The sequence below is a fragment of the Erythrobacter sp. genome (genome assembly GCF_036351135.1).
Classification (GTDB): Bacteria; Pseudomonadota; Alphaproteobacteria; order Sphingomonadales; family Sphingomonadaceae; genus Erythrobacter.
The window spans coordinates 225742-282120 of record NZ_JAZBON010000027.1 but is presented as its reverse complement, the minus strand read 5'-3'; the positions used below and the strand labels follow the sequence as shown (position 1 = coordinate 282120).

55 protein-coding genes (2 of these 55 cut by a window edge) are annotated in these 56379 nt (G+C 65.3%); 35 read left to right on the top strand and 20 right to left on the bottom strand.

Annotation, left to right across the window (positions count from 1 at the left end; translation table 11 throughout):
- The 3 genes from V2I30_RS10965 to V2I30_RS10955 all read left to right on the top strand — a co-directional run.
- Positions 1-171 carry the end of a CopD family protein gene (locus V2I30_RS10965; protein ID WP_330662196.1) on the top strand. Its footprint begins 273 nt before the window's first position, so the window shows 171 of its 444 coding nt (coding positions 274-444); its start codon lies beyond the left edge, outside the window; the stop codon is at positions 169-171.
- 266 nt (positions 172-437) lie between these two features.
- On the top strand, positions 438-1703 hold the full coding sequence (rho, locus tag V2I30_RS10960) for a transcription termination factor Rho (protein WP_330662195.1): 1266 nt from the start codon (positions 438-440) through the stop codon (positions 1701-1703).
- A 38-nt stretch (positions 1704-1741) separates the two neighbouring features.
- Positions 1742-2134 carry a BLUF domain-containing protein gene (locus V2I30_RS10955; RefSeq protein ID WP_330662194.1) on the top strand — a complete coding sequence of 131 codons (393 nt, stop codon included), beginning with the start codon at positions 1742-1744 and terminating at the stop codon, positions 2132-2134.
- Between the two features lie 32 nt (positions 2135-2166).
- Here the strand turns inward: V2I30_RS10955 and V2I30_RS10950 are convergent, their stop codons facing one another.
- Complete coding sequence (locus V2I30_RS10950; RefSeq protein WP_330662193.1) at positions 2167-2880, bottom strand: dienelactone hydrolase family protein; 714 nt, start codon at positions 2878-2880, stop codon at positions 2167-2169.
- Between the two features lie 129 nt (positions 2881-3009).
- Here V2I30_RS10950 and V2I30_RS10945 point away from each other — a divergent pair, with 129 nt between their 5' ends.
- From V2I30_RS10945 to V2I30_RS10905, 9 genes are all read left to right on the top strand, one after another.
- Positions 3010-3285, top strand: a complete 276-nt coding sequence (locus V2I30_RS10945) for a DUF6489 family protein (protein WP_330662192.1) — start codon at positions 3010-3012, stop codon at positions 3283-3285.
- Between the two features lie 27 nt (positions 3286-3312).
- Positions 3313-4605, top strand: coding sequence for a tRNA uridine-5-carboxymethylaminomethyl(34) synthesis GTPase MnmE (mnmE, locus tag V2I30_RS10940; RefSeq protein WP_330662191.1), 1293 nt, complete (start codon positions 3313-3315; stop codon positions 4603-4605).
- A 62-nt stretch (positions 4606-4667) separates the two neighbouring features.
- The gene (gene mnmG, locus V2I30_RS10935; protein WP_330662190.1) at positions 4668-6521 is read left to right on the top strand and encodes a tRNA uridine-5-carboxymethylaminomethyl(34) synthesis enzyme MnmG; all 1854 of its coding nucleotides are present in this window, start codon (positions 4668-4670) and stop codon (positions 6519-6521) included.
- A complete protein-coding gene (rsmG, locus tag V2I30_RS10930; RefSeq protein WP_330662189.1) occupies positions 6518-7183 on the top strand; it encodes a 16S rRNA (guanine(527)-N(7))-methyltransferase RsmG in 666 nt (221 codons plus the stop codon). The genes mnmG and rsmG overlap by 4 nt, the downstream gene beginning before the upstream one ends.
- Before the next feature lie 33 nt (positions 7184-7216).
- Positions 7217-7993 (top strand): ParA family protein, encoded by a 777-nt coding sequence (locus tag V2I30_RS10925; protein ID WP_330662188.1) that lies wholly within the window; start codon positions 7217-7219, stop codon positions 7991-7993.
- Positions 7990-8994, top strand: coding sequence for a ParB/RepB/Spo0J family partition protein (locus tag V2I30_RS10920; RefSeq protein ID WP_330662187.1), 1005 nt, complete (start codon positions 7990-7992; stop codon positions 8992-8994). The genes V2I30_RS10925 and V2I30_RS10920 overlap by 4 nt, the downstream gene beginning before the upstream one ends.
- 277 nt (positions 8995-9271) lie before the next feature.
- Positions 9272-9811: a DUF4402 domain-containing protein gene (locus V2I30_RS10915; protein WP_330662186.1), complete on the top strand. Its 540-nt coding sequence runs from the start codon at positions 9272-9274 to the stop codon at positions 9809-9811.
- Between the two features lie 235 nt (positions 9812-10046).
- Complete coding sequence (locus V2I30_RS10910) at positions 10047-10883, top strand: molecular chaperone (protein ID WP_330662185.1); 837 nt, start codon at positions 10047-10049, stop codon at positions 10881-10883.
- Positions 10884-10958: 75 nt separating this feature from the next.
- Positions 10959-13718, top strand: coding sequence for a carboxypeptidase-like regulatory domain-containing protein (locus V2I30_RS10905; protein WP_330662184.1), 2760 nt, complete (start codon positions 10959-10961; stop codon positions 13716-13718).
- Positions 13719-13725: 7 nt separating this feature from the next.
- Here the strand turns inward: V2I30_RS10905 and V2I30_RS10900 are convergent, their stop codons facing one another.
- Both V2I30_RS10900 and V2I30_RS10895 read right to left on the bottom strand, forming a co-directional pair.
- Positions 13726-14685 carry a hypothetical protein gene (locus tag V2I30_RS10900; RefSeq protein WP_330662183.1) on the bottom strand — a complete coding sequence of 320 codons (960 nt, stop codon included), beginning with the start codon at positions 14683-14685 and terminating at the stop codon, positions 13726-13728.
- Between the two features lie 161 nt (positions 14686-14846).
- On the bottom strand, positions 14847-15344 hold the full coding sequence (locus tag V2I30_RS10895) for a GAF domain-containing protein (protein ID WP_330662182.1): 498 nt from the start codon (positions 15342-15344) through the stop codon (positions 14847-14849).
- A 67-nt stretch (positions 15345-15411) separates the two neighbouring features.
- Between V2I30_RS10895 and V2I30_RS10890 the strand changes: the two genes are divergently transcribed.
- A complete protein-coding gene (locus V2I30_RS10890; protein ID WP_442896931.1) occupies positions 15412-16902 on the top strand; it encodes a PQQ-dependent sugar dehydrogenase in 1491 nt (496 codons plus the stop codon).
- Positions 16903-16922: 20 nt separating this feature from the next.
- Here the strand turns inward: V2I30_RS10890 and V2I30_RS10885 are convergent, their stop codons facing one another.
- Positions 16923-18665: an acyl-CoA dehydrogenase gene (locus V2I30_RS10885; protein WP_330662180.1), complete on the bottom strand. Its 1743-nt coding sequence runs from the start codon at positions 18663-18665 to the stop codon at positions 16923-16925.
- A 62-nt stretch (positions 18666-18727) separates the two neighbouring features.
- Here V2I30_RS10885 and V2I30_RS10880 point away from each other — a divergent pair, with 62 nt between their 5' ends.
- Entirely contained in the window at positions 18728-19690 is a 963-nt protein-coding gene (locus V2I30_RS10880) for an L-threonylcarbamoyladenylate synthase (protein ID WP_330662179.1), read from the top strand.
- Here the strand turns inward: V2I30_RS10880 and V2I30_RS10875 are convergent.
- The 7 genes from V2I30_RS10875 to V2I30_RS10845 form a co-directional block, all read right to left on the bottom strand.
- Positions 19687-20034, bottom strand: coding sequence for a hypothetical protein (locus V2I30_RS10875; protein WP_330662178.1), 348 nt, complete (start codon positions 20032-20034; stop codon positions 19687-19689). The genes V2I30_RS10880 and V2I30_RS10875 overlap by 4 nt on opposite strands.
- 60 nt (positions 20035-20094) lie before the next feature.
- Positions 20095-20832: a head GIN domain-containing protein gene (locus V2I30_RS10870; protein WP_330662177.1), complete on the bottom strand. Its 738-nt coding sequence runs from the start codon at positions 20830-20832 to the stop codon at positions 20095-20097.
- A gap of 182 nt (positions 20833-21014) precedes the next feature.
- Entirely contained in the window at positions 21015-21551 is a 537-nt protein-coding gene (locus V2I30_RS10865) for a CarD family transcriptional regulator (protein WP_330662176.1), read from the bottom strand.
- Positions 21552-21776: 225 nt separating this feature from the next.
- Positions 21777-22649 (bottom strand): YihY/virulence factor BrkB family protein, encoded by an 873-nt coding sequence (locus V2I30_RS10860; protein ID WP_330662175.1) that lies wholly within the window; start codon positions 22647-22649, stop codon positions 21777-21779.
- Complete coding sequence (gene fdxA / locus V2I30_RS10855) at positions 22636-22974, bottom strand: ferredoxin FdxA (RefSeq protein WP_330662174.1); 339 nt, start codon at positions 22972-22974, stop codon at positions 22636-22638. The genes V2I30_RS10860 and fdxA overlap by 14 nt, the downstream gene beginning before the upstream one ends.
- A gap of 123 nt (positions 22975-23097) precedes the next feature.
- Positions 23098-23421, bottom strand: a complete 324-nt coding sequence (locus V2I30_RS10850; protein ID WP_330662173.1) for a S4 domain-containing protein — start codon at positions 23419-23421, stop codon at positions 23098-23100.
- Positions 23418-26042 carry a helicase-related protein gene (locus V2I30_RS10845; RefSeq protein WP_330662366.1) on the bottom strand — a complete coding sequence of 875 codons (2625 nt, stop codon included), beginning with the start codon at positions 26040-26042 and terminating at the stop codon, positions 23418-23420. Before V2I30_RS10845 ends, V2I30_RS10850 begins: the two co-directional genes overlap by 4 nt.
- Positions 26043-26336: 294 nt before the next feature.
- Between V2I30_RS10845 and V2I30_RS10840 the strand changes: the two genes are divergently transcribed.
- The 5 genes from V2I30_RS10840 (at position 26337) to V2I30_RS10820 (ending at position 30755) form a co-directional block, all read left to right on the top strand.
- On the top strand, positions 26337-28007 hold the full coding sequence (locus tag V2I30_RS10840; RefSeq protein WP_442896930.1) for a peptidoglycan DD-metalloendopeptidase family protein: 1671 nt from the start codon (positions 26337-26339) through the stop codon (positions 28005-28007).
- Between the two features lie 68 nt (positions 28008-28075).
- Positions 28076-29071 carry a porphobilinogen synthase gene (gene hemB / locus V2I30_RS10835; protein WP_330662171.1) on the top strand — a complete coding sequence of 332 codons (996 nt, stop codon included), beginning with the start codon at positions 28076-28078 and terminating at the stop codon, positions 29069-29071.
- Positions 29064-29633, top strand: coding sequence for a GNAT family N-acetyltransferase (locus tag V2I30_RS10830; protein WP_330662170.1), 570 nt, complete (start codon positions 29064-29066; stop codon positions 29631-29633). Before hemB ends, V2I30_RS10830 begins: the two co-directional genes overlap by 8 nt.
- Positions 29626-30183, top strand: a complete 558-nt coding sequence (locus V2I30_RS10825) for a GNAT family N-acetyltransferase (protein ID WP_330662169.1) — start codon at positions 29626-29628, stop codon at positions 30181-30183. Before V2I30_RS10830 ends, V2I30_RS10825 begins: the two co-directional genes overlap by 8 nt.
- Positions 30180-30755 carry a gamma carbonic anhydrase family protein gene (locus V2I30_RS10820; RefSeq protein WP_330662168.1) on the top strand — a complete coding sequence of 192 codons (576 nt, stop codon included), beginning with the start codon at positions 30180-30182 and terminating at the stop codon, positions 30753-30755. Before V2I30_RS10825 ends, V2I30_RS10820 begins: the two co-directional genes overlap by 4 nt.
- Positions 30756-30758: 3 nt before the next feature.
- Here the strand turns inward: V2I30_RS10820 and V2I30_RS10815 are convergent, their stop codons facing one another.
- Both V2I30_RS10815 and V2I30_RS10810 read right to left on the bottom strand, forming a co-directional pair.
- Positions 30759-31277 carry a DUF1993 domain-containing protein gene (locus tag V2I30_RS10815; RefSeq protein ID WP_330662167.1) on the bottom strand — a complete coding sequence of 173 codons (519 nt, stop codon included), beginning with the start codon at positions 31275-31277 and terminating at the stop codon, positions 30759-30761.
- A gap of 50 nt (positions 31278-31327) precedes the next feature.
- The gene (locus tag V2I30_RS10810; protein WP_330662166.1) at positions 31328-32923 is read right to left on the bottom strand and encodes a cisplatin damage response ATP-dependent DNA ligase; all 1596 of its coding nucleotides are present in this window, start codon (positions 32921-32923) and stop codon (positions 31328-31330) included.
- Between the two features lie 77 nt (positions 32924-33000).
- On the opposite strand from V2I30_RS10810, the gene V2I30_RS10805 reads away from it, so the two are divergent.
- Positions 33001-33303, top strand: coding sequence for a hypothetical protein (locus V2I30_RS10805; RefSeq protein ID WP_330662165.1), 303 nt, complete (start codon positions 33001-33003; stop codon positions 33301-33303).
- A gap of 178 nt (positions 33304-33481) precedes the next feature.
- Here the strand turns inward: V2I30_RS10805 and V2I30_RS10800 are convergent, their stop codons facing one another.
- The 4 genes from V2I30_RS10800 to V2I30_RS10785 all read right to left on the bottom strand — a co-directional run bounded on the left by V2I30_RS10800 (position 33482) and on the right by V2I30_RS10785 (position 39495).
- Positions 33482-34513: a ligase-associated DNA damage response exonuclease gene (locus V2I30_RS10800; RefSeq protein WP_330662365.1), complete on the bottom strand. Its 1032-nt coding sequence runs from the start codon at positions 34511-34513 to the stop codon at positions 33482-33484.
- A 79-nt stretch (positions 34514-34592) separates the two neighbouring features.
- Positions 34593-36695, bottom strand: coding sequence for a S9 family peptidase (locus tag V2I30_RS10795; protein WP_330662164.1), 2103 nt, complete (start codon positions 36693-36695; stop codon positions 34593-34595).
- Between the two features lie 90 nt (positions 36696-36785).
- Positions 36786-39194, bottom strand: coding sequence for an ATP-dependent Clp protease ATP-binding subunit ClpA (gene clpA, locus V2I30_RS10790; protein ID WP_330662163.1), 2409 nt, complete (start codon positions 39192-39194; stop codon positions 36786-36788).
- 97 nt (positions 39195-39291) lie between these two features.
- On the bottom strand, positions 39292-39495 hold the full coding sequence (locus V2I30_RS10785; RefSeq protein ID WP_330662162.1) for a DUF1192 domain-containing protein: 204 nt from the start codon (positions 39493-39495) through the stop codon (positions 39292-39294).
- Between the two features lie 94 nt (positions 39496-39589).
- Between V2I30_RS10785 and V2I30_RS10780 the strand changes: the two genes are divergently transcribed.
- From V2I30_RS10780 to V2I30_RS10755, 6 genes are all read left to right on the top strand, one after another.
- Positions 39590-40612 carry an NAD(P)H-quinone oxidoreductase gene (locus V2I30_RS10780; protein WP_330662161.1) on the top strand — a complete coding sequence of 341 codons (1023 nt, stop codon included), beginning with the start codon at positions 39590-39592 and terminating at the stop codon, positions 40610-40612.
- Positions 40605-41234 carry a glutathione S-transferase family protein gene (locus V2I30_RS10775; protein ID WP_330662160.1) on the top strand — a complete coding sequence of 210 codons (630 nt, stop codon included), beginning with the start codon at positions 40605-40607 and terminating at the stop codon, positions 41232-41234. The genes V2I30_RS10780 and V2I30_RS10775 overlap by 8 nt, the downstream gene beginning before the upstream one ends.
- A 118-nt stretch (positions 41235-41352) precedes the next feature.
- A complete protein-coding gene (locus tag V2I30_RS10770) occupies positions 41353-42306 on the top strand; it encodes a UDP-2,3-diacylglucosamine diphosphatase (protein WP_330662159.1) in 954 nt (317 codons plus the stop codon).
- Positions 42307-42356: 50 nt separating this feature from the next.
- On the top strand, positions 42357-43421 hold the full coding sequence (locus tag V2I30_RS10765; protein ID WP_330662364.1) for a glycosyltransferase family 4 protein: 1065 nt from the start codon (positions 42357-42359) through the stop codon (positions 43419-43421).
- A 108-nt stretch (positions 43422-43529) separates the two neighbouring features.
- Positions 43530-44384: a DUF1013 domain-containing protein gene (locus tag V2I30_RS10760; protein ID WP_330662158.1), complete on the top strand. Its 855-nt coding sequence runs from the start codon at positions 43530-43532 to the stop codon at positions 44382-44384.
- Positions 44385-44456: 72 nt separating this feature from the next.
- Complete coding sequence (locus V2I30_RS10755) at positions 44457-46136, top strand: AMP-binding protein (RefSeq protein ID WP_330662157.1); 1680 nt, start codon at positions 44457-44459, stop codon at positions 46134-46136.
- A gap of 85 nt (positions 46137-46221) precedes the next feature.
- Here V2I30_RS10755 and V2I30_RS10750 read toward each other — a convergent pair whose 3' ends face one another.
- Positions 46222-46638 (bottom strand): bactofilin family protein, encoded by a 417-nt coding sequence (locus V2I30_RS10750; RefSeq protein WP_330662156.1) that lies wholly within the window; start codon positions 46636-46638, stop codon positions 46222-46224.
- 67 nt (positions 46639-46705) lie between these two features.
- A complete protein-coding gene (locus tag V2I30_RS10745; protein ID WP_330662155.1) occupies positions 46706-47782 on the bottom strand; it encodes a peptidoglycan DD-metalloendopeptidase family protein in 1077 nt (358 codons plus the stop codon).
- A gap of 318 nt (positions 47783-48100) precedes the next feature.
- On the opposite strand from V2I30_RS10745, the gene V2I30_RS10740 reads away from it, so the two are divergent.
- The 9 genes from V2I30_RS10740 to V2I30_RS10700 all read left to right on the top strand — a co-directional run bounded on the left by V2I30_RS10740 (position 48101) and on the right by V2I30_RS10700 (position 55877).
- Positions 48101-49390 carry a glutamate-5-semialdehyde dehydrogenase gene (locus V2I30_RS10740; protein ID WP_330662154.1) on the top strand — a complete coding sequence of 430 codons (1290 nt, stop codon included), beginning with the start codon at positions 48101-48103 and terminating at the stop codon, positions 49388-49390.
- A gap of 4 nt (positions 49391-49394) precedes the next feature.
- Positions 49395-50072: a nicotinate-nucleotide adenylyltransferase gene (locus tag V2I30_RS10735; protein ID WP_330662153.1), complete on the top strand. Its 678-nt coding sequence runs from the start codon at positions 49395-49397 to the stop codon at positions 50070-50072.
- Between the two features lie 171 nt (positions 50073-50243).
- A complete protein-coding gene (gene rsfS, locus V2I30_RS10730; protein ID WP_330662363.1) occupies positions 50244-50606 on the top strand; it encodes a ribosome silencing factor in 363 nt (120 codons plus the stop codon).
- A 184-nt stretch (positions 50607-50790) separates the two neighbouring features.
- Positions 50791-51213 carry a 23S rRNA (pseudouridine(1915)-N(3))-methyltransferase RlmH gene (locus V2I30_RS10725; RefSeq protein WP_330662362.1) on the top strand — a complete coding sequence of 141 codons (423 nt, stop codon included), beginning with the start codon at positions 50791-50793 and terminating at the stop codon, positions 51211-51213.
- A gap of 8 nt (positions 51214-51221) precedes the next feature.
- A complete protein-coding gene (locus tag V2I30_RS10720; RefSeq protein WP_330662152.1) occupies positions 51222-52460 on the top strand; it encodes a murein hydrolase activator EnvC family protein in 1239 nt (412 codons plus the stop codon).
- A 155-nt stretch (positions 52461-52615) separates the two neighbouring features.
- The gene (locus V2I30_RS10715; RefSeq protein WP_330662151.1) at positions 52616-54004 is read left to right on the top strand and encodes a S41 family peptidase; all 1389 of its coding nucleotides are present in this window, start codon (positions 52616-52618) and stop codon (positions 54002-54004) included.
- A 31-nt stretch (positions 54005-54035) separates the two neighbouring features.
- Positions 54036-54488: a disulfide bond formation protein B gene (locus V2I30_RS10710; protein WP_330662150.1), complete on the top strand. Its 453-nt coding sequence runs from the start codon at positions 54036-54038 to the stop codon at positions 54486-54488.
- Between the two features lie 43 nt (positions 54489-54531).
- Positions 54532-55053: a demethoxyubiquinone hydroxylase family protein gene (locus V2I30_RS10705; protein ID WP_330662149.1), complete on the top strand. Its 522-nt coding sequence runs from the start codon at positions 54532-54534 to the stop codon at positions 55051-55053.
- A gap of 113 nt (positions 55054-55166) precedes the next feature.
- Positions 55167-55877, top strand: a complete 711-nt coding sequence (locus V2I30_RS10700) for a hypothetical protein (protein ID WP_330662148.1) — start codon at positions 55167-55169, stop codon at positions 55875-55877.
- A gap of 31 nt (positions 55878-55908) precedes the next feature.
- On the opposite strand, the gene V2I30_RS10695 is transcribed toward V2I30_RS10700, so the two are convergent.
- A protein-coding gene (locus tag V2I30_RS10695; RefSeq protein WP_330662147.1) for an NAD-dependent epimerase/dehydratase family protein crosses the window boundary here: on the bottom strand, positions 55909-56379 show its final stretch. 543 nt of this gene lie beyond the right edge of the window; only the last 471 of its 1014 coding nucleotides appear in the window; its start codon lies off the right edge, out of view — the gene reads right to left on this strand; its stop codon occupies positions 55909-55911.

The following is a 56379-nucleotide window of genomic DNA, read 5'->3' as shown; positions in this document are numbered from 1 at the left end:
CTGTTGCTGGTCCTGATCCTGACGGGCTATCACGGCTGGCTCGTCGGACAGGCGAAGAAGATGGGCGCGGGCCAGCGACCGCTCAGCGAGAAGACGCTGCGGCTGGTCGGCGAGGTTCCGGGCCTGCTGCTCGTGCTGATCGTGCTCGTGGTCTACCTGCGACCCTTCTGAAGGTGGGCGCACCGCCACCTTGCGCCAATCCCCGATTGACCTTGCAAGCGGCGCATCATATTTAGCGATTCCTCAACCCGGTCAGGGCGGCGTTTCACGTTGTCGAAACCTCGCCCGGTCTGCTTTCTCCAAGCCCAACGCGCCCGTTTCGAAGGTGCCCGGCCTCTGTCGATCGTCCTGCGATCGTAGCGGCCTCGGAACAGTCCGCTCGGACCGCCCGCGTAATCGACTTCCCGGCCGATCCCACATTCTGGAACGAAAACAACATGCATCTCAAAGACTTGAAAGAACGGGCGCCCGCCGAACTGGTGGCCATGGCCGAGGATCTTGGCGTCGAAGGCGCGTCGACCATGCGTCGTCAGGACCTCATGTTCTGCATCCTGCGCGAGCTCGCGGAGGACGACGAATATGAAGAGAAGATCATGGGCATCGGCACGATCGAGGTGCTTCAGGACGGCTTCGGCTTTCTGCGCAGCCCCGAGGCGAACTATCTCGCCGGCCCAGACGACATCTATGTCTCGCCCAACCAGATCCGCAAATGGGGCCTCAGGACCGGTGACACGGTCGAAGGCGAAATCCGCGCGCCCAAAGACGGCGAACGCTACTTTGCGTTGACCAGCCTCAGCCAGGTCAATTTCGAGGATCCCGAAGCGGTGCGTATGCGCACCAATTTCGACAATCTGACCCCGCTCTATCCCGAACAGAAGCTCAATCTCGACACGGTCGATCCGACGGTTAAGGACAAGTCGGCGCGGGTGATCGACATCATCTCGCCGCAGGGCAAGGGCCAGCGCGCGCTGATCGTCGCGCCGCCACGCACGGGTAAGACGGTGCTGCTGCAGAACATCGCCAAGGCGATTACCGACAACCATCCAGAAGTGTTCCTCCTCGTCCTGCTGGTCGACGAACGGCCCGAGGAAGTCACCGATATGCAGCGTTCGGTGAAGGGAGAGGTCATTTCCTCGACCTTCGACGAGCCGGCGCAGCGCCATGTCCAGGTCGCCGAGATGGTGATCGAAAAGGCCAAGCGGCTGGTCGAGCACAAACATGATGTCGTCATCCTGCTCGATTCCATCACTCGGCTCGGCCGGGCCTACAACACCGTCGTGCCGTCATCGGGCAAGGTGTTGACCGGCGGTGTCGATGCCAACGCCCTCCAGCGGCCCAAGCGCTTCTTCGGCGCGGCGCGCAATATCGAGGAGGGCGGTTCCCTTTCGATCATCGCCACCGCGCTGATCGACACGGGCAGCCGGATGGACGAGGTCATCTTCGAAGAGTTCAAGGGCACCGGCAACTCGGAAATCGTGCTCGACCGCAAGGTTTCGGACAAGCGCATCTTCCCCGCCCTCGATGTCGGCAAATCGGGCACCCGCAAGGAGGAGCTGTTGGTCGAGAAGGACAAGCTGTCCAAGATGTGGGTCCTGCGCCGCATTCTGATGCAGATGGGAACGATCGACGCGATGGAATTTCTGCTCGACAAGATGAAGGATTCCAAGACCAACGAAGACTTCTTTGACACGATGAATCAGTAGGTTATTCAGCGAGCCAAAGAAGGGGGGAGAGCGTTTTCTTGGTCGAACAGCTTATCTATATCAGCACCGCGCCTGATCTGTTGCGCGAGCAGGTGCAGGACATTCTCAGCGTCTGCGCGCAAAACAACGAAGCGCTCGGGGTCACCGGGTTGCTTCTCTATAATGGGCGCAACTTTCTCCAGCTGCTCGAAGGAGAGGGCGCCGTGCTGGCCGAGCTGATGGCCAAGATCGAGGTCGATCCGCGCCATGCCGGGGTCACGACGCTCTATCGCAAGGATGTGGCAGAGCGTGCCTGCCCGAACTGGTCGATGCGGCTGATCGAGATTGCCGCCGACCGCGCGGCGCGGCGCGAACAGGTGGGGCAAGATCTGCCGCGATCGCTCGACACCGAGGCGCGCAAGCTGGCGCTGAACTTCGCAGTGTTGAACTAGGCGGACGAGCGCCGCGCCCCGTTCGAGGCCATTTACCCAGTCAGGTGACGGGCGAAGAATTCGCTGGTCCGCTTGTCGGCCAGCTGCGCCGCTTCTTCGTCGCGCCGCTCCCCGATTTCGGTAGCGAAGCCGTGATCGACGCCTTCGTAATCGTGCAGCGTCACCTTGGGCTGATCGTCCAGTCCTTTGTGCATCTTCGCCTGCGTGTCCTTGTCGACGAAGCCGTCTTCACGCGCGATGTGCAGCATCAGAGGCTTCGCGATCGCCTCCTTCTCGCGCAGCAAGCCGTCGATCCCGACGCCGTAATAGCCAACGCTCGCATCGACATCGGTGCGCGCCGCGGTCATGTAGGCGAGCCGCCCGCCCAAGCAATATCCGACCGCCCCGACCTTCGCGACGCTCTCCGCCTTGCGGATATGATCGATAGTCGCCTGGATATCCTTGATGCCGGCATCCTGGTCGAAGGCGTTCATATGTTCGAGCGCCTTCTGGAACTCCTGCTCCACATCGGGATCGAGCTCGATGCCGGGCTCGAGCCGCCAGAAAAGATCGGGTGCAACAGCCAGATATCCTTCGGCGGCAAGTTTGTCGCATTTCTGGCGAATACCCTTGTTAACGCCGAATATCTCCTGAATGACGATGATCGCAGCCTTGGTGGCGGCATCGGGCCGGGCGACATAGGCGTTGAATGGACCTGCGTCGTCGCGACTTTGAATGCTTACCTGTCCGTTCGAAGTGTCGCTCATATCGTTGTTCCCTCTCATATCCGGGGCGCCGCACATCTGACCACCGGGGCCGGGTGCGCGCAGAACTGTTGCCGTCGCGCCGCGATGGCGTCATGAACGTAACGGTCAGGCGGCGGGAGGTTTCCGAGAATGAAGGTCAATGTCGAGATTGATTGCACACCCGAGGAAGCCCGCAGCTTTCTGGGTCTTCCCGATGTCAGTCAGGCGAACAGCGTCTATGTCGACACCATCACCAATGCGATGAAGGGCGTTAGCAATCCCGAGCAAATGCAGCAATATGCCGCCGCGCTTGCGCCGATGGGACAGGTCGGTCTCAAACTGTTCCAGAGCTTCGTCGAAGGCGGAATGCGAGCGGCCGGCACCGGCGCAGCTTCCGGCAATCCGTCCAAAGGCGATGCGGATTAGCGCGCCGGTACTGCGCGGCGCCGCCCGATGAGCGGCGAGCGGGACACCATCTTCGGCATATCGAGCGGAGCGCCCCCTGCGGCGATCGGCATCGTGCGGGTGAGCGGGCCGGAAGCGGGCACCGCCCTGCATATGCTGGCGGGGCGAAAGGTCGAACCACGCCGCGCGACCTACTCGGCGCTCAGGTCTGCCAACGGCGCGCTGCTCGATCGTGCGTTGGTGCTGTGGTTTCCCGGCCCCGCGAGCGCGACGGGCGAGGATCTTGCAGAGCTTCACTGCCACGGGGGCAGGGCGGTGCTAGCCGCGATAATGGCGGCTTTGGATACGGTCAAAGGGTTGAGACCGGCGCGCGAAGGCGAATTCACGCGCCGCGCCTTTGCCAATGGTCGGATCGATCTCGCCGAAGCCGAGGGCTTGGCGGATCTGCTCTCTGCCGAAACCGAATCGCAACGCGCCGCCGCAATGGCCCAGGCGGCGGGAGCCTTCTCGCGGCAGATCGAGGACTGGCGAGGCGAGGTTCTTCTGCTTTCGGCGACGGTAGAGGCCGCGCTCGACTTTTCCGACGAAGACGACGTCGAGACACCGCCGGCCGCTTTCCGCAAGGACATCGGCGCTTTGGTGGCGGAGATCGCGACCTGGCTCGAACGTCCCCGCGCCGAGCGGCTGAAGGAGGGTTTCCGCGTCGTCCTTGCAGGGCCTCCCAACTCGGGAAAATCGACGCTTTTTAACGCGCTCGTGGAAAGCGAAGCGGCCATCATTTCGCCCATCGCCGGCACTACGCGCGATGCGATCGAACGCAGTGTGGCGCTCGGCGGGGTGGCTTTTACCTTCATCGATACCGCCGGGCTGCGCGAGCGTGACGAAACATCCGAAGCGATCGAAGCGATCGGGATCGAGCGCGCAAGGGACCAGATGACGCGCGCGGATCTCGTGTTATGGTTGGGCCAGGAAGGCGAGGGACCGGCGACCGCATGGGAGATCGCAGCGCGGGCCGATGCCGAAGATTTCACGAACAAGGATGTGGCGCGTCACCGGATATCCGCGGCCACGGGGGAGGGGATGGCAGCTTTGATCGCCGATCTTGTCGAGACCGCCCGAATCGTCCTGCCAAAGCCCGGTGAAGCGGCGCTTAATTCGCGTCAGGCGGCTCGTTTGTCGGAAGTGCACACAGCCTTGGAAGCGGCAGGCGTTGAGCAGGATTGGTTGTTGATCGGTGAGAACCTGCGGCAGGCGCGCGCCGCCTTCGATCGCCTGATTGGCCGGACCACAACCGAGGACATGCTCGATGCTCTGTTCGGGCGGTTTTGTATCGGCAAATAGTGCGATGTTCCACGTGAAACGCTTTTGACGATGACCCGCATCGCTCCTATCTGAACCGCATTGTGAATGAATTTGATATAATCGTTGTCGGCGGAGGTCATGCCGGCGTTGAAGCCGCTTGTGCAGCGGCTCGCATGGGTGCGCGCACGGCGCTCGTCAGCTTCGACCGCACCACCATCGGCGCGATGAGCTGCAACCCGGCGATCGGCGGTCTCGGCAAGGGCCATCTGGTGCGCGAAGTTGATGCGCTGGATGGCATTATCGGGCGAGCCGCGGACGCCGGTGCGATCCACCACCGCATGCTCAACCGGTCGAAGGGAAGCGCGGTTTGGGGACCGCGTGTGCAAGCCGACCGCGTATTGTTCAAAGCCGAGGTGCAGCGCCTCGTTGCACGGCAGCCGAACCTTACCGTTGTCGAGGCTGAGGCGGCGGCGCTGATGCTCAAAGGCGGCAAGGTTTGTGGGCTCGAATTCGCGGACGACAATCGGATGGAGGCGGGTCGGGTCATTCTTTGCACCGGAACTTTCCTCGGCGGAGTGCTCTATCGCGGCGAGGAGCGTTTCGAGGGCGGCCGGATCGGCGAAAACGCGGCTGTGCGTTTGGCGGCGCAATTGCGCGATGCGGATTTGCCGATGGCGCGGCTCAAGACCGGCACGCCGCCGCGTCTCGACGGGCGAACGATCGACTGGGCCAGCCTCGAGGAGCAATCTTCGGACAGGGAAGACTGGACGATGTCGGCCCTGACTTCGACTCGCCGGAACCCTGAAGTCTTCTGCGGCATCACTCGCACCACCCCTGCCGCGCATGACGTCATTCGCGACAATCTCCACCGCTCCCCGCTCTTCTCGGGCGCGATCGATGCGGCCGGTCCGCGCTATTGCCCGTCGATCGAGGACAAGATCCACCGTTTCGGCGATCGCGAAGGCCATCAGGTCTTCCTTGAGCCCGAGGGGCTGACGACACCCTTGGTCTATCCCAACGGCATCAGTACGTCGCTCCCGGAGGATACCCAGCTTGCGATGCTACGCGCCATGCCCGGTCTCGCGCGCGTGGAGATGGCAGTGCCCGGCTATGCGGTCGAATACGACCATATTGATCCGCGCGCGCTCACGCCCGATCTTCAGGTGAGGGTGATGCCGGGGCTCTATTGCGCGGGGCAGATCAACGGCACGACCGGTTACGAGGAGGCGGCTGCGCAAGGTCTTATCGCGGGTCTCGAGGCGGCGGCTGAGGCGCTTGGGAAGGAAGCGCCAAGGCTCGACCGCGCCAATTCCTATATCGCGGTGATGATCGACGATCTCACCCTGCAGGGCGTGACCGAACCCTATCGCATGCTGACCTCTCGGGCCGAATATCGCCTGCGGCTGCGCGCCAACAACGCGTCTACCCGCCTCACGCCGCTGGGCATTTCAGCTGGCTGTATCGGCGAAGAAAGACGCGCGTGGTTCGAGCGGCGCGAGGAGCAGCGGGAGGAGGTTGCCCGGCTGTTCGCGCAGCCGATCGCCGCGCAGGAACTTGCGCGAGCGGGGTTGCCCGTGAAGCGTGATGGCGGATTGAAGCCAGCCGAGGAATGGCTCCGACACAACGAAATCACGCTTGAAACTCTCAAACCGTGGCTCGATGGAAAGGCTACGTTCGAACCGGCATTGGTCGAAGAGATGGTCGAGGACGCGGTTTATGCGCCCTATCTGGCGCGGCAGGAGGCCGAATTGCGCGATTTGCGCGCAAGCGAAGAGCTCCGATTGCCTCGTGACTTCCCCTATGCCGACGTCCCAGGGCTTTCCCATGAGATGGTCGAACGATTGAGCGCGGCGGCTCCTGTTTCTCTGGCGGCAGCGGGGCGGGTCGCTGGCGTTACGCCGGCGGCGCTATCGGCATTGCTGGTGCACGCTCGGCGTTGGCAGAAGGCGGCGTGAACTGCGACATTCCGATCACGGACGAAAAGCAGGCCCGCCAATATGTGGCGGCGCGCTGCGACCAGGTCGCGATGGAGCGGATGGACGCCTACGTGTCTGCTCTGCTCTCAGAGAACCGGCAGCAGAATCTGATCGCAAAGTCGAGCGAAGAGCGGATTTGGTCCCGGCATATTGCCGACAGCGCACAATTGTTGCGCTTTGTTTCACGTGAAACAAAGCTATTACCTAGTCCTTGGATGGATTTGGGGTCGGGGCCCGGCCTACCGGGCTTGGTCGTTGCTATAATGCGACCGGAATGGCCGGTGGTCCTGGTCGAATCGCGAAGGCGTCGAGCTGAGTTTCTCGGGGGACTTCGCGAAAAACTTAATATTTCGAACTGCAAGGTGGAAGGAACTCGGCTGGAACGGGTCGAACCGCTCGAAACAGGCGTTCTTTCGGCTCGCGCCTTCGCGCCGTTGGATCGGCTTCTCCGCTTATCCGCACCCTTCTCCACAGAGCACACGCGCTATATCTTGCCCAAAGGCCGCTCGGCGTCGCAAGACCTAAGCGCATTGCCGGCCAACATACGCCGAGGGTTCCACGTGGAACATTCCTTGACCAATCCTGAGGCCGGGATCATCGTGGGACATATGCCGCCCAACGGGCGTCGCCATGTGGCATAGCCTTGGAATGGCGAAGAAGAGAGGATCAGCTGCATGCTGACTATTGCGATAGCCAATCAGAAGGGCGGGGTGGGGAAGACCACCACTGCAATCAATATGGCGACCGCGATGGCGGCAACCGGTTGGAAAACCTTGCTGGTCGACCTCGATCCTCAGGGAAACGCGTCCACGGGTCTCGGCATTGCCGCCGATGTGCGCGACATGTCGAGTTACGACTTGCTTATCGATGAAGCGCAGGTCGATGATGTCGCAATCGCGACCGGCATTCCGGGGCTCGACATCGTCCCGGCGACCGTCGATCTTAGTGGGGCGGAGCTCGAGCTGGTTGCCGTGGAGGAGAGGGCTGCGCGGTTGCGGAATGCTCTCGAAAAGCATCGCGGGCACGATATCTGCTTCATAGACTGCCCGCCCTCGCTCGGGCTGCTGACGCTCAACGCCCTGTGCGGCGCCGATTCGATTCTGGTGCCGCTGCAATGCGAGTTCTTTGCGCTCGAAGGGCTTAGCCAGCTGCTCCAGACGGTGGAGCGGATTCAGCAGCGCTTCAATCCATCGCTCGATATAATCGGCGTCGCCCTGACGATGTACGATCGGCGCAACCGACTGACCGATCAAGTTGCCGACGATGTCCGCGATTGCCTCGGCCCCCTGGTGTTCGAGACCGTCATTCCGCGCAACGTTCGCCTCTCCGAAGCGCCCAGCCACGGGCTTCCTGCGCTCGTTTACGATCATTCCTGCGTCGGCAGTCGCGCCTATATCGCCCTGGCGCGCGAGCTGATCGGCCGGTTTCCGCCTGAAAGGCAAGCTGCATGACGACCACGCCTTCCGATCCCATCCGGTTCTCGGTGCCCCATCGCGCGCCCGCCGATCGCAAGCAGAAGTTAGGCAAAGGGCTCGGCGCGCTGCTGGGTGAAACGCGTCGCGAGGAGCCATTTGTCGCGCCAGGCACTCAAACAGCAGGGAATGACGAAGCCGATGGCCAGGCGGGCCGCGGCGCCACATCGCCGCTGCGCTCGCTCCCCGTTTCGGCGATCGACCCGCTTCCCGACAATCCGCGCAAGCATTTCGACGAAACGGCGCTCGACGAATTGGCGGCGTCGATCGCGGCGCGCGGCGTTATCCAGCCAATCATCGTGCGCCCCCGCGGCGAACGTTTCGAACTGGTCGCTGGCGAACGGCGTTGGCGCGCGGCGCAAAAAGCGCGACTGCACGAAGTCCCGGCCCTGGTGCGTGATCTCGAGGATGGAGACGCCGTCGCGCTGGCTCTGATCGAAAACCTCCAGCGCGAAGATCTCAATCCGATCGAGGAAGCACGCGCTTATGTGCGCCTTTCCGAAGAGCAGGACATGACGCAGGCCGAGATCGCCAGCATGGTCGAGAAGTCGCGCAGCCATGTCGCGAACTTGCAGCGTTTGCTCGCGCTACCCGAACCCGTGCTGGATCTCGTCGAGGCGGACAAGCTTTCGATGGGCCACGCCCGTGCGCTGATCGGTCGCAACGATGCCTTGGATTTGGCGAAGCGGGCGGTGGCGGATGATTTGTCCGTGCGCGATGTCGAAAAGCTAGTCCGTTCGCTTTCACGTGAGGAGGGGGCAGAAAATAAGCCCGGTTCCGCTCCGTCCGCGAAGACCTCGGCTGCGCGCGAACAGAATGCAGACATCGCGGCGGTCGAGCGGCACCTCGAAGAATTTCTTGGCTTGAGAGTGCGAATCAAGGCCGATTCCGATCCGCGATCGGGCGCGATCACCATTCGATATGGTTCGCTCGATCAGCTCGACCTGGTCTGCCAGCGATTGACCGGCGGAGACTTTTAAACCCGTTTTCGCTGCAATCCGAGACTGCAAGCGCCTGTTTCCAAAGGAAATCCATGCGTCTGTGTGCACACATTATCTCGGTATTAACCTCACATAATTACGAAAGCAGAACCCCGTAAAGCTACCTAGGCCCGGCGAACGGGCGGGTATCCCGTTCGGCAGGCGGATTTCGATTCGATGTCGCGGCGCGGGGCAGGTCCTTGCACAGTCGCAATTCAGACATCGCGAGAAATCCTGCGTGCAACGGGTATAGACCACGCTTGAAAAGGACCACGTAATGATCAAACAACTTCGCTTCGGCGCAGCCGGCGTCGCCATGGTCGCCGCATTCGCTATGAGCTCGGCCGCGCAGGCCAACACGGCCAGCGCAGATGCCACCGCGGAAGTGCTCGATGCGCTGACGCTCAACAATGTCGATGCGCTCGATTTCGGCACCATGGTGGTGAGCGGCGCGGGTGTCGTGACCCTGGCGGCGAACGGCGATCTCGCCTGCGACGATGCGGACATCGTCTGCTCGGGCACGACGTCGGTTGCGACATTCACCGTCGATGGCACGGCGAACACGGCGGTGACGATCAACCTCCCCACCGCGGCGGTCGAACTGCGTCACCCCAGCTACACCACCGCGACCGCGACGCAGCACGCGATCGTTCTCAACACATTCACCTCGAACCGTAACGGCGGGACCGGTCCCGAAGTCACGCTCGACGGCGACGGCGACGGCGACTTTGCGGTCGGCGGCACGATCACCCTCGACGGCAGCGAAGCCGCGGGCGTGTTCAGCGGTTCGTTCGACGTGTCGGTCGAATATTCCTAAGCGAAGTCGGGGCGGCGCGCCGCGCGCCACCCTTGCAGACGAAGGCCGCGTTCCCGGTGCAGGGGGCGCGGCCTTTACTTCTCGGGGGAGGGGCATAGCCGCAAACAAGACGCAGCGCGCGACCGGCGTGAAACGCGTCTTTAACTCCCCTTAACCTTACTCGCTTACCAAGCTGCGTAAGAACCCGGAGTGGACGCGAGATCCACCGGTGCGATTTCAAGGGGGCCATGGTTCGATGCCGTTCAATTCTTTCGGAAAATTCGTAAAGGCCGGTGCCGCCGCGCTTTCCATCTGCGCCTCGACATTCGCCGTGTCGGCGCAGGCGCAGGGCGATCTTCTCGTCGCGCCGACCCGCGTCGTGCTCGATGGTTCGCGCGGCACCGAGGTGATCTTAAGCAATATCGGCAGCGAGGAAGCGACCTACCGGATCGGGCTCGAGCTGCGCCGCATGCTCGACAATGGCCGCCTGGTTCCCGTCGAAAAAGCCGAGGCGAATGCGGCGGAGGAAGCTGCGCTGGACATGATCCGCTACGCCCCGCGCCGGATCACCCTGCCGCCCGGCCAGCCCCAGGCGGTGCGCCTTGCCGCTCGTCCCGGAGCGGATCTTGCGGATGGCGAATACCGGGTCCACATGTCGTTCAAGGCGATTCCGAAGCCGCGCGAGGTTTCGGGTGAAGTGGCGCCTATACAAGGCGTCTCGATCCAGCTGATTCCGATCTACGGCGTGACGATCCCGATCATCGTGCGTCACGGCCGGGTCGAGGCGCAGGTCGCCATCAATCAGCCGCGCATCGTCGAGGGCGATAAAGGCCCTGAACTTGCCCTTTCGATCAGCCGCGCCGGCGACAGCTCGACCTATGGGGTGCTGAGCGTCATGAAACCGGGCGAGGCCGACCCGCTGGTCGAACTGCGCGGCGTGGCCGTCTATCCCGAACTCGACGAGCGCCAGTTGCGCGTTCAACTGACGCCTGCGGAACTGGCGCGTTTTTCCGGCCAGTTGCGGATCGAATATCGCGAAATGCCCGAAAATGGCGGCGGACTGATTGCCGCGGTCGACAGCTTCGTGGGCTGATCGCACGCCGCGATTTTCAAACGCGTTCTCGTTTCCGCAATGCCGTCCTTCCCGCCCAAAATGCTGAGCGCCGCCGTGTCCATTGCGGCGGCGCTCGGCCTATTGGTGGCCGGTGAACCGGTCGCAGCGCAAAATAGCGTGGCGACTGCGATGCCCTCGTCCAACGAAGCGGGTGAGGTGCCCGCCTGGCAAGCAAGCGACGACGACTTTTTGTTCCTGCAGCTCGTCATCGAGAACTACCGTCTGACCTACGACGTGCGTGGGTATCAGACCGATCGCGGCATTTGCCTCGATCTCGCCGATGTCATTCAGTCGCTCGACTTGCCAATCCGGATCGATAAGAAGTCGCGCCGCGCAACCGGCTGGCTGTTCGCGGAAGATCAGGAATTCACGATCGACCGCGTAAGCGGTACGGTACAAAACATGAACACTGGGCGCGCGCCCCTAGCGTCCGATATCTATGATACGCCCGAGGGGTGGTGCGTGGACACCAACGCGCTGTCGCGATGGTTCGGCATCACGTTTCGACCCGACCTATATAACGCGATGGTGCGGCTCGAATCCGACAAGGATCTGCCGTTCATGCAGGCGATCGAGCGCAGAAGTCGCGCCGCGCGACTTCGCAAGGCGCCGCGCAATTTCGATCTCGCGCAATATCCGCAGGCGCCGCTCGAATATCGTGCGTGGCGCACACCGTCGCTGGACGTGGTTGCGCAAGCAGGGGTGCAATTTGGCGAAGGCGGGCGCGATGGTGCGCAGGGCCGGGTGGAACTCTACGCCGCCGGCGAGGCGCTGGGCGCCAGTTATTTCGCCCGCCTCGCGACCGACGACCGGCTCAATCCGCAGGCGGTGCGCTTTCGCGGATATCGCAACGATCCCGACGGCGAATTGCTGGGACCGCTCGGCGCGCGGCAGGTGGCGATCGGCGATGTCGAGAGCGTTCCGGGGCAACTGACCGGGCAGACTGCGGTCGGCCGCGGTGCATTCGTTACCAACCGCCCGCTCGGCCAGGTCACGCGCTTTTCGACCACCACGCTGCGCGGGGTGTTGCCCGCCGGTTGGGATGCGGAGCTCTACCGCAACGGCCAGCTAATCGCGTTTCAGGACGATCGCGGCGATGGACGCTACGAATTTATCGAAATCGAGCTGTTCTTCGGGCGAAACGACCTCGAAGTCGTGCTCTATGGTCCGCAGGGACAGATCCGAAAGGACCGCACCTCGGTGCCGGTCGGCTTCAACCAGATCGAGCCCGGTCAGACCTATTATTGGGCGCACATACTCGAGACCAATCGCGACCTTTTCGATCTTGGCACCGGCATTCAGATCGGACCCGAAAAATGGCGCTGGGGGGTGGGCGTCGAACGCGGGTTGGATCAGCGAACCAGCGCGATGATCTCCGCGCAAAGTCTGTTTTTCGACGGGCGTCGGCGGGAATATGTCGAGGGTGGGGTGATGCGTTCGCTCGGCCGGATGCAGCTCGAATTGACGGGCGCGTATGAACTCGGGGCCGGTGCGGCCACCGAGCTGCTGGCACTCGGCCGTTTCGGACGGTTCAATGTCGGCGCAAATGCGCTCGTCACCTATGGCGGTTTCACCAGCGAGTTCACCCAGGGCAATCTCGACTATCGCGCGGGCTTCACCTTCGACACGTCGCTGAGCCTCGGCAAGATTTCGCTCCCGGTGCAGGGCGAATACCAGCATTCGACCTTCATCGACGGGTCATGGGTTAACGAATTCTTACTGACGAGCTCGATTACGGCGGGCCGCTTCGCTCTATCGGCGCAGGTGAGCCATCAGATCAGAAGTGTCGGCGCATTGGCCCCGGCGGGGACCGACACGCGGGTGCGGTTGCTCGCCAATGCGCGTTTCCGTGACTTCCGACTGCGCGGCAATGCCACATTCGTGGTCGAAGGACCGCAAACGGGCCTCGAGACGGCGACCGTGCGACTGGACAAGGATCTGGGCGAGGATGCGGAGCTGCAAGGTCAGCTCGAATATGCGGCGCGGATCGATGCCTTCCGCCTCACCGCCGGCTACACCCATCGATTCGACGAGGTTTCGCTGCGCAGCGATGCGTTCGTGACCACACGCGGCGGGGTCGGCGCGGCGGTGCAACTCGCGTTCAGCCTGGGGCCCGATCCAGTGGCAGGGGGCATTCGCGTGTCGAACACCAAACTCGCGCGCTCCGGCCAGGCCGCGGTCACCGTCTATCGCGACGACAATGGCAACAATCGTCGCGATACCGGCGAGGAGGTGCTCGAGAACGTGGCGGTCGAGGCCGGGCTGCGGAGCACCGATGCGATCACCGGGGCCAATGGCCGCGCGATCGTTGACGATCTTCGCCCGTTCCGCCCGGTCCTTGTGGGGATCGATGCCAGCACGCTCGAAGACCCGTTCCTCGCGCCTTCGACGAAGGGCATCGTGGTGACCCCGCGTCCCGGCGTGGTCGCGCAGCTCGAACTTGCCATTTCACCGACCGGCGAGGTCGAGGGTTCGCTCCACAACCCGTCGGGTCTGGAACAGCCGGGCGTCCGGCTCGAATTGATCGACGCGGCCGGCGCGATCGCGGCGGAGACGGTTAGCGAATTCGACGGCTTTTTCCTGTTCCAGCGCGTGCCCTACGGCACCTACAGCCTGAGGATCGCAAGCGATGCAGCGAGCACTCTCGGCGTCGAGAGGGCGATTGCGCTGCCCGATGGAAGAGGCCGATTTCGCCTGGCAAGCGGCGAGGATGTGATCCGCTTCGGCACAGTCAAGCTGGAGCGCAAGGACGAGGAAGCGCCCCCGCCCGAGGAGTCCGGAGCGCCGGCGATCGCGGCAGCCCGCCCGGACTAAGGGCGCCTCAATTTCCCTTGATGGGACGCGGTTCGCTGCCCTTGATATAGACCGGCCGCGGCGCTGGGGCGGGGATGACCCGGCGCGCCCCGGGCACCGTTTCCTCGCGCACCATTTCGCGCACGACGACGCGTTGCGGCTGCTGATACTGAACCGGCAGGTAGTAAACCTGCTGCGCCGGCGCGTAAGTGTAGCCGTAGGGTGCGCCGGCATAGGCATAGGACGAAGGTGCGTAGGCATATGGTGCGGCAGCGTAGGGTGCGGGCGCATAGACCGCAGCCGTGCCGGGCGCGGTGATGCTGCGCGCCGCGATCCGCTGGGTCGGGATGGCGGGCTGGGTTAGATAGGCGTCGAGCGCGGCTTCGCAGTCATATTCGCCTTCTTCGTCGCGGCCGCCGCCGATCAGATTGCCGAGCAATACGCCCGCTAGACCGCCTGTGCCGACGCCGATCAGCGTGCCGGCCAGGCGATCGCCATCGGCGACCCGGTTGCCGATGATCCCGCCGGTAATCGCGCCGAGCAGCCCGCCGATGATTCCGCCGCGCTCCCGGTCGCTGCGTCCGGCAATCCGCCGTTCGCATTCCGCCAGCCATTGCTGACGAGTGACGACCTGACCTGGGGTGCCATAGGCGTAGTTCGGTGCGTAGGAATAGGCGGCGTTCGGATAGGGCGCGGGAGCCGGGGCGATGCCATAGGCCTCATAGGCCGGCGCGACGGGTGCACGGCGCTCGATCCGCCGCGTCCGCGTGATGACCTCGACACCATCGGGATCGATCGTCGTTTCGGTGATTTCGGCAGGTACCGGCGCGCTTCGCAGTTCGGGCGGCAGGGTTCCGACATCCTGCGTGTTCGTGGCGGGGAGCGGAGCGGTACCGCCTGTAGTTTGGGCAGAAATCGTCGCGGCAAGCGCGAAGCTGGCGAAAGCGGCGCTGCGAAGCGCGGTCCGCGTCACGTAAGAATGGTTCATCGCGAATTCCCCTGAACGACAGCATGACCCGGGCGCACATCTGGCGCGCGCATCCGTTAGTCTTCCGTTTACCAGAGCTAATTGCGAGGAACCAAGTCGCCCAGCGCCCACTGTGTCGTTTCGGAACGCTCACGCCCGCTTGCCCTATCAGATGCCGCACCTTAGATCCGGTCCGCCAGAAGCTCGGCGAGCGCTTCGATCCCGGTAGCGTCCTCGGGGCCGAAGCGCGCAGGGTCGGGGCTGTCGAGGTCGATCACCGCGATCACCTGCCCGCCCTTGACGACCGGCACCACCAGTTCGGACCGGGTCTCGGCATCGCAGGCGATGTGCCCCGGAAAGGCATGGACGTCCTCCACCAGCTGCGTTTCCATATCCCGTGCCGCGATCCCGCACACGCCCTGGCCGATCGGAATTCGGATACAGGCGGGCCGCCCCATGAACGGGCCGAGCACCAGCTCGCTCTCGCCTCGCGCAGTCGCGCCCATCCGGTAGAAGCCCGCCCAGTTCAGCTGCGGGATGAACTCCCACATCAGCGCGGCGACATTGGCCATATTGGCGACTGCGTCGCTTTCGTCTGTCGTCAGTGCGTCCGCCGCATTGTGCAGTTCACGATAAAGCTCGGGCGCCGCGAGCCCCTCCTCGGTTTTGAAGTCGTACACTGCGTTCTCCCTTCCGGCGCGCACTAAGCAGTTGTCGCCCGTGCCCTCGTCACTTATCGCGCTTCAGATGGGCATCATTCGCAAACTCGCAATCGCTCTGGCCGCCTTCGTGGTGGTCGTCGGCGCGGCGCTTTACTTCCTGTCGCGCGGCGACACCGCCGATCTGACCGTTGCCGAGGTGACGGGGACCGACCCGGTCCTGCAGGCACCCGAGGCGGAAACGATCCCGACCGTCCAGATTGCCGAGCCCGTCGGCTGGGACGAGGGCGAGGCGCCCGTCGCGGCGGCGGGGCTTAGCGTCAACAGGTTTGCCGAAGGGCTAGACCATCCGCGCGTGCTCTATACGCTTCCCAATGGCGATGTGCTGGTGACCCTCACCCGCGCGCCGAATGTCGAAACGCAAGGCGATGACGGGATCTTCGCGACGATCCGCGAGTGGGTCGCTGGTCTGTTATTCGCAGAGGCGGGCGCCGCAGGAGAGAGCGCGGACGAGGTCGTGCTACTGCGCGATGCGGATGGTGACGGGGTCGCAGAGGTTCGGCAGACCATCCTTGATGCGAGCAACGGCATGGAATCGCCCTCGGGCATAAGCTGGCATGACGGCACGCTTTATATCGCCAACCACAATGCGGTGCTGGCCTTCGATTATGCGCTCGGCGACGGGCAGGTTGCGGGCGAGGGTCGCAAGATCATGGATCTCGCGCCGGGCGGGGGCCATTGGATGCGAAACCTCGAAGTCCATCCCGAAGGCGACCGCCTCTATGTCGCGGTCGGCTCGGTCAGCAATATCGGCGAGTCGGGCATGGCGGTCGAGGAAGGTCGCGCGATGATCTGGGAACTGCCGCTAGATACCGAGCGTCCGCGGCCCTTTGCAGTCGGTCTGCGCAATCCCAACGGCCTCGATTTCAGCCCGTGGTCGGGCGAGCTCTGGACCACGGTCAACGAGCGTGACATGCTGGGATCGGACCTCGTGCCCGACTATCTCACCAATGTTCCGGTTGGCGCGCAATATGGCTGGCCCTGGGTCTACTACAAGAACAACATCGATCGCCGGGTCGAGGCGCCGATGCCCAACTACCTGATCGAATATACCCGCTATCCCGAATATGCGCTTGGCCCGCATGTCGCCGCCCTGGGCTTCGTCTTCACCGCCGAGGGACACCGGATGGGAAGCGACTTCGCGAGCGGCGCCTTCGTGGCGCGGCACGGCTCGTGGAACCGCAAGCCGCCTTCGGGTTATGATGTGGTCTACGTCGCTTTCGACGAGCGCGGCAATCCCACGGGACAGCCGGAGATGGTGCTGGGCGGATTTCTAAACGATGACGGCACCACCAAGGGCCGCCCGACCTGGGTCGAATGGGCGAGCGACGGCGCGCTGCTGGTGTCGGACGACACGGCGGGCATCATTTGGCGCACGCTCGCGCCCGACAGCGAAGCGGGCGCGGCAATCGAACAGGTGACCGGCGAGCCGTTGCGGCCACAGCGCGAACTGGTCGATCCGCGCGCGACTTTCGAAGAGGATTATCTGCGCGAGCAGGCGGGGCAGCGCGTGCGGTAATTTACGCCTGCGCGCCGTCGTCAGCCGGCAAGCGCGTCCATCGGCAGCACATAGAGCGGATCGGCGCCGGCTTGCGCGCTGGCTTTAAGCCCGCTCGCTTCCGGCACGATGCGATCGAGGAAAAAGCGCGCGGTGACCGGTTTGCTTTGTGCGAGCGCCGGCGCTGCTCCGCCCGCCACCGCTTCCATCTGGCGCAGCAATTGCCACCCGGCGACGGCGACCGCGGCCATGGTGCAGAACGGCACGCTACCCGCGAGCCGATCGTCGAGGCTCGCTTCGCCCTGCATCCAGCGCGCAACCGCGGCGCAATCCGCGGCGAGTGCGGCGAGTGCGCTTTCGTCCTTCGCCGCGCCGGCGATCTCCTCGAACAGCGCAATCATGGGTTCGCCGCCTTCGAGGCCGAGCTTACGCGTCACGAGGTCGGCGGCCTGAATGCCGTTGGTCCCCTCGTAGATCGGGGCGATCTTCGAATCGCGCCAATGCTGTGCGGCGCCGGTCTCCTCGACGAAGCCCATGCCGCCATGCACCTGCACTCCGATCCCGGCAATCTCGACGCCGACGTCGGTGCCCCATGCCTTGAGCAGCGGCACCAGGATTTCGGCCCGCGTCTTGGCCGCCGCATCGCCGATCGTGCCGCGATCGACCAGGCCGGCGCAGTAATAGAGCAGCGCACGCGCGCCCTCGGTGAGCGCCTTCATGCGCAGGATCATGCGGCGGACGTCGGGATGTTCTATGATCGCGACCGGCGTCTTGTCCGGCGAACCGGCTCTGGCCGATTGCACCCGGTCGAGCGCGTAAGCCAGAGCCTGTTGCGTCGCTCGCTCGCCGATCTGCACGCCCTGGTTGCCGACATTGATGCGCGCATTGTTCATCATCGTGAACATCGCCGCGAGCCCGCGATTCTCCGCGCCAACCAGCTCGCCGATGCACTCGCCATTGTCGCCATAGGACATGACGCAGGTGGGCGAGGCATTGATGCCCAGCTTGTGCTCGAGGCTGACGGGCCGCAGATCGTTGCGCGGACCGAGCTTGCCATCGTCGTTCACATGATACTTGGGCACGAGGAACAGCGAGATCCCGCGCGAGCCTTCGGGCGCATCGGGCAGGCGTGCAAGCACGAGGTGAACGATGTTCTCGGCCAGCTCGTGATCGCCCCAGGTGATATAGATTTTCTGGCCGGCAATGCGATATTTGCCCGCGTGCGGCCCCTCGGCGATCGGCTCGGCCGTCGAACGCAGCGCGCCGACATCGCTGCCCGCCGCCGGCTCGGTAAGGTTCATCGTACCCGACCATTTGCCGCTGATGAGATCGGGCAGATATCTCGCCTGCTGATCCGCGCTGCCATGATGTTCGAGCGCCTCGATCGCGCCGACCGAAAGCATCGGCAGAAGCGTGAACGCCATGTTCGCCGCGCCGAGATTTTCCAGGACGTTGCACGACAGGGTGAAGGGCAGCCCCTGGCCGCCATGCTCGGCGGCGCTGGCGATCGTGTTCCAACCCTGTTCGACATAGGCGTCATAGGCTTCGGCGAAGCCATCGGGCAGGCGCACCACGCCGTTCTCGAGCCGCGCCCCTTCGAGATCGCCAACCCGGTTCAATGGCGCGAACTCGCCGGCGGCGAACTCGCCGACCCCGCCAACGATCGCCTCGACGAGATCGGGCTCGGCATGGGCGAATTTGTCCGACTTTGCGAGTTCCTCGATCCCGGCATTGACGCGGATGGCGAGCAATTGCTCCTGGGTCGGCGGGGTGTAGGGTGTCACGGCGGGGCAGTCCTTCGGGTTCGCGCTTGGCAAGCTGTGCCCGCCGATATAGCGCGCAAGCCATGTCCGGCAAGAACGCCCCTCATGGCGAGCATGCAAAGCTGCTCGTGCCCGACGAGGGGGGCATCGGCGAGGCCGCTGCGATCCTGCGCTCCGGAGGGCTGGTCGCAGTGCCGACGGAAACCGTTTACGGCCTTGCCGCGCGGGCCGACAGTGCCGAGGCGGTGGCGCGCATCTATGCGACCAAGGGGCGGCCCGACTTCAATCCGCTGATCGTTCACGTGCAGGGCCTGGACCAGGCGCAGAGGTTGGCGCGGTTCGATCGGCGCGCGCTGGATTTGGCCGAACGGTTCTGGCCCGGTCCGCTGACGCTGGTTTTGCCATTGGCTGAAAGCGCATCGGTGGCGGCGGCGGTAACGGCGGGCCTGCCGACCATCGCGCTGCGCCAGCCCGAACACCGGGTGATGCAGAGATTGCTCGAGCGAGTCGGCACCCCCCTCGCGGCCCCTTCGGCCAATCGGAGCGCCGAACTCAGCCCGACCCAGCCCGACCATGTTGTCCGCTCGCTTGGCGATGCGTGTCCGCCGCTGCTCGATGGCGGGCCGTGCCGGGCAGGGCTCGAATCGACGATAGTTGCGCTGCGCGACAATGGCGCTTGGTCGCTGCTGCGTCCCGGACCTGTAACCCGCGAGACTTTGGCGCGGATACTCGGAGTGGACTTAGAGGAGGCTTCCGATGGTATCGAGGCGCCCGGCCAGCTCGCGCGGCATTATTCGCCGGGCAAGCCGATCCGGCTCGGCGCCGAGCTTGCGGCGCCCGACGAATATCTCATCGGGTTCGGCGCCCTTGCGGGGGATTGCACCTTGTCGCGAGACGGCGATCTCAGCGAAGCGGCCGCACGCCTTTACGAATGTCTGCACCGTGCTGCGGCGGCGCCGTCGCCCGCCATTGCTGTTGCGCCGATCCCTGATGAGGGGATCGGCCAGGCGATCAACGACCGGTTGCGGCGGGCGGCCAGCGACTAATCCTCGGGCGGCTCGACCGGGATCGTGGGGAGCAGTTCCTCGATCTCGGCATAGGTTGCGCGCGCATCCACGCATGCTCCGCGGTCCCCGTCCTCGCAGTCTTCAAGCTCTTCGCGGTAGCGTCGCTCGAGCTTGGCCAAGCGCTCTTCGCGCCGCCTGATCTCGCGGCCGCGCTTCTCGTCGGCTTCAGACTGGCTGGTTGTCGCGAGATCGATCGCCTTGCTGCCGATCCGGATCGGCGCGGTCACGACATCCGCCGCGGTGCGCAGCAGGCAGCCGGGCAGGGTGAGCGAAAACGCGGTCAACGCGACAACGGCGAGTATCGGGGCGGGGCGTGCGACCATCGGGTCAGCCTCGCCTTCCAATACTCGCTAAGCAAGCAATGATTGCGCGTCTCGCGGCGCTTACTTGCCCGCGCCGCCCATTGCCGTGCGCGTGTTGTCGCAGCGAAGGGTGCCCGACCCGGCACTTTCAAGCGAGCAATCCGCCGAACCGCTCACCACGACATCGCCCGACCCGGCGATCTCGGCATGGACCTTGCCGTCCGAGGACAGTCGCACATCGCCCGACCCCGCAATCTCGATATTCGCATCGTCGGCGGTGAGAGCGGTGAAATCGACATCGCCCGATCCCGCGATCTCGATCGTCAGACGTTGTGCGCTGCCGGCGCCGGCGACCTTGCCCGATCCTGCGATCTCGACATCGAGCGTGTCGGCTACGATCCGGTCGACGGTCACGCGACCCGATCCCGCGATCTCAATGTCGCCCGATGGTGCGAGGCTGTCGGCGTCGATGGTGCCGCTACCGGCCAATTCGAATATGCGGGGAGAGGGCATTGTCAGCCTTACGGTTGCGCGTCCCGACCCGTCGAAGATGCTGCTGTCGCGCGCGATGGTCAGCGTGTCGCCGTCGCGGCTGAAGCGCAGTGCCTCGCCCGCCTCGCGGTCGCCTTCGAGTGCGATGTCGAACCCGTCGCCGTCGACGATGACGACGCGGTCCGGCCCCGCCAGCTCGATCGCTGTCGGCGCGCTATCGCCGGGATCGAATTCTGCGAAAGGCTCACCCCCTACCTCGCCATAATCGTTCATGTAAGCGCAGCCCGACAAGGCAGCGCCCATGCCGAGTGCGATAAACGGGGCCATGCGCGCACGAACCCACCGAGAGACTTTACCCATCATGTCGATACTCCTCCATGTCCCCTTGCGTATTGCGCGTATAATACACCTCCCAACGCCGCACAAGCAAAAGGGGCCGCACCCAAACCAGGAACGGCCCCTTCAGCAATTTTCAGCATTTGTCGGCGGCCTATGCGGCGCCGGCGCGCTTATTTGTCGTCGTCGTCATTGTCGTAATATTGCGGCGCATGTTCGCGCAGCACTTCGAGAATCTTCTCGAGCGCGGTCGCCTCGTCGGTCTCCTCCATCGCGCCCAGCTCGCGCGCGAGGCGGCTGGAGGCGGCTTCGAAAATCTGACGTTCGGAATAGCTCTGCTCGGGCTGATCTTCGGGCCGGAACAGGTCGCGCGTGACCTCGGCGATCAGGACGATCTCGCCCGAATTGATCTTCGCCTCGTATTCCTGTGCGCGGCGCGACCACATGGTGCGCTTGACCTTAGGCTTACCCTTCAAGGTCTCCATGGCTTCCTTGAGCGTCTTGTCGCTGGACAGCTTGCGCATGCCAATCGATTCGACCTTGTTTACGGGCACGCGCAGGGTCATGCGCTCCTTCTCGAAACGCAGCACGTAGAGCTCGAGCTGCATGCCGGCGATCTCTTCACTCTGCAGTTCAATTACACGGCCCACGCCGTGCTTGGGGTACACCACATAGTCGCCTACGGTGAAGGCGGGCGCATTGCTTGCCATGCGTATTCCTTTCGTCGCGGCCTCCGGCAGACACGGGACACGTTACGCTGGCGCCGCCACCTTCTCCCTTGCGAAAGGGGGACAGGGGCCGCACCGATACCGTCCTCGCGATCTCGCTGCTGGGTGTTGGCCTTTTTCAAATCTCACTGAGCCACGGCCGGGACCATCCGACGCGGTTGGTACATTATATAACACGATTGCAACAAAAATGCGAGTCGCGACTCGCTAGCGGTTCGCGCGGCGCGATTCGGCGGCGATATGCGCGCCCAGCAACAGGGCATAGGCGCTGAGGAACAGCCAGGTCAGCAGCACCACGATCGCGCCCAGCGAACCGTAGGTCGCGTTGTAATTGCCGAAATTGGACGCGTAGAAGCCAAAGCCGGCGCTCGCGATCATCCAGAGGAGGGCAAAAGGGATCGCACCGCGCAGCGCGTCGGCAAAGGTCACGTGATCGACATTGGGCACGATACGATAGGCGAGCAGCGTTCCGCCAAGGCCGGCAAGTCCGACCGCGAGAAAACTGGCAAAGGCCCCGCCGCTGCCCGGCAGGACGAACGCGACCAGCGCGGTTGCCGCGACCAGCAAGCCTGCCGCCAGGATCGCCCCGATCGTGATGCACAGTGCCAGCAGATTTGCCTTGACGAAGCCGCGCCCTTCGCGCGCTTCGAAGGCAACATTGAATGCCTTGATCACCGCTCCGGCGGCCACACGAGCGCCGAACAGCGAGATGGCGATCGCCGCGATCAGGGCCAGACCCTTGGTGCCCGAGCGCCGATCGGTGATAGCGTCCAGCTGTTCGATGACGAGGTCGCTCGCGCTTGCCGGCAGAGATTCGGCGAGGCTCGCAGCGTGCTGCGCTACCGTCTGCGGATCGGCGATTACGCCGTAGGTGAGGATCGATGCGGCAAGCAGGGGAATGAATGAGAGGAAGGCGTAATAGGCAATGCCGGCAGCAAGCAGCCCGGCATTGTGCTCCTGCGCATGCGCCCAGGCCCCTTTAGCGATTTTCGTATAATTGCCCACCTTGCGTTCAACCGACGAACCGGCCGGCGCGTTCCCGTTCGCAACCCGGTCGCAGTGCCATTCAATCGCCTTCACCGGGTTCGGCGCTGAAATATTTCTCGAACTTGCCCGGTTCGCCCTTGTGCTCGTCGGCGTCGGTGGGCGGTTCCTTCTGCCCGGTGATATTGGGCCACTCGGCGGAGAACTTGGTGTTGAGTTCGAGCCATTTTTCGAGGCCGCTCTCGGTATCGGGCAGGATCGCTTCGGCGGGGCATTCGGGCTCGCACACGCCGCAATCGATGCATTCGCTGGGGTTGATCACCAGCATGTTCTCGCCTTCGTAGAAGCAGTCGACCGGACACACTTCGACGCAGTCGGTGTATTTGCATTTGATGCAATCTTCGGTGACGACATAGGTCATTTAAAAGCGTCTTTCGTGAGGAGAAGGCCGGTCCGCGTGAGGCTTGGCCACACATGAAGGAGCTATATACAATCGAGCGGGCGGGCCGGGCAGCGATTTTTGCTTGCGCGCTGCTAAGGGGAACTAACCCTGTCGGTCAAGTGCCTGCTCCAGGCTCCGATCGGAGCTGCGGTCGAGCTCGCGATAACAGGCGCGTGCCAGTGTCGGCGAGGCGCGGCGGTCGGGCAGAGCGAGCACCTCGACGATGCGCACCTGCGAGCCAGCCATGAAGGTTAGCACGTCCCCGATCGCGACATGTTCGCTGACCCGTTCGACCCGGCGGCGGTTGATGCGCAAGGCCCTCTTCTCGATCATCTGCCGCGCAATCGAGCGGGTCCGGGCAAAGCGCAGATAAACGAGCGCCCGATCGAGCCGCATCCTCGCGCCCTCGCCGGATGATGCGTTCATGGCTTGAGCAGGTCCGCCAGCTTGTCGAAAGCGCCGCTCGCCCGTGCGGGGCCGGTATCGTGGCGGGGGGCGGGCTTGCCCTGCCGCTTATCATGCCGCTTGCTTTGCTGATGCTTGCCGCTTCGCTGTTTCCCGCGCGCCTGACCTTTACCGGGCCGCGCTCCCTCATTGGATCGTTTGTCTTGCGACGGCGCGCCGCGACCTCGCGCCTTGCGCCGGCGCGGCCTGTCGCGCTCGCCGGCGCGGCGCGGTCGCCAAGTCCAGCTGTCGGGCGCGGGTGGGCCCTGAGCTTCCTCTGGGAGACCGCGGGCGCGTTGCAGGCGGAAACCGGCGCTGCCGAGCAGGCGGCGGGCGTTCTCTTCTTCCAGACCGATCGAAACCGGCAGAGCGAGATCGACGCGAAAGCGTAAGGCTCGCTGTTCCTTCGCCTTTTCGCCAGCCTTCGCCCGCGCCTCGAAAGCCGAGCGCAAAATCTTCTCTGCCAGGTCGACGCGAATGAGCTGGGTTCCCGCCAGGCGATAGCCCGCGGGGATCGCCTTTGCTTCGCCGAGCACGGGCAACATCGCCTCTTGCAACGGGCGGGAGTCCAGCCCCAGCGCATGCAGCAACTGCCGCGGCGCCGGTTTCAGCAGGTCGCGCGCAAAGATGTCGAGCGCGCCGAAAGTGACGCCGAGCCGCCGCAGGAAGGGCCGCGTTTCCTTGGGCAGATGTTCGAGACCCGCCTTCTCGCGGCTGACGACGCCGCGCGCATCGACCAGCGTGATGAGCAGAGCGCGCGCCTCGCTGCCAGCCTTCGGATCGCGGGCCGCCTCGGCGAGCTTGCGCAAGGGTGCAAGCGGTTCGAGCCTGGCGCGCAGCCACGCCGCCAGCCCCGCTTCGAGCTTCGCGCGCGCCGCTTCGGGCAGGGCAGCAATCTCGCGCGGGAAAGTCAGGCGCGGGTCGCCGAAATCGTTTGGCAGTTCGATCGCCGCCAGCGGATGGCCCTGCCACGCAATCGAGCCCGCCTCGATCGCAAGGTCCTCCTGCCCCGCGGCGAGCAATTGATCCACCCGTCGCGCGAGGATCGCGGGCAGCGCCTTTTCCCCCGCCGCCAGCAACATCTTGCGATCGGCGAGCGCCGCGTCGGGATCGACCGCGAAACGAAAGCCGTCGAGCCGCCCGATCGCCTCCCCCTCGACGCAGACCCGCCCATCGGGCTCGAGCGTGACCGGCAGCGCTTCGCCATCCTGTCCCAGCGATTTCATCAAAATGGTCGTCCTCCGATTGACGAAACGTTCGGTAAGCTGCGCATGCAGCGCATCCGACAGCCGCGCCTCGACCGCGCGTGCCCGGGCCGCCATTTCGTCGCGGGCGAGCACCCAGTCGGGGCGCTGGCAGATATAGGCCCAGGAACGGATCGCCGCTATCCTTCCCTGCAGCGTGTCGATATCGCCGCGCGTCCGGTCGAGCTCCGCGATGCGCGCGGCGACGAAGTCCGCGCCGAGATAGCCCCCGCGCAGATCCTGCCACAGGCGCGCGACGAAGCGGGCATGGGGATCGACGCCGAGCTGGCGGAAATCGGGAAGCGAGCAGGCTTCCCAGAAACGGCGGACCTGCCCCGCCCCTCGCACGTCGTCGGCAATAGGTTCGCCGGCAAGCCGCTTGAGCACCGCCAGATCGATCGCCTCGGGTGCCGCGCGCAAGACCTCGTGCTCGGGCCGCGTTTCAAGGTCGGCAATCAGCGTATCGAGCGTATCGAAACGCGGCTCCGCCTCGCGCCAATAGAGCTGGGTGAGCGGCGCGAAACGATGCTCCTCGATCGCGTAGATTTCTTCCTCGGTGAGTTCGAGCGGCGCGCCGGTGCGGGTGCCGCCGCCGGTCAGCGTGCCGAAGCTGCCGTCGCGTTGATGCCGCCCGGCGCGCCCTGCGATCTGCGCCATTTCGGCGGGCGTCAATCGGCGCTTGCGCCGTCCGTCGAACTTTGTCAGCGCAGCGAAGGCGACGTGGTTGAGATCCAGATTGAGGCCCATGCCGATCGCGTCGGTGGCGACGATGTAATCGACCTCGCCGTTCTGAAAGAGCTCGACCTGGCGGTTGCGCGTCTCGGGTGAAAGCGCGCCCATCACCACGGCCGCGCCGCCGCGAAACCGCTTCAGCGCCTCGGCCATCGCATAGACCTGTTCGGCGGAGAAGGCGACGATCGCGCTGCGCGGGGGCAGGCGCGAGAGCTTCGCCTGTCCGGCGTGGGTCAGCGTCGAAAAGCGCGGACGATCGACCATTTCGGCGCGCGGGATCAGCTGTTTGACCAGCGGCTCGAGCGTTGCGGAACCGAGGATCATCGTCTCCTCGCGGCCCCTCGCGTTTAGCAGCCGGTCGGTGAAGATATGGCCGCGCTCGGGATCGGCGCCGATCTGCGCCTCGTCGATGCCGACAAAAGCATGCGGCCCGTTCTTTCCCGCGCCCAGTCGGTCCATCGCCTCCATCGTGCATAGGAAATATCGCGCATCGGGCGGCTCTATCCGTTCTTCGCCGGTAATCAGCGCGACCGCCTTTTCGCCCTTGATCGCGCGCACCCGGTCATAGACCTCGCGCGCGAGCAGGCGCAACGGGAAGCCCATCATTCCGCTCGAATGGCCGCACATCCGTTCGATCGCGAGATGCGTCTTGCCAGTATTCGTCGGACCGAGGACGGCGCGCACATTCGCGTCGTCAATGCGGGATCGGGGCGGAGCGGAGGGGAGGTGGGAAGGCACGCTGGCACCCGTCATGTCAAAGCCTGCGCCATCGGGCAATGGGCAAGGGCGGCAATGAATGCGCCGGAAAGGTGCAACGCTTCGCCGCATCGCGATCTTTCCCGGTCGCGCATTAAGTGCAGGTTTACCTTGATCCGCCATGGCTGTATCGCGCTTTCGACGTTGCCTGCACAAACCATGACGATGTATCCCGCCTCCCTTCGCCGCGATGCAGATGACAACGGCCCTTCGCCGATCGATCCGCAGGCTTCGCGCGCGGTCGCCTCCTATTTCGACAATGCGCGAAAGGACGCAGTCCCTTCGGGTTCGCAGAAGGTACGGCGGCAGGTGCTCGCGCGTGTCCAGGGATGGCGCGCGCGCTACGACGAATGGCAGGTGCGCACAGGTGCGTTTTTCGAACGTGCGGATCTCGCGCCGGACCTTGCCGAGGATATCGGCAGCCGGCGCTGGTTCCGCGGCCTTGGCACGATGGTGGCGCTGGGGGCACTGGCCTTCGCCTTCTGGCCTAACCTGACCCCGCTCGAAGCGCGCAGCGCGATGCCCGCCGGCGCGGACATACAGGACGAGTTTCGCAGCCAGACGATCATGCCGCTGGCGCTGGGCGCCGATAGCGGACGACGCATGGGGCCGACCGCGGCGGTCCTCCCGCTGGCGAGCGCGCCCGAGCGGCCGCAGATCGATCTCGTCGCCACGCTCGCCCCCGGCGATACTTTCGGCAGCATGTTGCGCCGCGCCGGCGTCTCCGCAACCGATGTCGGCCGGGTCAGCGCGCTGGTCGGCGACGCCATGCCGCTATCCGAGATCGAGCCGGGGACGCGGATCGACATCGTCCTCGGGCGGCGCCCCGGCGAAGGGGCGGACCGTCCGCTGGATGCGCTGCGCTTTCGCGCCCGGTTCGATCTCGAGCTTGAGGTCGGGCGCGGGATCGCCGAAGGTGCGGATGACGTCGCCGGACCTTTGTCGCTTACCCGCAACGTGATCCGCGTCGACGATACGCCGCTGCGCCTGCGCGGCACCGTCGGGCCAAGCCTTTATCGCTCGATGCGCGCCGCGGGCGTTCCGGCGAGCGCCGTACAGGATTACCTGCGCGCACTCGACGACCAGATCCAGATCGACAGCGAAGTGCGCGCCTCGGACGAATTTGACATCATTATCGCCTACAGGCGCGCGGCGACGGGCGAGAGGCAGGCGGGGCGGCTGCTCTATGCCGGGATCGATCGCGACGGCAAACCGCGCACCCAGTTGATGCGCTGGGGCGAGGACGGCCAGTTCTTCGAAGCCTCGGGCGTGGGCGAACAGCGCAGCGGTCTCGTCGCGCCGGTGCCCGGGCCGATGTCCTCGCGCTACGGGATGCGCCGTCATCCGATCCTCGGCATTCGCCGGATGCACGCAGGGCTGGACTTTCGCGCGCGTCACGGCACGCCGATCGTCGCGGTTACCGATGGACGGGTCATCTCCGCGGGCCGCGCGGGCGGCTGCGGCAACGCGGTCAAGCTTCGCCACGGCGGCGGGCTCGACACGCGCTATTGCCATATGAGCCGCATGGCGGTGCGCCGCGGTCAGAGCGTGCGGCGCGGGCAGGTGATCGGTTATGTCGGCTCCACCGGGCTTTCGACCGGGCCGCATCTGCATTACGAAATGTATCGTAATGGCCGCTCGATAAATCCGCAGAGCGTCTCCTATGTGACCCGCGCGGTGTTGTCGGGCACGGAACTCATCGATTTCCAGAGGCGCCTGATTGACCTGAAGAGGGTCGAACCCGGCGCCGCTCTGACAGATCTCGAAACGCTGCCCAGCGAAGTCGAGAAGCCGCAACGCGAGATCGAGAAGATCGGGCCGGCCTCCGCCATCTGAGACGCAGGTCCGCGGCAGCCTCGCGCCCGGATTGATCGGCCTCGCGAATTCGGGCAACACTCGCCCGCATGACGGGACATTATCCGAACACACGCCTGCGTCGCACCCGTGCGACCGGTTGGAGCCGCTCGCTTCATCGCGAAACCACCCTGTCCGCGAGCGATCTGATCTGGCCGCTTTTCGTGACATCGGGCAAGGATGCCGAAGAGCCGATCGCTTCGCTGCCCGGCGTTTCGCGCTGGTCCGTCGACGGAATCGCAGCGCGCGCGAAAGAGGCGGTGAGCCTCGGGATCCCGGTAGTCGCGCTGTTTCCCAACACGCCTGCCGAAAAGCGTTCGGACGATGGCGGGGAGGCGACCAATCCGGACAACCTCATGTGCCAGGCGATCCGCGCCATCAAAGATGCTTGCGGCGACGATCTGGGCGTGCTGACCGACGTCGCGCTCGATCCTTATACCAGCCACGGCCAGGACGGGCTGCTAGACGCGGCGGGCTACGTCACTAATGACGATACGGTCGCGGTCCTCGTCGATCAGGCGCTGAACCAGGCCGAAGCAGGCGCCGACATCATCGCCCCGTCCGACATGATGGACGGCCGGATCGGCGCGATCCGCCGCGCGCTCGAAATGGGCGGGCATCCCAATGTCCAGATCATGAGCTACGCCGCCAAGTTCGCCAGCGCGTTCTATGGCCCGTTCCGCGATGCGGTCGGCTCGGGCGGGCTACTGAAGGGCGACAAGAAGAGCTACCAGATGGACCCGGCGAATGGCGACGAAGCCCTGCGCGAGGTCGAATTCGACCTCGCCGAGGGCGCGGACAGCGTGATGGTCAAACCCGGCCTCGCCTATCTCGACATCATCTATCGCGTGCGCGAGCGGTTCGGCGTGCCCGTCTTCGCCTATCAGGTGAGCGGCGAATATGCTATGATCGAGGCGGCGCAGAGCGTCGGCGCGGGAGACCGCGACGCGCTGCTCATGGAGAAACTGCTCGCGTTCAAGCGCGCCGGTTGCAGCGGCATCCTGACCTATCACGCCCCGGTCGCCGCGCGGCTGTTGAATGGCTAAGGCCGGCGCCGGTTTTCGTCACGAGACCGAAAGGCTGATCCTGCGCGACTGGCGCGAGGAGGATTGGGCGGAATTCTGGCGCGTGACGAATACGCCCGCGGTGATGCGGTGGCTGGGCGGCGTTCTCAACGGCGCGGGCATGGAGGGCGCACGCCAGCGGCTCGCGAGCTATCGCCACGATCACGGCCACACCTTCTGGGCTCTCGAGCGCCGGGAGGACGGCGCGATCCTGGGCTTTTGCGGATTGAAGCGCTGCAACCAGCGCGGCGGTCCGATCGGGATGATGGAGGTCGGCTGGCGATTGCGCGAGGATGCCTGGGGCCAAGGCTATGCGCGAGAAGCCGCGAGCGCCGCGCTCGATCTCGCTTTCGAACGCTTCGCCGCGGATGAAGTGATCGCCTTGACCGTACAGGGCAACACATCGAGCTGGGGCCTGATGATCCGCCTCGGCATGCATCGGCGCGAGGACCTCGATTTCGACAACGACGAATTCGACCCCGAAAGCGGCACGATCATCGTCTACTCAATCACCGAGGCGCAATGGGAGCGGGCGCGTGGGTGACATCGTCCTCGAAACCGAACGGCTGGTGCTGCGCAAGGTGACCGAAGGCGATGCCGCGCTTCAGCATCGGGTCCTCAATACCCCTGCCGTCATGCAGCATCTCGGTGGGGTGAAGGAACTGCATGAGATCGAAGCCAAGCACGCCAAGACGTTGGCCCTGCAAGCGCGCAACGGCTTCGGCTTCATGATGATGATCGAGAAGGCGAGCGGCGACCTCGTCGGACATGCCGGGATGAAGCGCGTCGACAATGAGCATGCGCCCAATATCGGCGATTACGAAATCGGCTGGCTGCTGCGCGAGGATCGCTGGAGACGCGGCTACGCCTATGAAGCGATGCGCGCCGTTATCGACTGGGCGTTCGGGCCGGTCGGCGCGCCCCATGTCGTGGCGCTGACGAGCGAGGCCAATATCGGCAGTTGGAAGCTGATGGAAAAGCTCGGCATGCAACGGCGCACCGACCTCGATTTCGAAGATCCTGCCTTCCCGTCAGAAGACAATCCGGTCATCCAGTATTCGCTCACCCCCGATCAATGGGAGCTTGCAAAATGAGCCATCACGCCGCCTTCCCGGGCGTTAATATCATCCCGATCCATGGCAAGACGCCCAAGATCCACGAGACCGCCTTCGTCGCGCCGGGTTCGACGATCATCGGCGATGTCGAGATCGGAGCGGGCTCCTCGATCTGGTACAATTGCGTCTTGAGGGCCGACGTCTTCACCATCCGCATCGGTGAGCGAACTAACGTGCAGGACGGCAGCATCCTGCATTGCGACCCGCCGCGCCCGGACGATCCGGACGGCTCTCCGCTGGTGATCGGCGACGACGTGCTGATCGGTCACATGGCGATGGTGCATGGCTGCACGATCCATGACCGCGGGTTCGTCGGCTTGGGCGCGATCGCCATGAACAAGGCGGTGATCGCGAGCGATGCAATGTTGGCGGCGGGCGCCATGCTGACCGAGCGAAAGGTGATGGGGACCCGCGAACTATGGGCGGGCCGCCCGGCGAAGAAGCTGAAAGACCTGTCCGACGCCGCGATCGCCGGGATGAAGATCGGGACAGCGCATTATGCCGAGAACGCGAAGCATCACGCGGCGGCGGTGCGCGAAGCGCTGGGTTAGCGTTCAGGCCGGTCCCTTGGTCATGTAGCGCATCATGTGCCCCATGAAGTCCACCTTGCCGATGTCGAGCCCCTCGCTGCGCAGGATCGCGTAGGCGGTAACGAGGTGAAAATAGAAATTGGGCAGCGACCATTCGCGCACATATTGCGCGGCGGTCATGGTGAACTCCATATTGTTGGGAAGGGCAAGAACCACCTCGTCATCCGCTGCCTTCAATTCGCCCGCCTTGACGCCGTCCAGCAGGTCCGCCGTCCGCTCGATATGCGCCGCAGCCCCGGCGATCGTTGCCGGCTCGTCTTCCGCCTCGAGCGAGGTGAAGCTGCGCTGGGTCAGCCGGGGCAGGGCCTCCCCGGGCAGGTTGCCGACGAAACGCACCTGCGTTGACAGGGGGTGCATGTCGTCCGCAAGACGCGCGGTCAGTAGCCGATCGCCTTTCGGATGCGCTGCGGCCTTGTTCAACAGGCCTCTCATCGTGTCGAGCCGCGAGCGATAGGTGGCGATGGACTGATCATAAAGGTTCATGCGGATCTCCTTTGTGCGGGGAGACTAGCACTCCGGTTGCACTTTGCAACCTAATCGCGCACCATCGACCGCAGGGCCTCGATCCGGTCCGCCTCGTGGATAGGCTTGTCCCAGCGGATCCGATGAATGCGGGGAAAGCGCATTGCAAGGCCGCTCTTGTGGCGCTTGGAGGAATGGACGCTGTCGAAGGCGACCTCGAAGACGAGCGTGCGCTCGACCTCGCGCACCGGGCCGAACCGGTTCAGTGTTGTGCTGCGCACCACGCGGTCGAGCTTTTTCAGCTCCTCGTCGGTGAAGCCCGAATAGGCTTTTCCGACCGGCAGCAATTCCGCGCCCTTATCGGGATCGCCGTCCCAGCAGCCGAACGTGTAATCGGAAAAGAAGCTCGAGCGTTTGCCGCTGCCGCGCTGTGCATACATCAGCACCGCATCGACAAGCAGCGGATCGCGCTTCCACTTGTACCACAGGCCGACCTTGCGCCCGGCGATATAGGGGCTGTCGCGGCGCTTGAGCATCAAGCCCTCGATCGCATCGTCGCGCGTACCCTCGCGGATATCGGCCAGATGATCGAAATCGCGCGCTTCGACGAGGCCGGAAAGGTCGAAATGACTGTCCGGCAGACGCCGCATCAATTCCTCGAGCGCTTTGCGCCGCTCGGTCCAGGCGCGCGCACGCAGGTCTTCGCCCTCGATCAGCAGCGCATCGTAAAGCCGCACGAAAGCCGGCGCCTCGGCGAGCATCTTCTTGCTGACGGTCTTGCGCCCCAGCCGCTGTTGCAGCGCGTTGAAGCTCGCCGCGCCGCCCTCTTCCCCGCCCTGCTTGTCGCCCCTTACCAGCAATTCTCCATCGAGCACCGCGTCCATCGGCAGCACGTCGAGCAGCTCGGGGAAGGTCGCGGAAATGTCGTCGCCGCTGCGCGAATAGAGCCGCGTTTCGCCCCCGACCCGGACAAGCTGCACGCGGATCCCGTCCCACTTCCACTCGGCGGCGAATTCGGCGAGATCGACCCGCGTCTCCTCAAGCGGATGGGCAAGCATGAAGGGGCGAAAGCGCGGACGGTTGGCGACGTCGGGCGGCGCGGCGCCATCCGCCGCCCACGCGAACAGCTCGGGATAGGGTGGCTCCAGCGCGTGCCAGTATTCCTCGACCTCCTCGACCGCGACCTCGAAGGCCTGTGCAAAGGCAGTCTTGGCGAGCCGCGCGGAGACGCCGATCCGCATCCCCCCGGTCGCCAGCTTGATCAGCGCGTAGCGTCCGCTCGCATCGAGCCGATCGAGCAGGCGCGGCAGTTCCCTGGGTGCGGTGCTGCGATTGAGCCCGGAAAGAAACGCGACCGTTTCGGAAAGGCTGGCCGGATCCTCCTCAACCATGCCGCTTGTCGGCCACAGCAGGCTCGCCGTTTCGGCCGTGTCGCCGACGAAATCGCGGCTCAGCGTCCACAGCACCGGGTCCACCCGGTCCTTCATGAGATTGCGGATCGTCGAGGACTTCACCGCCGGAAAGTCGAGCTCGCCGGTCAGCGCGGCGAGCGCCCAGCCGCGATCGGGATAGGGCGTTTCGCGCAAGTAAGCCGCGATCAGCGCAAGCTTGCGGTTGCGGCTGGTGGTGTAGACCAGCGTGTCGAGCAGGGCCGCAAAGGCTTTCACGCTTGCCCTGCGCCCGCTTTGTCGCGCACAGAGGTCGCCGCTCTATCGTTGCCGCTTTCTGCAAAGGACCTGCCCAGATGAAATCGACTTTCGCCCCGGCGCTTTGGCTCGCCGCCTTCGCCGCTGCGCCCGCCATCGCGCAAACACCGTCCGCACCGGCCGCCGCCGCCGATGCGCCGACCATCGACACGCCGATCGCGGTGCTGATGGCGAGCGAAGCGACGAGGGCCGTGCTGGTGAAGCATCTCGGGCCGCTCGGCGAACATCCCTCCTATGAGCAGTTCAAGACGATGAGCCTGGTGCAGTTGCAGCCATGGTCGGCGGGGCAGATCACCGACGAAGCGCTGGCGAAGATCAAGGCGGATCTCGCGGCGCTTTGATCCGGGCGGGGGTTTTCGTTTTTCACACCCTTCGGGTCCTTCGATATGGGCCTTCGACGAGCTCAGTCCCTCCTCAGGGTGAGCCGGTTGAAAAGATCTACCGCTCGTCCTGAAGAGGCTATCGAAGCCGAAGGCTGAGGAGCCGTCTCGAAGGACCCGGCAAAGCGCGCCGAGATAATTACTCATCCTCATCCTCCCGCCCCACCAGGGCGAGCGCACGGGCGCGGCGCTGGCCGAGCTGGCACCAGCGCAGGAGTGCTTCTTCGCGGCCATGGGTGATCCAAGTCTCTTGCGGGTTCACCTCGTCGATCGTCGCGGTGAGCTCGTTCCAGTCGGCATGGTCGGAAATCACCAGCGGCAATTGCACATTGCGTTGGCGCGCGCGCCCGCGCACCCGCATCCAGCCGCTTGCCATCGCAGTGATCGGCTCGGGCAGGCGGCGCGACCAGCGATCGTTGAGCGCGCTCGGCGGTGAGACCACGATCGACCCGCGCATCTCGTCCTTCGTCGCCTCGCTCACCAGCCTCAGATCGCCCAGCGCGACACCGTGCTCTTCATAGAGGCGACACATCTTCTCCATCGCGCCGTGGAGATAGATTGGCTGTTCGTGGCCCGCCGCGCGCAGTTCCGCGATCACCCGCTGCGCCTTGCCGAGCGCATAGGCGCCCACCTGCACGCATTGCTCGGGATGTTCGGCCAGCGCGGTGAGCAGCTTGTCCATCTCCTCGGCGATCGGGGGATGGGTGAAGACCGGCAGGCCGAAAGTCGCCTCTGTGATGAAGATGTCGCAGGGCGTCACTTCGAACGGCGGACAGGTCGGGTCGGCGCGGCGTTTGTAATCGCCCGTGATGACCACCCGTTCGCCGGCATGTTCGAGCAGGATCTGTGCCGAGCCGAGCACGTGTCCCGCCGGAACGTAGGTCGCATCGACCCCGCCGGGAAGCCGGATCGTCTCGCCATATTCGACCGGCACCGCCTTGTGCGGGATCTCGCCGGCATCGTCCTCGGCCCCGGTGCGATAGCGCAGTTCCATGATGGCGAGCGTTTCGGGCGTGGCGATGGTCTCGCCATGGCCGCCGCGTGCGTGATCGGCATGGCCATGGGTGACGAGCGCCCGCTCGACCGCGCGGCCCGGATCGATCCAGGCGTCGGCGGGCACGACATGCACGCCCCATGGCTCGGGCCGGATCCAGGAAAAGGGCGCGTTCATGCAGGCGATCAACCCGCCGGATGCGCGCACTGTTCCCGTTTTGCGCTGGCGATCAGCGCATCGCCTTACATGAGCGCGGCTACTCGGCGCCGCCCATCACCGCCGGAGCCGAAGGCTCGATGCCGGGACGATCGCGATATTTGTCGAACCACGCGATGACGCTCGCCGTGCGTGCGGCCTGCTGGCTCGGCGTTTGGCTCAAATTGTTGTGGCTCGAATCCGGCGTGACGACGAGCGCGGTGTCGACGCCCACCAGCTTGAGCGCGCCGTAGAACTGCTCTGCTTCGCTGCGCGGCGTGCGGTAATCGTCCGCGCCCACAAGGACCAGCGTCGGCGTTGTCACATTGTTGACGATGCTCAAGGGGCCACGCTCCCAATAGTGCATCGGGCGATCCCACGGCATTCCGCCGAGCCAGTAGCGCCCGAAATAGGGCACCCCGTCCGCCATCAAGGCCTGGCTGACCCAGTTGATGACCGGCTTGTGCGAGGCGGCGGCTTTGAACCGGTTGGTTTTGCCGACCACCCATGCCGTCAGGATGCCGCCGCCCGAGCCGCCGGTGACGAAGAGATTGTCGGGATCGGCGAAACCTTGCGCGACCGCGGCATCGACCGCCGCCATCAGCTCGTCGTGATTGCTGATCGGGTAATTGTCCTCGATCCGGTCCGCAAATGCCTCGCCATAGCCGGTCGAACCGCCCGGATTGGTGAAGAGCACCGCATATCCCGCGGCATTGTAGAGGTGATAATCGACCGAGAACTCCGGGCCATAGGCGGCATAGGGCCCGCCATGCATCTCCAGGATCGTGGGAATCGGTGTGCCGGGCGTGTAATCGGCGGGCAGCTGGATCCAGCTCGGGATCGGCGTCCCGTCGGGCGCGGTCACGTCGATTGCGCGAATGGTGCCGAGCCGCTTGCCCGACAGCGCGACTTCGTTGAGCGCGGTCAGCGTGCGGGTGCCGCTGCGGGTCGTGACGCCGATATCGGGCGGGCGCTGGGCACTTGCCGTCGTGAAGGCGAGCCGTCCGCCCTCGCTCACCGACCACTCGCCGCCGGTATAGGGCAGCGCGTAATAGGTGGAGCCGAGCATGGCGGGGAGCGGGGAGACATCGCCGTTCATCGCGACGCGCGCGACGCGGTGCGTGCCTTCGTCCTCGTAGCTCGCGAACAGGCCGGCCTGCGTCCATTCGAGCCCGTCGAAGCCGCGATCGAACCCGGCGGCCAGCTGGCGGCTGTCCGAGCCGTCCGCATTCATGACGTAGAGCTTGGTCTGATCGAAGGCGTTGCCGACATCGTCGAAGCCGAGATAGGCGATCCGGCGGCCATCGGGCGAGACCTGCGGCGCCATGTCCGGCCCATCGCGCGAGGTGACCGCCCGGATTGCGCCGCTGGCAATGTCGAGCGCGTAGATGTCGCCGCGCAGGGGCTCCAGCTCCCAGTCTTCGCGGCGATTGGCGGAATAATAGAGCGTGCGGCCGTCGGGCGACCATTCGACGCTGCCGCCATTATCGTATTCGCCGAAGGTCAGCTGCCGCGGCGCGCCGCCGCGCGCATCGACGAGGAAGAGCTGGCGGGTGCCGGGCTTCACATAGGAGCCGCCATCGCGGCGATAGGTCACGCGGTCGATCACCTGCAGGGGGTCGCCCCATTCGGCGCCCTCGGGTTTGGCCGGCGGGCTGCCGAGCTTGAGCCCTTCGCCCGGAACGCGCGCGATATAGGCGATGCGCGTGCCGTCGGGCGACCAGGCGATACCGCCCGGACCTTCGGCCAGCGCGGTGATATTCGCGCTGACGCCGGTATCCATCCAGCGCATATGCAACTCCGGCCCGCCGCCGCTTTGCGTCGAAACATAGGCGAGCCGCGCCCCGTCGGGCGACCAGCGCGGCGATCCGTGCGAGCCTTCGCCAGAGACCAGCGGAGTCTCGCGCCCGCTCGCGACATCGATCAGCCAGATCGAGCTGACCGCGCTGTCGGTCATGATATCGTTGGAGCGCCGGACATAGGCGATCTTGCTGCCGTCCGGGCTGATCTGCGGATCGGCGCCGACAGTCAGGCCGAACAGGTCCGCGCCGGTGAACTTGCCGGGATCCTCGGCGGCGGCTTCGGCGGTGTCGGCATTGTCCTGCGCGGCGATCGGCGAGGTCAAGGCAAGCGCGGCGGCAAACGCCGATAGACGTAGATACATGAAAGGCCCCTCGTAACTTATCGTTCGAGGGGCCGATCATTCACATTTTTATCGCAAAGGCCAGCGCCTTCGTCGGTGCGGATCGGCTATTCAGCCGTCCCTTTCACCGCCGCTGTCGCTGTCCGAGGCCTCGGGCTTGGCATCGGGCTGGGCATCGGACGCGTCGTCCTTTTTCGCCGCCGGCTTCTTCTTGGCGGGCGTCTTGCGCTTGGGCTTGGCCTTGGGCGGAGCGGGGGTGAGTTCGAAGGCGGGCTTGCCGTCCTTCATCGTCACCGACACCTCGCCGCCATCGGCAAGCTTGCCGAACAGCAGTTCTTCCGCGAGCGGCTGCTTGATCTTGTCCTGGATCAGGCGGCCCATCGGGCGCGCCCCATAGAGGCGGTCGTACCCCTTGTCCGCCAGCCATGCACGCGCATCGCTGTCGAACTGGATGTGGACGTTCTGTTCGGCGAGCTGCAATTCGAGCTCGAGAATGAACTTGTCGACCACGCGGGCGACGGTGCTCTTGCCGAGATAGGCGAAGGGCACGATCGCATCGAGACGGTTGCGGAATTCGGGCGTGAACATCTTGTTCACCGCCTCGGTCCCGGCGTCTTCCTTCGATACGTCGCCAAAGCCGATACCGCTCTTAGCCATGTCAGCCGCGCCCGCATTGGTCGTCATGATGAGGACCACGTTGCGGAAATCGACCGTCTTGCCGTGATGGTCGGTCAGGCGACCATTATCCATCACCTGCAGCAGGATGTTGAAGAGGTCCGGGTGCGCCTTCTCGATCTCGTCGAGCAGCAGCACGCAATGCGGGTTCTGATCGACGGCATCGGTGAGCAGGCCGCCCTGGTCGTATCCGACATAACCGGGAGGCGCACCGATCAGACGCGAAACGCTGTGGCGCTCCATATATTCGGACATGTCGAAACGCTTGAGCTCGATGCCCATGATGCTGGCAAGCTGGCGCGCGACTTCGGTCTTGCCGACGCCGGTCGGACCGCTGAACAGGAACGAGCCGATGGGCTTGTCCGGATCGCGCAGACCCGCACGGCTGAGCTTCATAGCGGTGGACAGGCGGGTAATCGCCTCGTCCTGACCGAAGACGACGTGCTTCAGGTCGCGCGACAGGTTCTCGAGCGCCTTCTTGTCGTCCTTCGACACGGACTTCGGCGGAATGCGAGCCATCGTCGCGATCACGGCCTCGATTTCCCTGGCGGTGATCTTCTTCTTGCGGCGGCTGGGCGGGACCAGCATCTGCATCGCGCCGACCTCGTCGATCACGTCGATCGCCTTGTCGGGCAGTTTGCGATCGTTGATGTAGCGCGCCGACAGTTCGACCGCGGTCTTAAGCGCATCGGGCGTATACTTGACGTTGTGATGCTCTTCGAATGCGCTGCGCAGGCCCTTCAAAATCTTCACCGTGTCCTCGATCGTCGGTTCGTTGACGTCGATCTTCTGGAAGCGGCGCAGCAACGCACGATCCTTTTCGAAGTGGTTGCGGAATTCCTTGTAGGTGGTCGAGCCGATGCAGCGGATCGCGCCGCTGGACAGGGCAGGCTTCAGCAGGTTCGAGGCGTCCATCGCCCCGCCGCTGGTGGCGCCGGCGCCGATCACGGTGTGAATTTCGTCGATGAAGAGGATTGCGTGCGGCATGCCTTCGAGTTCGGAGACGACCTGCTTCAGCCGCTCCTCGAAATCGCCGCGGTAACGCGTGCCGGCGAGCAGCGCGCCCATGTCGAGCGAGTAAATCACCGCTTCGGCGAGCACGTCGGGCACGTCGCCTTCGACGATCTTGCGCGCAAGCCCTTCGGCAATCGCGGTCTTCCCGACGCCGGGGTCGCCGACATAAAGCGGGTTGTTCTTGGAACGGCGGCACAGGATCTGGACCGTCCGATCGACCTCGGGCCCGCGGCCGATCAGCGGATCGATCCGCCCGTCATCGGCCTTCTTGTTGAGATTGACGGTGAACTGGTCGAGCGCGGTTTCCTTCTTGTTGCCGCCTTCCTTGGTGTTTTCGCTTTCCGCTGCCGCTTCCTCGCCGCTCTGGGGGCTCTTCGATTCGAGCTGGCGTCCGCCCTTGCCGATGCCGTGGCTTATATAGCTCACCGCATCGAGCCGGCTCATGTCCTGCTGCTGGAGGAAATAGACCGCATAGCTGTCGCGTTCGGAGAACAGCGCGACCAATACGTTGGCGCCCGTCACCGTGTCCTTGCCCGAGGATTGTACATGCAGGATCGCGCGCTGAATCACCCTCTGGAAGCCGGCGGTCGGTTGCGGATCGGCGTCTTCGTCGGTCTTTAGGCTCTGATATTCTTGGTCGAGATATTGTTTCACCACTTCGCCCAACTCGGCGAGGTCGACCCCGCACGCGGCCATCACCTGTGCGCCGTCCTCGTCGTCGACAAGGGCAAGCAAAAGGTGTTCGAGCGTCGCATATTCGTGACGCCGCTCGGACGCGGCGCCGAGGGCATTGTGCAGGGTGCGTTCTAGGTTCTGCGCGAAACTGGGCATGGAAGGAGCCTGTTCTGGAAGGTGGTAGAGAAGGTATGACGACTATATGGGAAGCGCCCCGCATTTTGCGAATCCGCCGTGCCGGGCGCGGAACATCTCAAGAGGACGAACCCTTGAACAGGGCGTCGGCCGCGGCCCGGTGCTTGTTCGATGCATCGCTATGGGCCCGAACCCGCGCGATTTCCGCCTCGAGCAGCGCGATCCGCGCGGCGAGCTCGTCCTGCGAGTAAGGCGCGAGGTCCTCGCCCGCGAGACGCTCGGCGGCGTCCTTTTTCGAAATGGGCCGATCGTCTTGGTCCATTATGGGCAATGTCGGCGTTCGCTATCTTGCTGTCAATGAGCGGGATGGTTAATTGCCGGGCTGACGCGAGGGGCGCGAGCGTGAGGGGCTATCCATGAGCGAGGCAATGGCGGGCGATACTCCGCAGCTGATGCAGGCGATCACCTTCGATGCGCCCGGCGGGCCCGACGTGCTGCGGCTGGAGGAGATCGAGACGCCGCGCCCCGGCCGTGGCGAAGTGCTCCTGAAATGCGCCTATGCCGGGGTCAATCGCCCCGATTGCCTGCAGCGCGCCGGCGCCTATCCTCCGCCGCCCGGCGCCTCGCCGCTATTGGGGCTGGAGGCTGCGGGAGAGGTGGTCGCGGCGGGCGAGGGTAGCCCAAGCGAAATGATCGGCCAGCGGGTCGCCGCGCTCACGCCGGGCGGCGCCTATGCCCGATATTGCGCGGTGCGCTGGGACCATTGCCTGAGCGTGCCGGACGATATGGACTTGAAACAGGCCGCGGCGCTTCCCGAAACGCTCTTCACCGTCTGGCACAACGTCTTCGAGCGCGGCTGCGCGCGCGACGGCGAGACGCTGCTGGTCCATGGCGGCACGAGCGGGATCGGGACGATGGCGATCATGCTTGCGCGCGCTTTCGACCTGGAGGTCATCACCACCTGTGGCAGCGAGGAGAAATGCGAAGCGGCGCGGACTGTCGGCGCGAACCTCGCGATCAATTACCGCGAGGCGGATTTCGTCGAGGCCGTTGCCGAACATACCGGCGGCAAGGGCGTCAACATTGTGCTCGACATGGTTTCGGGCGACTATGTCCCGCGCAATCTCAAATGCCTCGCCGAAGACGGGCGCCACGTGACCATCGCGGCGCTGGGCGGACCAAAGGCCGAGCTGTTCATGCCGATGGTCATGATGCGCCGGCTGACACTCACCGGCTCGACCCTGCGCCCGCGTTCGGATGCGTTCAAGGCGGCGCTGGCGGACGAGATCGCAGCCAACGCTTGGCCGCTTTTCACCGATGGCGAGCTCGCGCCAATGCTGGACCAGACGTTCCCGCTGGCCGAGGCGGCCGCTGCGCATGCCCGGATGGAGGCGGGCGAGCATATCGGCAAGATCGTACTGGAGGTCGGGGATGACTGAGACCTACACGCTTCACGAGGATCCGCGCAGCGGCAATTGCTACAAGATCAAGCTGACCGCCGCGCTGCTCGATCTGCCGCTCGATACGCGGCAATACGACATCATGAAGGGCGAGACGCGCACGCCCGAATTCCTCGCAACCGTCAATCCCAATGGCCGCATCCCAGTGCTCCAGATCGAGGCAGACGCAGAGAGCCATTTCCTGCCTGAAAGCAATGCCGCCTGCTGGTATCTCGCCAGCGGATCGCGCCTGATCCCCGATCACCGCTATGCCCAGGCCGACATGCTGCGCTGGATGTTCTTCGAGCAGTACAATCACGAACCCAACATCGCGACCTTGCGCTTCTGGTTCGAATTCGTGGGCAAGGAGAAACTGTCCGACCAGCAGCGCGCGCAGATCATGCCGAAGAAGATCGCGGGCTGCGACGCGCTTCGCGTGATGGACGGCCAGCTGGAGAACAGCGATTTCCTATGCGGCGAAGCGGTGACGCTCGCCGACATTGCGCTCTTCGCATACACTCATGTGGCCGCGGATGGCGGGTTCGATCTTGGCGACTTTCCGCATGTCCAGGGCTGGATCGAGCGGGTTTGCAACCTTTCCGGCTTCGTCGCGATGGAGTGATGGGCGACCGCTTCCGGAACTGTGGATTTACGCAAAACCGTCACCATGCTGTGAATCGCCTGTAACAATTGCCTGCCATGGCTGCCCCCGCGAGAGACGAAGCCCGCGAGGTGCAGCCATGACCGACTTCATGTTGTCCGACCTTCCGAAGGACGCATCACGGGTCGCCAATTTTCCCGTCGCGGAGCCGAGGACGCCCGAACCGCGTTTCGAGCGGACCCGCTATCGCACGATCTGGATCAGCGACGTTCACCTCGGCACCAGGGGTTGCAACGCCGATCTGCTGATCGACTTTCTCGATCGCACCGACAGCGACGTCATGTATCTTGTCGGCGATATCATCGACGGCTGGCGGCTGAAGAAGAAGTTCTACTGGCCCAGCGCGCATAACGACATCGTCTGGCGGCTGCTCAAGCGCGCGCGGCGGGGCACGCGGATCGTCTATATTCCGGGCAATCACGACGAGATGTTCCGCCAGTTCACCGGACTAAACATGGGCGGGATCGAGATCCGCCGCGCCGCCTTTCACGACACCGCCGACGGGCGCCGGCTGATGGTGCTGCACGGCGACGAATTCGATGCCGTCATGCTGTCGCAGCGCTGGCTCGCCTTCGTCGGCGACTGGGCCTATGCGACCGCGATGAAGGCCAACGTGGCCGTCAACGCGGTGCGCCGTGCGCTGGGCCTGCCCTATTGGTCGCTGTCCAAGGCCGCCAAACACAAGGTCAAGAATGCCGCGCAGTTCATCGGCCGCTACGAGGAAGTGGTGGCGCGCGCCGCCGGCGAACGGGGCGTCGACGGCGTCGTGTGCGGCCATATCCACACCGCCGAGATGCGCGATTTCACCTTCGACGGCGAGCGGATCGAATATTGGAACGACGGCGATTGGGTCGAAGGGTGCAACGCGCTGGTCGAACATGAGGACGGGCGCATGGAAATCCTCGACTGGCCCGAAATCGTTGCTGCGCGCGAAGCTGCCGAAGAGGAAGCGCGACTTGCGGCGAACGCAAGCAGAGAGGATAAGGACGGCGAACCCGATCCGCAAACCCGCCCCGACCGCGAAGCGGCGTGACCCCCACCGCCTTCCGCGCCGCCTTCCTCGGGGTCAGACGCAAGGCCGCCATGCCCCGTCCCTCCGGCCCGCCCCAGACCATCGCGATCGTCACCGATGCGTGGCATCCGCAGGTCAACGGCGTGGTGCGCACGCTGGCGACGACTTGCGACATATTGCGCGGCTGGGGGCACGAGGTGCGGGTGATCTCGCCCGCCGACTATCTCTCGGTCCCCGCGCCGACTTACCCTGAAATCCGCCTCGCGATTACGACGCCGGGTGCGGTCGGACGGGCGCTGGGACGGATGCGGGCCGAGGCGGTGCATATCGCCACCGAAGGGCCGCTGGGCTTTGCCGCGCGGCGCTATTGCCTCGGGCGGCGCGTGCCCTTCACCACCGCCTATCACACGCAGTTTCCGGACTATTTCGCCCGCCGCACCGGTCTCAGCCCGCGCTGGTTCTGGAGCTATATCAGCTGGTTTCACCGCCCGGCGCAGCGCGTTATGGTGGCGACCGAAAGCATCAGACGGCAATTGCGCGAAAACGGCCTGACCCGGCTCGCCGCTTGGAGCCGCGGGGTCGATCTCGCCTGTTTTTCGCCCGCAGCCCCGTGCCCGCCCGAATATGCAGGGTTGGAGGGGCCGATCCAGCTTTACGTTGGACGCATCGCGGTCGAGAAGAACATCGAGGTGTTCCTGGACAGCGGATATCCGGGCACCAAGGTCGTGGTCGGCGACGGGCCGGCGCGCGCGCAGCTGGAGCGGCGCTATCCGGACGCGCTGTTCATGGGCAAGCGCAGCGGGACCGAGCTTGCTGGGTTCTATGCTCATACCGACGTCTTCGTCTTCCCCAGCCGCACCGACACGTTCGGCCTCGTCATGATCGAGGCGCTCGCCTGCGGCACGCCGGTCGCCGCCTTCCCCGCGCCGGGACCGCTCGATATTTTGAACGACGAAGTGGGCGCGATGGATGAGACGCTGGATGACGCGATCGCGGCGGCGCTGACCCGTGATCGCGCTGCCTGCGCGCAATATGGCGCGACCTATTCCTGGGAGGCGGCCACGCGGCAGTTCCTGCAGGCGCTCGAAGCGCTCGAGGAAGAGGAAACCGCCCAGCTCGCCGCATCGCTCGCGTAAGGCTCGCCCCGCAAGGTATCTTGCCGCGTGGCCGGCTTTGCCCTATCTGCCATAGTGCAATGGCCGCTCCGCAAGGGGCGGCCCTTTTAATTTCATACGGAGACGAACATGGCCAACGCCAAGGCTGCCAAAGATCAGCCCAAGCCGCTGATGCCGCATGCGACCGCCACCTGGCTGGTCGACCACACCGGCCTCTCCTTCGAACAGATCGCCGAATTCTGCGGGCTTCATCTGCTCGAGGTGCAGGCGATGGCCGACGATCTGGCGGGCAGCAAATATACCGGACGCGATCCGGTGCATGCCGGCGAACTGACGCTGGACGAGATCAAGAAGGGCGAGGAAGACAGCGAGTACGCCCTTAAGATGCACAAGGCGCCGGTCGAGGTGACGCGCACCAAGGGTCCGCGCTACACCCCGGTTTCGAAACGGCAGGACAAGCCGGACGGGATTGCGTGGATCCTGCGCAATCACCCCGAAGTGTCCGATGCGCAGATCTCGAAGCTGATCGGCACCACTCGCAACACGATCGGCGCGATCCGCGAACGCTCGCACTGGAACATCCAGAACATTCAGCCAAAGGATCCGGTTACGCTCGGCCTGTGTTCGCAGCGCGAGCTCGACGCAGTGGTTGCCAAGGCGGCGAAGCGCGCCGGGACCGACGAGGAAGAGGCCGCGCCGGTCGAGACCGGCGACACCCGCAGCGACAAGGATAAGCTGATCGAGGAATTGCGCGCCGAGCGCGAAGCCAATGCAAAGGCCGCCGCCGAAGCCGCGCAGGAAGCCGAGGCTGAAGCCTGGCTCGCGCAGAAACGCGCCGCCGAGGAAGCCGCCGCCGCCGGGGTCGAACCGCCCGACAGCGTGACGCCGCCCGCCTTCGCCCCCTCGCAGCCGAGCGAGGACGAAGCCGCGAATGTCGAAACGCCCGCCGAGAAGCGCGATGGCGATGGCCCGGACGAAGGCTGACGCGCAGCCACGGGCCCGGCGCGCTTACCGGGAACTTGTGGAGCGGCGTGCCATCGCGCATGCCTGTCTGCCATGAACGCCAGCCTCCCAGCCTACCAGCACCCGACGCCGTGGAGCACCCGGTTCGAGCCGGTGGCGCTCCCCGAGATGCTGCGCCGTACGGCGGCGCACGATCGGTCCGCGCCGTTCCTGCACTTTCTCGGGCGGACCTATTCCTATGGCGAGATCTACGACGAGGCACGCCGTTTCGCCGCCGGGCTGATCGCGCATGGTGTGGGCAAGGGCGATCGGATCGGCCTGTTCCTGCCCAACGTGCCGATCTATGCCTCGGCCTATTACGGCGCGATGATGGCGGGCGCGGTGGTGGTGAATTTCTCGCCGCTCTATTCGGTCGACGAACTCGCCTGGCAGGTCGAGGACAGCGGCACCCGGATGCTGGTGACGCTCGACGTGCCCGAGCTTTACCAGACCGCCGCCAGGGTGCTGGACGGATCGTCGCTCCAAACGCTGGTGGTCGGCTCGCTCGCGCAGATGCTGCCGCGGGTGAAGGGCGCGGCCCTGCGCGTCTTCAAGCGCGATCAGATCGCCGACATTGCCTATGACACCGCGACGCGCCGCTGGGCCGACATGCTGAAGACCTGGCCCGAGGACGAGGCGACGCTGGAGGATGTCGAGGACCTGGCTCTGCTGCAGTATACGGGCGGCACGACCGGGCGGCCCAAGGGCGCCATGCTGGGCCACAGTCAGCTCTCGATCAACGCGCAGCAAGTCGCCGCGATCAATCCGTTCGACAATCCGCGCGAGGAAGTGATGATGGGGGCGCTCCCCTTCTTCCACGTCTTCGCTAACACCGCGCTGCTCAACCATGCCGTCGCCGCTGGCGCCTCGATCGCGATGGTCCCCCGGTTCGAGGCGAAGCAGGTGCTCGAGACGATCGAGAAATACCGCGTCACCGGCTTTCCCGGCGTGCCGACCATGTTCCAGGCGCTGCTCGACCATCCGCGGCTCGCGAAAACCGATCTGTCCTCGCTCAAGGTCTGCATTTCGGGCGGCGCGCCCATGCCCGCGGGTGTGCATGACCGGTTCGAGGAAGGGACCGGCGTGCGCGTGGTCGAAGGTTATGGCCTGACCGAAAGCGCGGGCGTCGTCTCCGCCAACCCCTACGAAGGCGAACGGCGCAAGGGCACGATCGGACAGGTGGTTGCAGGCACCGAAGTGGTGCTTCTCGACAAGGAAGACCCGGCGAAGCTGGCGCCCGAGGGCGAGCCGGGCGAACTGGCGGTTCACGGGCCGCAGGTGATGCGCGGCTATTGGAACCGTCCCGAAACCGATGCCGATGTGTTCGTCGAGCGCGACGGCAAACGGTATCTGCGCACAGGCGATGTCGCCACGCTCAACGGGCGGGCGCGGGAGGGCGGCTTCCTAGAGATCGTCGACCGGATCAAGGACATGATCGCGGTCGGCGGGTTCAAGGTGTTTCCGAGCGTGGTCGAGGACGAAATCCTCAAGCACGAGGCGATTAAGGAAGCGCTCGTGATCGGGGTGCCCGACGATTACAAGGGCGAGGTTCCGCGCGCCTATGTCACGCTGAACGATCCGGACGCGGATATCGGCGCGGATGCGCTCAAAGGCTGGCTGAACGACCGGATCGGCAAGCACGAACGGGTCGACCGCATCGTCATCCGCGAGGAACTGCCGCGCACCATCATCGGCAAGCTCGATCGCAAGGCCCTGCGCGCCGAAGTGCTTTAGCGCATCCGCGTCGGACTGTAGGCTATACAAGAAAACGCCGCGCGACAGGTGGGCCGCGCGGCGTTTCCTAGGGAGCCAAACCTTCTCAGGTGGCTATCTGCAATTGCGGATCCTTGGACTGTTTGTCACCCGAAACGTCCTTCGGCTTGGCCGCGGGAATGGCGGGTGCCGCCTTCTGACGGTTGGCATTCGGGGCGAACCGGCCATCGACCTGCGCGCCCTGTTCGATCGTCAGCGCGTCGTAATGGACGTCGCCCTCGATCCGCGCGGTCTTGAGGATGACCAGTTCCTTCGCAGTGATCGAACCGGTGACCTTCCCGGACATGCGCGCGCTGTCGGCGGTGACCCCGCCATTGATCGAGCTGCCTTCGCCCTGGACGAGACTGGCGCATTTGATGTCGCCTTCGATCTTGCCGTCGACATGGAGATCGACCGACGCGCTGACATCGCCCTTGATGTTCACATCGGATCCGATCACCGAAAAGGTGGAGTTGCTGGCCATATTGTCGTCCTTGCCTTGGAGCTTTTGGGTGGGAGCGGGGGGCGGGGTGAGCGGCGCGTCGCCGCGCTCAGTTTCCGCGGGCTTCTTTGAGAACATCGGGGGCACTCTCCAGGAAGGGCCGCGGATTGACCGCGCGGCCGTTGACACGAACTTCAAAGTGCAGATGGGGACCCGTAGAACGTCCGGTGCTGCCCAGACCACCCAGCACCTCTCCTGCCGCGATGGACTGGCCCGCCTTTACGTCGATCCGAGACAGGTGGGCGTAGCGGGTCGTCATTCCGTTGCCATGCGCGATCTCGACCACATTGCCATAGCCGCCGCGGCGGCCGGCGAAGCTGATCTCGCCCCTGGCCGCGGCATAGATCGGCGATCCGCGCGCGCCCTTGAAATCAATGCCGTTATGCATCGCGCTCTTGCCGTTGAAGGGATCGCGGCGAAAGCCGAAGCGCGAGGTGATGCGTTTGTCGGCCGCGGGCACGACCTGCGGCACGCCGTCGAGGGCGGCTTCGAGGGCGGACATGCGCGCCAGGCTCAGTCCCAGCCGTTCGAAGCGCGGATCGAGCGAACCGTCGCTCGAAGTCGCGAGCAGCTTGAGCGGACCACCCATCGCCGCATCGGCTTCACCCCGTGTGATGCGAGCCATCGCGCCCGGATCGAGGTTCAATTTGCGCAGCGCCTGTTCGGCCCGGCGCGAACGCCAATCGGCAAAGCGCGTGAGGTTTTCGACGAAGGCAAGCTGGCGCGCTTCGATCTCGGCGAGGCCGAGCGCCTGCGGCAGGACCGCACCGACCTGCTCGACGGTCTTGGCAGTCTCGGCGCTCGAATCGGTGACGTTGGTGTCGACCGTCTGGATGTCGTCGGGCAGCATTTCGACCATCGTGTCGAGCACTTCCTGCCGCGTCGTCAGGTCTTCGACCACCTTGTCGATATCGCCGCCATAGGCGTCCAGACGCTGGCGTGCGCTCGCGACTTCGGCCTTTTCGTCCTGGAACGAGGCGAGGCTCGCTTCGGCGGAATATTTGTTCCACGCCATGACGCCAAGCGATACCGCCCAGCCGATCGCCAGCGCGAGCACCGCCGCGGCGGCGCCTATCTGCAATCGCGACGAGAGTTTGATGAAACGCACCTGACCCTGCGATCGCATGAAGAATTCGCGATCCGGAAACCACGTGCCGATTTTTTCGACGAACGAGTGCTTGCTATCTGTTTGCAACAAAACGGCCCCGACCCATTTGTTTTTTCGATCCGTGAGGCTTGCTATCAATCAGGTGTTAACGCTTTCAAACCGCGGTTCCCGCCAAAAAGGTGAGTTGAAGCACTCTTGCGGCGAAGCGTTATATCCGCTGCAAAAAGAGCAAGCTGGCGCGTCCTTACAAATGCTGCGGATCGTGGGGAGAGGCGATTCGGCTAGGCAAGATCGCGCCTGACAGCAGCTGCGCCGCTTGCTATCGCCGAGGGCAAGATGACGATGATCGATACCCCGACGAAGCGCACCGCGAGCGAGGAGCCTGCGACACTGGTAAGGCGCCTCGCGATGGACGGGCGGGCGGCGCAGCGCGCGCTCGCAGCGATGGACAGCGCAGCGCGCGGCACGGCGCTGCATCATGCCGCTGCGCGGCTGCGCGGCGATGCCGAGAGCGTGCTGGCGGCCAATTCCCTGGATCTTGAGGCGGGCAGGACGAACGGATTGTCCGACGCCATGCTCGATCGCCTCGCGCTCGATCCCGAGCGGCTCGAAGGGGTGGCGAACGCGCTCGACAGGGTCGCCGACCTGCCCGATCCGGTGGGCGAGATCATCGACGAGACGACCCGGCCCAACGGGCTTGCGCTGTCGCAGGTGCGGGTGCCGATCGGGTTGATCGGGATCGTTTATGAAAGCCGCCCCAACGTCACCGCCGACGCCGCGGCTTTGTGCGTGCGGGCCGGTAATGCCGTACTGCTGCGCGGCGGCAGCGAAGCGGTCCATTCCAATCGCGCGATCCATGCCAGTCTCGTCGCGGGGCTGTCCGAAGGCGGGGTGCCCGAAGCCGCGGTGCAACTGCTCCCGACGCAGGACCGCGCGGCGGTCGGCGCCATGCTGAAGGCGGCGGGGCTGATCGACATGATCGTGCCGCGCGGGGGCCGGGGGCTGGTGGAACGGGTGCAGGCCGATGCCCGCGTCCCCGTTCTCGCCCATCTCGATGGAGTGTGCCACACCTATGTCCACCACGCGGCGGACCCCGCCATGGCGCGCAAGCTGGTGCTGAACGCCAAATTGCGACGCACCGGCATTTGCGGGGCGATGGAAACGCTGCTGATCGACACGCGCTTCCCCGAGGCGGGCGGGCTCGTCGCCGCCTTGCTGGACGAAGGCTGCGCGGTGCGCGGCGATCCGCGGGTCCAGTCGCTCGATCCGCGCGTCAGCGCGGCCGGCGATGCGGACTGGGGCACCGAATACCTCGACGCCATCGTCTCCGCCGCGATGGTCGACGGTCTGGACGAAGCGCTTGCCCATATTGCGCGCCATTCCTCGGCCCATACCGACGTCATCGTCACCGCCCACGAAGCCGCCGCCGAGCGTTTCCTCGCCGAGGTCGACAGCGCCATCGTCATGCACAACGCTTCCTCGCAATTTGCCGATGGCGGCGAGTTCGGCCTGGGCGCGGAGATCGGCATCGCGACCGGGCGCCTGCATGCGCGGGGGCCCGTCGCGCTCAAGGGGCTGACCACATATAAATGGCTGGTGCGCGGCACGGGCCAGGCGCGTCCCTGAACGCATGCGCACCGGGCTTCTGGGGGGCAGTTTCAATCCGGCGCATGGGGGGCACAGGCGCATCACCCTGTTCGCGCTTGCGGCGCTGGGGCTGGACGAGGTCTGGTGGCTGATTTCGCCCGGCAACCCCTTGAAGCCCAAGGCCGGAATGGCTCCGCTCAGCGTGCGTCTGCGTTCGGCACAGGAACAGGCCCGGCGCGCCCGGATCGTCCCTACCACGATCGAGCGTGAGCTCGGCACGCGCTACACGCGCGATACCCTCCGCGCGCTCCAGCGCCGCTATCCGTCGCGCCAATTCGTCTGGCTGATGGGCTCGGACAATCTGGCGCAGTTCCACCTGTGGAAAGGCTGGCGCGACATCGCGCGCTGCGTTCCGATTGCAGTGATTGCCAGACCCGGCTATGATCGAGCAGCCATGACCAGCCCCGCCATGGCCTGGCTCGGGCGCCATAGGGTGTCCGCCGCCAGCTTTCGCACAACGGGGCGATGGAGCGCGCCGGCACTGGTGTTATTGCGTTTCGATCCTGACCCGCGTTCGGCCACGGCGATCCGCCGCCGGGATGCCGACTGGGCGGAGCGATATCGCCGCGGCGAAAGCGGCGCCGTATTGCGCGATCCTCTCACCGGCACAATCGTTACCAGCACAATCGTCGAAAACGCCATCGAAGAGGCGAGCGATTGAGTTCGCCTCCACGGCCTCTCGCTCTGTGGCCCCTTGCGAAATTACGGGTCCGCACCCATTTTTCCTTCGCAATCAGGAGACTACCAGAAGCCTATGACACAGGCACAAACCGCCATCGCCGGCGCGCAGACGCCGGCTTCCGTGAACGGATCGATCGACCGGCGCGCTGCCATGCCGCATGACGAAGGCGTTGATGCGCTGCACGATCTCGTCATGCAGCAGCTGGACGACGATCAGGCGCAGGACATCGTCTCGATTCCGCTCGCGGGCAAGAGTTCGGTCGCCGATCACATGGTGATCGCCAGCGGCCGCTCCACCCGCCAGGTCGCCGCGATGGCTCAAAAGCTGGCGGAGCGCGTCAAGCAGGCAGGCTTTGGCCCCGCCCGGATCGAGGGGCTGCCGCAGGCCGACTGGGTGCTGATCGATGCCGGCGACGTCGTCGTCCACCTGTTCCGTCCCGAAGTGCGCAGCTTCTACAACCTCGAACGCATGTGGTCGTTCGAGGGCGGAGAAGCGGCGGCCGGCAGGGCGTAGCACACACCGATCGGCTTGCGCAGCGAGCCGCAGGACGGCACCGTGAGACACGGTAATCGTAACGAGCTTCGGTTCCGGCAGGAACCGCAAGGGCGACTGCCCGCCGGCCCGTAGGCCGCCCCCTCGGAGGCATCTCGGAGGCATCGGCGAAGCCGATTGGCCGTGAGAGCAAAGGACCTCTACCATCCTTCTCCACGTCATCGCCCGCGGGAAAATCGGCCGTTCGCCCGAGGCGGAATTGGTGGCGCGCTATGAAAAGCGGCTGACCTGGGCCGTGCGCCTGACTGAGCTGCCGGAAAAGGGCGGCAAGGTGCCCGAGCCGCAGACCCCATTCAAAACGGTGCTGCTGGACGAGCGCGGCACCGCGATGTCGTCCGAAACATTCGCCGAAACGCTCGAGAACTGGCGCGACGGCGGCGTGCGCGAGGCGCGCTTCGTCCTCGGCGCGGCGGATGGGCATAGCGCCGAGGCCCGGCGCAAGGCCGACGTCCTGCTGGCCTTCGGCCCCGCGACCTGGCCGCATCTCTTGGCGCGCGCGATGCTGATGGAGCAGCTTTACCGGGCGACGAGTATCCTTGCGGGCCATCCCTATCATCGGGCAGGGTAGCCCCCGCCATGCGCCGCTTCCTCCTCGCCTTTCTCGCCGCCGGTGCCGGCATTGGCGGCGCGCTGATTGCCGGCTCGAGCTCGCAGGCGCAGCGCAGCCTCGATCTGCTGGCCCCCGCCGAAGCGCAGGCGCAATTGATCCGCGCGACCCGCGAGGCGCAGCAGGCCGAGGCCCGCGCCGCGCGCTTTGCCGGCGAGGCCGATGACGCGGTGCTCGCCGCCGACAGGGCCGCGCGCGAAGCCGCCGCCATCGCCGCGCAGGTCCAGGCCGAGGAGGCCGCAATCGCCGCCGCCAGCGCGCGCCTCTCGCTCGCCCGCGCGGATCGGCGCGCGCTCGCCCGCAGGCTTGCCCAACGTCAGGAGCCATTGGTGCGGCTGACCGGCGCGCTGCAAACGGCCGCGCGCCGCCCGCTCGCGCTCTCCGCGTTGCAGCCCGGTTCGCTCGAAGATCTCGTCCATGTCCGCGCGGTTCTGAGCACGGCGGTGCCCGAGATCCGGCGCCGCACCGCCACCTTGCGCTCCGAGCTCGCCTTGCAGAAACGCTATGAGCGACAGGCGGCGCGCGCGCTGACGCAATTGCGGGCCGCCGAACAGCAGCTCGAAACCCGCCGCAGCGAACTGGCCGCGCTCGAAGCGCGCCAGCGCCTGGCCTCGCGCGAGGCGCGGCTGGTGGCCTCGCGCGAAGGCGAACGCGCGCTGGCGCTCGCGGAGGAAGCGCGCGATCTCGATGGATTGATAGGACGGATCGACGAAGCCGCCAGCCTGCGCCGCGAGCTCGCCGCGCTTCCCGGCCCCGTCCTGCGCCCGCGCAATCTGGCCTCCGGGGCCGACGCGGCGCCCGGCGCCGTCGCCACCCCGGATCCGCCGCGCCCGGCCGATACCCGTCGCCCGGCCTTCCAGTTGCCGGTGCAGGGACGCACGATCGCGGGCTTCGGCGAAATGCGCGAGAGCGGCCTTCGCGCCAGCGGGTTGTCGCTCGCGCCGGCGCCGGGCGCGCAGATCGTCGCGCCGGGAGCCGGGCGGATCGCCTTTGCCGGCCCGTATCGCGGCTATGGACGGATCGTCATCATCGAACATGACGGCGGCTGGACCAGCCTGGTGACCGGGCTTGCCCGGACCGAGATCGCGGTCGGCCAGCAGGTCATCCGCGGCGCGCCGCTCGGCATTGCGGGGGCGGGGAGCGAGCCCGTCACCCTGGAGATCAGGCGCGCGGGCAAACCGGTCAATCCGCTCGGCGTTCTGGGCTGAACGCGCAAGATGCCGCCCGCGTCCTTCCGGCGCCGCTTCGCGTATCTTCAAGTGTCCCGCGATGAGCCGCGAAGTCGTCCGTCGGGCTCTCATCTGGCGTTAAGGGCGCAAAGCCTATACAACGCTATCAAGCGTAAAGGAGCTTTCTCGCCCTCATGAAACCAGCCGCCTTTCTGCGCGCCGCCGCGCTCGTTACCGCCGCCGCGCTCATTCCTGCGACCACCGCGACCATGGCGCAGGTCGATGGCCGCGCCGGACCCGAAATCGCGAAGATCTTCGCGATCATGCAGCGCGTCCAGGCCAATTATGTCGAGCCGGTCGAGGACGAGGTGCTGATCCGCGGCGCGATCGACGGGATGCTGGCGGCGCTCGATCCGCACAGCGCCTATCTCGACGGGAGCGACCTCGAACGGCTCAACACTTTGATCGACGGGAATTATTCGGGATTGGGCCTGTCGGTCATCATGGAGGACGGCGCGGTCAAGGTGATCTCGCCGTTCAAGGGCAGCCCGGCGGATCAGGCGGGCATAAAGGCGGGCGATTTCATCACCCATCTGAACGGCGATCTCATCTATGGCGGCGACCTCGACGATGCGGTCGCGCGCATGCGCGGCAAGGCCGGCACGGCGATCAATCTCACCATCTTCCGCCCCGGCCGCGACCAGCCTTTCGACGTCGACGTCACCCGCGGCGTGATCGAACTCGAACCGGTCACCTACGAATTGCAGGACGGCAATATCGGGCTCATCTCGGTCAACGAATTCAGCGCCGATGTCGGGCGCGACGTGTACGATGCCTGGGCCGCCCTGCAGACCGAGGCGGCGGGACGGATGAGCGGGCTGGTGCTCGATCTGCGCTCCAATCCGGGCGGCAGCCTCGACGAGGCCGTGGCGCTGACCGACCTGTTCCTCGAGCGCGGCCAGATCGTCTCGCAGCGCGGCCGTTCCTGGGGTGAAACCTTCGAATTCGAAGCCGATGACATGGACTATTACGTCCGCCGTCGCCTCTCGCGCAGCCAGGCGCAGATCTTCATGGGCCAGATTGCGCGCGACGTCCCGATGATCGTGCTGATCGATGCCGGCTCGGCTTCGGCCTCCGAAATTGTGGCCGGCGCGCTTCAGGATCATGGCCGCGCGCTCGTCATGGGTCAGCGCAGTTTCGGCAAGGGTTCGGTCCAGTCGCTGCTGCCGCTGGGATCGGATTCGGCCCTCAAGCTCACCACCGCGCGCTATTACACGCCGGGCGGCAAGTCGGTGCAGGAGGGCGGGATCGCGCCCGACATCAAGGTGCCGCAGCTCTCCGATCCCGACCACGCGCTGCGCGAACGCTATCAGACGCGCGAATCGGACCTGCGCGGTCATCTCATCAACGAGCTCGGCATCGCCGACGAGGAGATGGAGGAGGATGCGGTCGCCGATCCGCGCTTCCAGCTGACTTCCGAAGAGCTCGAAGAGCAGGGGATCGAGGATTTCCAGCTGCATTACGCGCTCGAAACCCTGCGCCGGACGACGGCGAGCTCGGTCGCGCTCAATTCGCGCCGCTGATCGGCGCCGCCACCGCTGCTGAAGGTTCCGCATGACCGGGCTCGACCAGGCACGCCTCCTCGCTCTCGCCATTCCTGCGGCGCTGCTGGGCGGCGCCTACATCTCGCAATACGGTTTCGGTCTGTATCCGTGCGAGATGTGCTGGTGGCAGCGCTACCCGCATTTCGCCGCTCTGGGTGCAGCGGGCGCAGCCTACGTGGTGCAGCCAGCGCGCGTCTGGGCCGCGCTCGCCGGACTTGCGATTATCACCTCCGGCCTGATCGGCGGCTTTCACGCCGGGATCGAATATGGCTGGTGGGAGGGGATAACCGGATGCAGCTCGCTGCCGAGCTCGATCGACGTCATGGATGTCAGCGCCGCCCCGTTGGTGCGTTGCGACATCGCCCCGTGGGAGCTCTTCGGCATCTCGCTCGCGGGGTGGAACTTCCTGATTTCTTTGCTCGGCGGCGGAGCCATTCTGGCGCTTGCCGCGTATAGGAAGTAGCACTTCCCGCCCCTTTCCCATTGAGACCGACGAGCGACAACAGATGAACCGCGACGAACTGCACCGCATGATCCGGGTCGACCAGGCTGGCGAATTCGGCGCCACCCGTATTTACGAAGGCCAGCTTGCCGTGATGGGCGATCGCGGGCCGCATTCGGCCGAGATTCGCCATATGGCCGAGCAGGAGAAGGGCCACCGCGCCCGTTTCGACGCCATGCTGGCCGAGCGTGGGGTGCGGCCCACCGCCCTGCATTCCTTCTGGTCGGCCGCCGGCTACGCGCTGGGTGCGGGAACGGCGCTGCTCGGGCCGGAGGCGGCGATGGCCTGCACCGCGGCGGTCGAAGAAGAGATCGACAAGCATTATTCCGAGCAGCTCGACCGGCTCGAAGACACCGGCGCCGACCCCGAACTGGCCGAAATGATCGAGGAATTCCGCGAGGACGAGCGTGCGCATCGCGACAGCGCTCTGGCGCATGGGGCTGAAAATGCGCCCGCCTATCCGCTGCTCGCGGGCGCGATCCGGCTGGGTTGCCGGCTCGCGATCAAGGTCAGCGAGCGGGTGTGATCCGGCCCGGCTTGGCCTGCTGCGCGGCGCATCCCGGCGCGTACGGCTTCAGAACCCGTTCAGTCGCTGCTACACAGATGCTATACGACGCTTCCCCGATTGCGAGACCAACCATGAACGATTCCGCTGCCCGCCGCCTTTCTTTCGGCATGCTTGCCGCGACCGGGCTCGCCTCCGCGGCCATGATCGCCGCCTCCCCCGCCGCCGCGCAGGACCAGGCCGGGGACCGCGTCAACATGGTCATCGCCTATAGCGAGGACGATTGCCCCGAACCCACCGTTGAGGGCGAGCTGGTCGTGTGCCAGATTATCGTCGAGGCCGAGCGCTATCGCATCCCCTCCAATTTGCGCACCAGCGATTCGCCGGAAAACATCTCACTCAATGAACGCTTCGAGAAGATCCGCTATATCGGCGAATTCGGCACCATGTCCTGCGATCCGGCAGGCGCGGGCGGCTTTACCGGCTGCACGCAGCAGCTGATTAACGCCGCCTATGCCGATCGCGCCGCGAGCGAGAATGTCCGCTTTAGCCAGCTAATCGAACAGGCACGGCAGGACCGGCTCTCGACGATCGACAGCGACGCCGCCGCCGAGCAGGAGCGCGTCGAGGCGATCGAGCGCGAATATCTCCAGCGGCTCGAGCGCGAGCGCGACGGACCGGTTGCGGGCGAGGTCGATCCCACGCTGACCCCGCCGCCGATCGACACGGCCGAGCGGGCGATCCCCGCCGAGCCGAGCAAGCCGGGACCTTTCGACGACGGTGACGAAGAGCCGATGCCGCTCAGCGCCGCCCCGGTCGGCGACACCGCGCGCGACGACGACTGACGCCCTGGGCGGCGTCGCTTACCGGCCCCGCTCACACCTCGTAATAATCGCGATACCAGGCGACGAAGCGCTCGACGCCCTCGCGAATGCCGGTTTCCGGCGCGTAGCCGGTCAGCTCGCGTAGCAGCGTCGTGTCGGCCCAGGTCGCCGGCACGTCTCCCGGCTGCATCTCCATGAGGTTCCTGACTGCCTCACGCCCGCAGGCTTCCTCAATCGCGGCGACGAAATCGCCGAGGGCCACAGGCTCGCCATTGCCGATATTGACCACACGGAAAGGCGCGGCCGGCGAAAGGCTGTCCCATTCGGGAATGTCCGCGGGGTTCGCGGGCCGCTGAGGCACGGCGTCGATCAGCAGGCGGATCACCCGCACCAGATCGCCGACATAGGTGAAGTCGCGGCGCATCTTTCCGTGATTGTAGATATCGATAGGAGTGCCCTCGAGAATCCCGCGGGTGAACTTGAACAGCGCCATGTCGGGCCGCCCCCACGGTCCGTAGACGGT

What these genes read in the sequence shown, in the direction of transcription:
- rho (WP_330662195.1), top strand. Translation starts at nt 438, where the DNA reads ATGCATCTCAAAGACTTGAAAGAACGGGCGCCCGCCGAACTGGTGGCC.
- V2I30_RS10950 (WP_330662193.1), bottom strand. Translation starts at nt 2,880, where the DNA reads ATGAGCGACACTTCGAACGGACAGGTAAGCATTCAAAGTCGCGACGAC.
- V2I30_RS10945 (WP_330662192.1), top strand. Translation starts at nt 3,010, where the DNA reads ATGAAGGTCAATGTCGAGATTGATTGCACACCCGAGGAAGCCCGCAGC.
- mnmE (WP_330662191.1), top strand. Translation starts at nt 3,313, where the DNA reads ATGAGCGGCGAGCGGGACACCATCTTCGGCATATCGAGCGGAGCGCCC.
- V2I30_RS10925 (WP_330662188.1), top strand. Translation starts at nt 7,217, where the DNA reads ATGCTGACTATTGCGATAGCCAATCAGAAGGGCGGGGTGGGGAAGACC.
- V2I30_RS10920 (WP_330662187.1), top strand. Translation starts at nt 7,990, where the DNA reads ATGACGACCACGCCTTCCGATCCCATCCGGTTCTCGGTGCCCCATCGC.
- V2I30_RS10915 (WP_330662186.1), top strand. Translation starts at nt 9,272, where the DNA reads ATGATCAAACAACTTCGCTTCGGCGCAGCCGGCGTCGCCATGGTCGCC.
- V2I30_RS10910 (WP_330662185.1), top strand. Translation starts at nt 10,047, where the DNA reads ATGCCGTTCAATTCTTTCGGAAAATTCGTAAAGGCCGGTGCCGCCGCG.
- V2I30_RS10900 (WP_330662183.1), bottom strand. Translation starts at nt 14,685, where the DNA reads ATGAACCATTCTTACGTGACGCGGACCGCGCTTCGCAGCGCCGCTTTC.
- V2I30_RS10890 (WP_442896931.1), top strand. Translation starts at nt 15,412, where the DNA reads ATGGGCATCATTCGCAAACTCGCAATCGCTCTGGCCGCCTTCGTGGTG.
- V2I30_RS10880 (WP_330662179.1), top strand. Translation starts at nt 18,728, where the DNA reads ATGTCCGGCAAGAACGCCCCTCATGGCGAGCATGCAAAGCTGCTCGTG.
- V2I30_RS10875 (WP_330662178.1), bottom strand. Translation starts at nt 20,034, where the DNA reads ATGGTCGCACGCCCCGCCCCGATACTCGCCGTTGTCGCGTTGACCGCG.
- V2I30_RS10870 (WP_330662177.1), bottom strand. Translation starts at nt 20,832, where the DNA reads ATGGCCCCGTTTATCGCACTCGGCATGGGCGCTGCCTTGTCGGGCTGC.
- V2I30_RS10865 (WP_330662176.1), bottom strand. Translation starts at nt 21,551, where the DNA reads ATGGCAAGCAATGCGCCCGCCTTCACCGTAGGCGACTATGTGGTGTAC.
- fdxA (WP_330662174.1), bottom strand. Translation starts at nt 22,974, where the DNA reads ATGACCTATGTCGTCACCGAAGATTGCATCAAATGCAAATACACCGAC.
- V2I30_RS10850 (WP_330662173.1), bottom strand. Translation starts at nt 23,421, where the DNA reads ATGAACGCATCATCCGGCGAGGGCGCGAGGATGCGGCTCGATCGGGCG.
- V2I30_RS10845 (WP_330662366.1), bottom strand. Translation starts at nt 26,042, where the DNA reads ATGTGCGGCCATTCGAGCGGAATGATGGGCTTCCCGTTGCGCCTGCTC.
- V2I30_RS10840 (WP_442896930.1), top strand. Translation starts at nt 26,337, where the DNA reads ATGTATCCCGCCTCCCTTCGCCGCGATGCAGATGACAACGGCCCTTCG.
- hemB (WP_330662171.1), top strand. Translation starts at nt 28,076, where the DNA reads ATGACGGGACATTATCCGAACACACGCCTGCGTCGCACCCGTGCGACC.
- V2I30_RS10830 (WP_330662170.1), top strand. Translation starts at nt 29,064, where the DNA reads ATGGCTAAGGCCGGCGCCGGTTTTCGTCACGAGACCGAAAGGCTGATC.
- V2I30_RS10820 (WP_330662168.1), top strand. Translation starts at nt 30,180, where the DNA reads ATGAGCCATCACGCCGCCTTCCCGGGCGTTAATATCATCCCGATCCAT.
- V2I30_RS10815 (WP_330662167.1), bottom strand. Translation starts at nt 31,277, where the DNA reads ATGAACCTTTATGATCAGTCCATCGCCACCTATCGCTCGCGGCTCGAC.
- V2I30_RS10805 (WP_330662165.1), top strand. Translation starts at nt 33,001, where the DNA reads ATGAAATCGACTTTCGCCCCGGCGCTTTGGCTCGCCGCCTTCGCCGCT.
- V2I30_RS10800 (WP_330662365.1), bottom strand. Translation starts at nt 34,513, where the DNA reads ATGAACGCGCCCTTTTCCTGGATCCGGCCCGAGCCATGGGGCGTGCAT.
- V2I30_RS10795 (WP_330662164.1), bottom strand. Translation starts at nt 36,695, where the DNA reads ATGTATCTACGTCTATCGGCGTTTGCCGCCGCGCTTGCCTTGACCTCG.
- clpA (WP_330662163.1), bottom strand. Translation starts at nt 39,194, where the DNA reads ATGCCCAGTTTCGCGCAGAACCTAGAACGCACCCTGCACAATGCCCTC.
- V2I30_RS10785 (WP_330662162.1), bottom strand. Translation starts at nt 39,495, where the DNA reads ATGGACCAAGACGATCGGCCCATTTCGAAAAAGGACGCCGCCGAGCGT.
- V2I30_RS10780 (WP_330662161.1), top strand. Translation starts at nt 39,590, where the DNA reads ATGAGCGAGGCAATGGCGGGCGATACTCCGCAGCTGATGCAGGCGATC.
- V2I30_RS10775 (WP_330662160.1), top strand. Translation starts at nt 40,605, where the DNA reads ATGACTGAGACCTACACGCTTCACGAGGATCCGCGCAGCGGCAATTGC.
- V2I30_RS10770 (WP_330662159.1), top strand. Translation starts at nt 41,353, where the DNA reads ATGACCGACTTCATGTTGTCCGACCTTCCGAAGGACGCATCACGGGTC.
- V2I30_RS10765 (WP_330662364.1), top strand. Translation starts at nt 42,357, where the DNA reads ATGCCCCGTCCCTCCGGCCCGCCCCAGACCATCGCGATCGTCACCGAT.
- V2I30_RS10760 (WP_330662158.1), top strand. Translation starts at nt 43,530, where the DNA reads ATGGCCAACGCCAAGGCTGCCAAAGATCAGCCCAAGCCGCTGATGCCG.
- V2I30_RS10755 (WP_330662157.1), top strand. Translation starts at nt 44,457, where the DNA reads ATGAACGCCAGCCTCCCAGCCTACCAGCACCCGACGCCGTGGAGCACC.
- V2I30_RS10750 (WP_330662156.1), bottom strand. Translation starts at nt 46,638, where the DNA reads ATGGCCAGCAACTCCACCTTTTCGGTGATCGGATCCGATGTGAACATC.
- V2I30_RS10745 (WP_330662155.1), bottom strand. Translation starts at nt 47,782, where the DNA reads ATGCGATCGCAGGGTCAGGTGCGTTTCATCAAACTCTCGTCGCGATTG.
- V2I30_RS10740 (WP_330662154.1), top strand. Translation starts at nt 48,101, where the DNA reads ATGACGATGATCGATACCCCGACGAAGCGCACCGCGAGCGAGGAGCCT.
- V2I30_RS10735 (WP_330662153.1), top strand. Translation starts at nt 49,395, where the DNA reads ATGCGCACCGGGCTTCTGGGGGGCAGTTTCAATCCGGCGCATGGGGGG.
- rsfS (WP_330662363.1), top strand. Translation starts at nt 50,244, where the DNA reads ATGCCGCATGACGAAGGCGTTGATGCGCTGCACGATCTCGTCATGCAG.
- V2I30_RS10720 (WP_330662152.1), top strand. Translation starts at nt 51,222, where the DNA reads ATGCGCCGCTTCCTCCTCGCCTTTCTCGCCGCCGGTGCCGGCATTGGC.
- V2I30_RS10715 (WP_330662151.1), top strand. Translation starts at nt 52,616, where the DNA reads ATGAAACCAGCCGCCTTTCTGCGCGCCGCCGCGCTCGTTACCGCCGCC.
- V2I30_RS10710 (WP_330662150.1), top strand. Translation starts at nt 54,036, where the DNA reads ATGACCGGGCTCGACCAGGCACGCCTCCTCGCTCTCGCCATTCCTGCG.
- V2I30_RS10705 (WP_330662149.1), top strand. Translation starts at nt 54,532, where the DNA reads ATGAACCGCGACGAACTGCACCGCATGATCCGGGTCGACCAGGCTGGC.
- V2I30_RS10700 (WP_330662148.1), top strand. Translation starts at nt 55,167, where the DNA reads ATGAACGATTCCGCTGCCCGCCGCCTTTCTTTCGGCATGCTTGCCGCG.